This window comes from Tepidamorphus sp. 3E244, assembly GCF_046159835.1.
Taxonomy (GTDB): Bacteria; Pseudomonadota; Alphaproteobacteria; order Rhizobiales; family Tepidamorphaceae; genus JACKJK01.
In genome coordinates, this window is record NZ_JBJXCY010000001.1 from 1,709,155 (window position 1) to 1,763,872 (window position 54,718).

Consider the following 54,718-nt stretch of genomic DNA (forward strand, 5'->3'; position numbering starts at 1 on the left):
GCTCAGCACGAGACCGAGCAGCAGCGAACACCACATCATCGCCTTCATGATCAACCGCGTCAGCGCATTCATGGGGCAAGTGTCCGCGCGATGGCGCGCCGGATCAAGGTCGGATCACGCACGTTCGAGCCGGAACTTCTCCGGCACGGCCTTTTTCAGCAGGTCGAGCACCTGTTGCCCCTCGGCGAGATTGAGGGCCGGTCCGAACGTGTGGGTCCGGTATCCGTGGTCGAATCTGAGGCGCCCCACGTCGCGTCCAAGAAGAATCGGAACAAGGACAGGGATAATCGGTGTCTTTTGTTCGGCACCCGGATTTATCTCGAGATTGGAAATACCGGCCATGTCGAACGACCTGTTTCTGGCGACGATGAAAACGCCATCCGAAATCTGAAGCCGGCGACGATTGACGGTAATCCGCTGAAAACCGGCCCACAACCACGCGCAGATCACCGCGACATAAAGCCAGCCTGCGGCCCAACCGACCAGCCAGACGGACACAAACAGCATTTCATTCGCCGCACGATCTTCAGCAAAGGACTGGTAAAATTGGATCCAGTACTGGATCCCTGCGTAAGTCCAGAAGACCAGCACAAATCCGCAGAAGATCCGCGCAAACCAGTTGCGCCGCGCCGAAATGTGGATGGTCAAACCGTTGGATGAACGGCTCCAGCGTATTCCCGACTCGGTTGCTGCATCAGTCATCGCCTCGCGCTCTCCGGGCCAGTCATGCCGGCTCGTGCCGGAATTTCTCGGGTGCGGCCTGCCTCAGCAGGTCGAGCACCAGCCGGCTTTCGGCTGCGTCAAGATCGGTGCCGAGCGAGCGGGTGCGCCCCTGGTATTCGAACAACACACGTCCGGCCTGCCAGAAGAACGAGAACGGACTGCTGCGCCGTGCGGCGGCTTTTTCGTTGAGTTCGAAATTCTGGACGCGCTGCATGTCGAACGATCTGGCACGCTTGAGGAACCCGATACCCTTTTCGCGTGTCAGGGTCTAGCGGTTCGCGGTCAAGCGCTCCGACGCACCAAAGAGAACGATGTTGGTGATGAGGGCGCTTCCCAGCGCAAGCAGCAAGACCAGTTGCCAGAACGGAATGATGTCGGCAACGAGCCACGACAGCATCGAGTCCTGGCCGGCGTTGTCTTCGTTCAGAAAGAAGAACCAGAGCAACACCGAAACCACCAGCGAGCTGATCGCCCCGTACAATCGATGTCCGGTCTTGCGCACCGGCATGGTGATCACCAGCCCGTCAGGCGTGCGCTCCCAGCTGATCCTTGGCTTCGCCCCGCCCGAATTCATCAGCACACGCCTCGCGTCAGAAACTTCCCCAACGCCACCTTAGGTTGATGGCTTGCGTTGCGAAAGGTTTGAGCCGTGCGTTTTCGCCTATCGCCCCCAGCTGTCCGCGACATGCGCCAGCAGGCCGGCCAGCTTGTCGTTCATGGCGTTGGCGATGGCCGCCTCAAGCTGCTTCACCGGGCCGGACCCGACAGTGGATTCCTCCCAGATGACGAGATCGCCGGTTCGCCCAGTCCCCTCGTCTCCGGATTCCACGGCTGCTTCGTAGGAAATCGCCGCACGGCCGCGCACGAGGATGGCTGCGGTGCCGCCCGGCGTGCCACGCAGGTAGATGGTGATTTCCAGTGGCTTCATTCCCTCGGGCAGTTTCGGCGACGGGCCGCCCTCGCGGTGATAGCCGGACGATGCGACCGGCACGCCGGCCTTCTCCAGCGTCTGCGTCGCGGACTTCGTCAGCCTGTCGCAAATTCGCTCGGCGTACTTCTCGCCGGTGGAACTGACGCAGGCGATGGCGACTCCGTCGAGCCCCGCCAGTTGCCGCGCCCAGTCGGTTTCGGCGCGGGCGGGATTGATCGCCGCGAGACAGCCGATCAGGGCTGCGGCGATCGCCCTCACTTCCACCAGGCCTTGGCTTCGAACCGCCCGGCGGCATCCTCGATGACCTGCGCGACGGAGAACAGCGTCTCCTCGTCGAACGGCTTGCCGATGAGCTGCAGGCCGAGCGGCAGGCCGCTCTCGTCGCGCCCAGCCGGCACCGAGAGGCCCGGCAGACCGGCCATGTTCACCGTCACCGTGAAGACGTCGTTGAGATACATCTTCACCGGGTCGGCATTCATGCTCTCATCGCCGATGGGGAAAGCCGCAGACGGCGTCGCCGGCGTCAGGATCGCATCGACCCCGTCGGCATAGACCTGCTCGAAATCGCGCTTGATGAGCGTGCGAACCTTCTGGGCGCGCAGGTAATAGGCGTCGTAATAGCCAGCCGACAGCACGTAGGTGCCGATCAGGATACGGCGCTTCACCTCGCGGCCGAAGCCTTCGGCGCGGGTATTCTCATACTGCGCGGTGATGTCGTCGCCGGGAACCCGCAAGCCGTAGCGCACACCGTCATAGCGCGCGAGGTTGGACGAAGCCTCCGCCGGCGCGACGATGTAGTAGGCCGGCAGCGCGTACTTGGTGTTGGGCAGGGAAATTTCGCGGATCTCGCAACCCGCAGCCTTCAGCCATTCGACGCCCTGCTCCCAGAGCTTCTCGATTTCCGCCGGCATCCCCTCCATGCGATATTCCTTCGGAATGCCGATGGTGAGACCCTTCACCGACTTGCCCACAGCCGCTTCGTAGTCCGGCACGGCGATGTCGGCGCAGGTGGTGTCCTTCTCGTCGTGGCCGGCCATGGAGCGCAGCAGGATGGCGTTGTCGCGCACCGTGCGCGCGATCGGGCCCGCCTGGTCGAGCGAGGATGCAAAGGCAACGATGCCCCAGCGCGAGCAGCGCCCGTAGGTCGGCTTGATGCCGACAGTGCCGGTCAGCGCCGCCGGCTGGCGGATGGACCCGCCGGTGTCGGTCGCGGTTGCGCCCGCGCACAGGAAACCGGCGACGGCAGATGCCGAGCCGCCCGATGAGCCGCCCGGAACCAGCAGGCCGGCCTTGTCGCCGGAAAGGGCCGCCTTGCCCTGCTCCGCCGACCAGTTGGCCGGCAGGTGCGGGTTCACGACGGGGCCGTAGTAGCTCGTCTCGTTGGACGAACCCATGGCGAACTCGTCCATGTTCAGCTTGCCGAGCATGACAGCGCCGTCGCGCCACAGGTTGGACGTGACGGTGGATTCGTAGCGCGGCTGGAAGTTATCGAGGATGTGGCTGCACGCCTGGCTGTGGACCCCTTCGGTGCAAAACAGGTCCTTGATGCCGAGCGGAATGCCTTCCAGCGGCCCGAACTCGGCAGACGCGATGCGCTCGTCCGAGGCCTTGGCCATGTCCATCGCCTTGTCGGGCGTTTCCAGCACGAAGGCATTGAGGCCACGCGCGGCTTCCACCGCACCGATATAGGCTTCCGTCACCTCGCGGGAGGAAATGGTCTTGGCGCCGAGTGCATCGCGCAGCTCGGCCAGCGTCATTGTCGTGGGATCGCTCATTCAAACACGGCCTTGTTTTTTCGTATCAGGATAGTTCACTCGACATCGGCTAGACGGAAGTACCGCGAGCGATTTTCCCCTTCGCACTGCACATAATACTGGCCAGCTTTACCCACTGACTTGTCTGCGTTGACGATCGCAGTGCAACTGCCGTCCTTCAGCAGCTTGAGCGCAAAGCGTCGCATCGCGACAACTTCTCGTTTGGTCAAACCATAATCGCCGACTCCGGGAACATATTTGATCCGCGGATCCATAATTTCTGGACTGAGAGCAGCCGGCTCAGGATTTGTTGGCTTGTTTCGGGATAAGAATTCCGCTGAGACCCAGCGTGCGACCTTATCCTCCTGAATTTCAGGAAATTCGGCCTTCTCTACGGATGCATCGTAGAACTCACTGATCCGAGCCCAACCATCGCGCGACTGAAACAACTCCACTTTCTGTCCCCTATAGAGCTTATTGGTAGCCGGACAGGAAGTCGCAGGACATAGCCTCACGTTCAGTGAGTTCGCAGTTACGTAGTAATCGTCAGCTATCGCATTCACCGGCACCCACGCCACGAACGTCAATGCAATTGCAAAGGACCAACGCCAGCGCACGGAGTTATTCCACCACCTTAGGAACGAGGAAATAGTGGTCTTCGGTGGCCGGCGCATTGGCGACGATATCGTCGGACTTTGCCCCGTCGGTGACGACGTCGTCGCGCATCTTCATGGACATCGGCGTGACGGACGTCATCGGCTCGACGCCTTCGACATCAACCTCTGATAGCTGCTCGACAAAACCGAGGATCGTGTTGATCTCGCCGGCGAGCGCGGGAAGTTCGGCCTCGGGGACCGCGATACGGGCAAGGGTAGCAACGCGACGCACGGTCGCTTCATCGACGGACATACTTGGCACCCGGAATCTGGATTGCGTCTGGCAATGCCGCCTGCCGCGAATTGCGAAAACGGCTGCGGGCAGGCATACATGAGCCACACATGGGCCGCAAGACACGGGGAATTGCGGTTTTCGACAAGGCGTTTGCCCTCGCGGACGCTGCTGGGGAAGCATCTTTTCGAACGGAAACCCAAGCCTATGCGGGCTCTCGGCCTGACGGACGCAATCTTCTACAATCTCGGCCATCGCTACATCACCAGCACGGTGGTGCTGGATGGCCGGTGCGATCTGGCGCGTCTCGTTGCCGAAATGGAAGCGGCTGCGCGCGAGGTTCCGGCGCTGCGGGAGCGGTTTTTCCGCATCTGGCCCTGGTCCTTCGCCCGCGACGATGCGGGCTTCGGCATTGCCGACCACATCGTCAGCGTCGATTGCCCGGACGTGCGCAGACTTGAAGACCTCGAGCCGGTGATCGAGAAGGTCCGCCGGTCGATCCCGCCGCGCAGCAAGTCGCCGTGGCGCATCTACGTCATCAACCCGCAGGGCATCGAAGGCGAGAAACCGGAACAGCGGGTCTCCGCCGTCATCTTCCACCTCAACCACGCGCTTGCCGATGGCGTGCGCTGCATGCAGGTGATCGGCGACCTGGCATCGCGTGACGTGACGGTCGAACCAGCGTTGGCTGCGCGTATTCCGAAAATGACGCGCAAGACGTTCGACGCTCAGCCCGAACACCACCGGATCGTCGACCAGGGGGTCTCGCTGGTCCGCCTGCCCCGCAAGGACCTGCGGCGCGACCGTGGTGCGACGGATGTCTTCGTCGATGCCGCCGCCCGCATGCTGGACGACCCGGACCTCTACAGCCATGCCGAACCGCTGAACTACTGCATCGCGAAGACGCAGCTCGTGCGCCGGCGCACCAGTCGCGGCGAACTCGGCAACCACATGGAGACAGTGGCGAACCCGGTTCGCACGGCCCCGGTGGAGCGCCCGGTGCGCTTCCGCATCCCCGGACTTCAGACAATCCAGAAATTGCCGATCGTGAAATACATGATCGCGACGCTCCCGCCGCCGTTGGCGAACTGGATGATGCGCGTCTGGTACAAGCGCTTCGACGGGATGGTGACCATCCTGCCCGGCCCGGCTTCCATGCAGATGGGCGGGTGCGACTGCCTCGGGGTGTTCGGAACGCCGCCGCTCTCCGGACCGATCCCGCTGGTCGTGCTGTCGATCCCGCTCGGGCGTCAGCACGCAATTGTCGTGATTCCCGGCAAGGGCTTTACCGGCGAGCGTGGCGAATTGCTCGAAAAGCTGAACCAGGCGCTGACAACCGTGCCGCTCACCGAAAAGAGGGCAAGCGGCGTTCGCGCGAAGGAAGACGCAGCGCCCGAACCGGACGCGGCCGGCGTACCGGCGGCCTGAGTCGTGCCTAGAGGTCGAAAGCCTCGCCGATCTTCGGCACCAGCACCTTCGCGCCGACACCCGTCGTCGCCTTTTCGAATTTTGAGGCATCCTGGTCGATGATCGGAAACGTGCCGTAGTGCACCGGGATCACCGTCTTGAAGTCGAAGTAATCCCGGCAGGCGCGCGCCGCGAGATCGGCACCCATGGTGAAGCGGTCGCCGATGGGCACGAAACCGACCTGCGGCTTGTAGATGTCGGCAATCAGCTTCATGTCTGAGAAGATGTCGGTATCGCCCATGTGCAGCACCACCGGCTCGTAGGACGCTTTCGGCAGGATCACGACACCGGCCGGATTGCCGAGATAGACCGGCGTCCCGTCGACGATGGACGACGAGGAGTGCCACGCCTGCACGAAGGCCACGTCGAAATCGCCGCAATCGATGCGTCCGCCGTGGTTGCCGGGGCTGAAATTCTCCACGCCCTTGCCGCCGAGATAGTTGCAGATCTCGAAATTCGCGACGAGTTGCGCACCCGTTTCCTTGCAGATGGAAACCGTGTCGCCGATGTGGTCGTCGTGGCCGTGGGTCAGCACCACGTGGGTCGCGCCTTTCGCGGCCTCCAGCGGGTCACCCTCGAAGGTGGAGCTGTCCGACAGGAACGGGTCGATGATGATCACCGCGTTTCCTGTCTCGATGCGCACTGCCGAGTGCCCGAACCATGTCGCCTTCATCGCGTCCTCCCGCTTGCCCCCCGCTGCGCTGACCGGTTCGGTCTGTTGCGGGGCTTGTTCCGCGGAAAATTATAGAAGCCGGACGGATGGCTTCAACCGGACACGAAAAAGGTCGGGGACAAGCGCGTCAGGCTGCGCAGAGCCTTTCCTCGAAGATGGCGACCCGGTTCCGTCCTCCCCGCTTGGCATCATACAGGGCGATATCGGCCTGCTTGAGCAGCACGGAGAGTTCGTGCGAGGCAGAACTCGATGCCACGCCTAAGCTGCAGGTCACGCAGAGCGGCTCATCCAGACTGCCGATAAGCTTGGATTCCACCGCTTTGCGCAGGTGCGATGAAATTTCGTGCGCCTTGCCAACATCGACACCCGGCAGCATGAGCGCGTATTCCTCGCCGCCCAACCGTCCGCAGATCGCGTTTTCAACGCTGGAAATGCAGTCGGCCACGCTGCAAATGGCGACATCCCCGACATCATGTCCGAAGCGGTCGTTGACCGACTTGAAATGGTCGATGTCGAGGCAGACGACGGACGCTGCGCCCCCGGCACTCGCCGTGCAGCTCGCCTCGCCTTGCTCCATGAATGCGCGCCGGTTCAGCAGGCCGGTCAGCGGGTCGGTCTGGGCCAGCCGCAGCAGTTCGCGCTGCGAGTTCAGGTACCGCGCAGCGGAGCGAAGCCTGGCCAGCAGCTCGGTCTTGCTGGGTGGTTTGCGGATGAACTCGTCGGCGCCGGCGTCCAGCGCCTCGGTCAGCTTGCCCTCTTCCTTGGAAGACGACATGGCGATCGAGTAGACGAAGCGCCCGGATTCGGCGAGCAGCCGGATCTGCCAGCACAGCTCCAGGCCGCACATGTTGCCGGCCTCGAAACTGGTGACGACGATATCCACGTCGGGATGGTCTGCTATGAAGCGATAAGCGTCGTTGCCATCGGCAAACGCTGTTACCTTGTCCCCCCATCCGCCCAGCAGCTCCGACATGATCCGGATGCCGACCCGGGAAGGTTCGACGAGTACGATATGCATTATTATTGCCCTGCGGCGTGTCCCCCGAAGGTCTCAGTATGGAAGCGCAGTCGTTAATTGATCGTATTGCGAGTAATCATTCTCACATGCCACTTCCAATATATCTCCACCAAACGAATTCTGATCGATGAATGCGTCGATGACTTGGGGCAATGCCTGACATGCCGATCCACGAGACACTTGAAGATCTGGCGCTCGCCGATTTGAAGGCCGGACCGCTGATCGGCCTCGACCCCGGAACGAAGACCATCGGGGTGGCCGCATCCGACCCTGCCCGCATGATGGCGATGCCGGTCGAGACCATCCGCCGCACGAAGTTCACCATCGACGCCGAGCGCCTGCTGGAGCTGATCGGCGAACGCAAGGCCGCCGGCATCATCATCGGCCTGCCGCGCAACATGGACGGGACGGAAGGCCCACGCGCCCAGAGCGTGCGCGCCTTTGCCCGAAATCTCTCGCAGAAGAGCGACCTTCCAATCGGCTACTGGGACGAACGCCTGTCGACGGTTGCCGCCGAGCGCGAGCTGATCGCCGCCGACGCCTCCCGCGCCAAGCGCGCGCAGGTCATCGACAAGATGGCGGCGGTCTTCATCCTGCAGGGCGCGCTCGACCGGCTGTCGGCCATCCGGGCGGCGTCCGCATGATCGCGGCCATAGAAACCCTCATACCGGTCTTTGCGATCATCCTGCTCGGCGCGGGTCTCAAGCGCATAGGCATGCTGAGCGAGGAGCAGTGGCGCGGTGTCGAGGACCTGATCTATTACATCTGCTTTCCCGCGCTCATCATCGCCACGCTGGCGCGCACGGTTTTCTCCACCGTGCCGGTGCTGGCGCTAGCCGCCGCGATGGCCGCCAGCGTGCTGACCATGTCGGCGATCCTCTACCTCGCCCGCGCGCCGCTCTCGCGCTGGCTGAAGGCCAATCCGCCCGCCTATACCTCGATCTTCCAGGGGGCGACCCGCTGGAACACCTATGTCGCGCTGGCGGTCGTCGGTTCGCTCTACGGCGCGGACGGCATCAGCCTTGCCGCCATCGGCATCGCGGTGATGATCCCGCTGCTCAACGTGCTGTGCGTCTCGTTCCTGCTCGCCCATGTGCGCGACGAGGCTCCCAGCCCGGCGGCAATCGCCAGGGGCCTCTATACCAATCCGCTCATTATCGCCTGCGTCATCGGCATCGCGATCAACGCCTCGGGCTTGCCCGTCTACGCGCCGATCCTCGAAACCGGCGCGATCCTTGGCCGCGCGACGCTGGGGCTGGGGCTGCTGTGCGTCGGAGCGGGGCTGCGCATCGAGGACGGGCTGCACATCGGCCCGCGCGTCGCGTTTACCTCCATCGCACGGCTCATCGGAATGCCGCTGCTGATGGCGCTGTTCTGCCTTGCCTTCGGTGTCAGCGGCATGGCGTTTGCGGTGGCGATCATCTGCGCCGCCGTACCCACCGCGTCCTTCTCATATGTGCTGGCGCGCAAGCTTGGCGGCGATGCACCGCTCATGGCGCGCATCATCACCGTGGAGACGCTTGCGGCCGCCATCACCCTGCCCGTCATCATCGCGCTGCTGCCTGCAACTTGAGGACAACCGGTTTTCGCTCTTGCGGCCCCTGCCCCAAGGCCTTAAAGCCATGGCTTCAATGACATCTCCAGCCGCCGAGTTCGATCCTTTCTCGAAGCCCCATTTGCTTGGGATCAGCGACCTTTCTGCATTCGACATCGAAAATCTGCTGGACCGGGCAAATGCCTGGGCCGAGCGCAACGCGCTGCCTGACAACAAGCACGCGATCCTGCGCGGCCGCACGCAGATCAACCTGTTCTTCGAGTCCTCGACCCGCACGCAAAGTTCCTTCGAGATCGCCGGCAAGCGGCTGGGTGCCGACGTGATGAACATGTCGGTCGCCTCGTCCTCGGTGAAGAAGGGCGAGACCCTGCTCGACACCGCCGTGACGCTGAACGCCATGCGGCCCGACCTGCTGGTCGTGCGCCATTCCGGCTCCGGAGCGGTGGAACTGCTGGCCCGCAAGGTCGCAAACTGCGCGGTTGTGAATGCCGGTGACGGCAGCCACGAACACCCCACGCAGGCGCTGCTGGACGCACTGACCATCCGCCGCCGCAAGGGTCGCATCCAGGGCCTGAAAGTGGCCATTTGCGGAGACATCGCCCATTCCCGCGTCGCGCGCTCCAACATCCTGTCGCTGGCGGCACTCGGTGCGCAGGTGAACGTCGTCGCGCCCTCCACGCTGATGCCGACGGCCATCGACCGCATGGGCGTCAACGTCTTCCGGAACATGGATGAAGGCGTCGAAGGCTGCGATGTCATCATGATGCTGCGGCTTCAGCGCGAGCGCATGTCCGGGGCATTCGTGCCCTCCTCGCGCGAGTTCTTCCACTATTACGGCCTCGATTCGCGCCGCCTCGCGCTCGCCAAGCCCGATGCGCTGGTGATGCATCCCGGCCCCATGAACCGGGGCGTCGAGATCGACTCGGTGGTCGCCGACGGCACGCAGAGCGTCATCCGCGACCAGGTTGAGATGGGCGTTGCCGTGCGCATGGCCGTGCTGGAGGCACTCGCCGACAATCTGCACGGCGGCGACAACGTGAAGGCGGCCGGCGCATGATGAAGTTTGCCGAACCCACGCTCGGCCACCGCGACGAGGCACGCCCGGTGCTGTTTCGCGGCGCGCGCATCGTCGATCCCGCCGCCGGCAGCGACCAGACCGGCGACCTGCTGGTCGTTTCGGGAAAGATCGTCGAGACCGCCGCCGAAATCGCCCCGCCGGAAGGCACCGAGATCGTCACCTGCAACGGCGCGGTCCTCGCGCCGGGACTGGTGGACATGCAGGTCCATGCCGGCGAACCGGGCCACGAACATCTCGAAACGCTGGCAAGCGCCAGCCGCGCGGCTGCCGCCGGTGGCGTCACCACCATGGCCTGCATGCCCTGCACCGACCCGCCGATCGATGACCCCGCGCTGGTCGACTTCGTCCTGCGCCGCGCCCGCGACACGGCCATCGTCAATGTCGTGCCGATTGCAGCCGCCACGCGCGGCCTCAAGGGCGCGGAAATGACCGAGATCGGCATGTTGCAGGAAGCAGGCGCGGTCGCCGTCTCCGGCGGTCGCGGCGCGATTGCCAATTCCGGGCTGATGCGCCGCCTGCTGACCTATGCGGGTGATTTCGGCGTGCTGGTTATCAACGCCGTGGAGGATGCCGAGCTTGCCGGCAGCGGCGTAATGAACGAGAGCGAAGCGGCAACCCGCCTCGGCCTCGCAGGTATTCCGGTGGCTGCCGAAACGGTGATGCTTGACCGAGACCTGCGGCTCGCCGCGCTCACCGGCGGTCGCTATCACGCGGGCCAGATCTCGGCTGCCGAAAGCGTCGAGGCGCTTCGCGCTGCGCGCAAGCGCGGCGTGAAAGTCACGTGCGGCGTCTCCATCGCCCACCTGACGCTGAACCAGTACGATATCGGTTCCTATCGCACCTTCCTGAAGATGCATCCGCCGCTGCGCACCGAGGACGACCGCCTCGCCCTCGTCGAAGCGCTGGCCGACGGCACCATCGACGTGGTGATTTCCAACCACGACCCGCAGGACGTGGACACCAAGCGCCAGCCCTTTGCCGAAGCCTCGGACGGGGCCATCGGCCTGGAAACGATGCTGGCCGCCTCGCTGCGGCTCTACCACGATGGCTCGGTTACCTTGCCCGCGCTGATGGCGGCCATGTCGACCCGGCCCGCGAAGCTCCTCGGTCTCTCGTGCGGCACGCTCGCACCCGGCTCGCCCGCCGATCTGGTGCTGTTCGATCCCGGTGCGCCGTGGATTGTCGAGGCAGCTGCGCTGTCTTCGAAGTCCAAGAACACCCCCTTCGAGGACGCACGGATGCAGGGCCGCGTGCTGCGCACGGTCGTTGCCGGACGAGCGGTCTACGAATACAGTTCATCGGGGAATTGATCTCAGGCGCGGGATTTGGGGGAAAATGGCATGCAGAATCTGCTCGGTCTTCTCGCCAACGCGCCTCTACTCGCCCTCGCGGCAATGGCCATCGGCTACCTGCTCGGCTCGATCCCCTTCGGACTGGTGCTGACGCGCGCCGCAGGCCTTGGCGACATCCGCAAGGTCGGTTCCGGAAATATCGGCGCGACAAACGTCCTGCGCACTGGCAACAAGAGCCTTGCCGCCGCCACCTTGCTCGCCGACGCGCTTAAGGGCACCGCCGCCGTTCTCATCGGCATGTGGATCGATCCCGCTGCCGGGACACTGGCAGGCGTTGCCGCTTTCCTTGGCCATCTCTTTCCCGTCTGGCTGAAATTCCGCGGCGGCAAGGGTGTCGCGACCTTCCTCGGCGTGGCGCTCGGCCTGCTGTTTCCCGCAGCCATCGCCTTCGCCGTCGTCTGGCTCGGTGTTGCGTATATCTCCCGCTATTCGTCGCTGTCGGCCCTGTGCGCAACGGCCATCACGCCGCTGGTCGCGCTGGCGCTCGGGCGCGGTGACGTGGCACTGGCGCTCGCGATCCTCGCGGCCCTGTCGTGGTACGCGCACCGCGCCAACATCGCGCGGCTGATGAGCGGCGAGGAATCGCGCATCGGCGGGTCCTCGGCGACCGCCTCCAACTAGGCTGGACCGGTGACCGACCTGACAGACGCGCAGCGATTCGACTGGCTGCGTCTGCTGCGGTCGGAAAATGTCGGCCCCGCCACCTTCCGCTTGCTGCTGAAGCGCTACGGCAGCGCTGAATCCGCGCTCGACGCGCTCCCCGGCATTGCAGCGCGCGGCGCGACCGGGCGGGCGATCAAGGTTGCGACGGTCGAGGCCGTACAGCGCGAACTGGACGACGCCCGGCGGCTCGGCGCGCACTTCGTCCCCCACGGCGAACCCGGCTATCCGGCCCGACTCGCCCATATCGACCAGCCGCCGCCGCTCCTGTGCATCAGCGGCGAGACGGACATTTGCGACAAGCCGATGGTCGCCATCGTGGGCGCGCGAAATGCGTCCGCAGGCGGGCGGCAACTGGCCCGCATCTTCGCGTAGGAGCTAGGCGAAGCGGGCTTCGGCGTCGTGTCCGGCCTTGCGCTCGGCATCGACGCGGCAGCTCATGAGGCATCGCTCCAGCATGGCAGTATCGCCGTGCTTGGCGGCGGGCTTGGGCGAATCTATCCCGAGCAGCACATCCCGCTGGCTGACCGGGTGCGCGAGACCGGCCTTCTGGTCAGCGAGATGCCACTGCACCACGCCCCGCGCAATCGCGATTTCCCGCGCCGGAACCGGATCATATCCGGCAGCGCGGCCGGCACCATCGTCATCGAGCGCAGAGGTCAGGATCGCTCATCACCGCGCGCTTCGCGGCAGAACAGGGGCGCGAGGTTTTTGCGGTGCCCGGCTCCCCGCTCGACCCACGCGCGGAAGGCACCAACAAGCTCATCCGTGGCGGCGCGACCCTCGTCACCCAGACGGCGCATGTCCTGGAAGCGCTCGAACCGATCCTGCACCAGCCGCACCAGGAGCTCTTCGAGCCAGAGCCGTCAGCAGACGAAAGCTGGAGCGTCGAGGCGCCCGACGAAAGCGTGAAGAACGCCATTTCGGCACTGCTCAGCCCTGCCCCGGTGTCCATCGACGCTCTGATCCGGGAGAGCGGCGCACCTGCGGCGCAGGTTCAGGGCGCGCTGCTGGAACTGGAATTGGCGGGAGACGCGGTTCGGCTTTCAGGGAATCGCTTCAGTAAAAACTAGGCTTTGCGACGCGTTTCGATGCATATCAAACGCGCTGCATGTGCGATTGCCCCCAAACACCAAACTTTATCTGGCGTTTAGGATCAGCATAGGTTAGTGTTTAACTATCGGCGCGTTGATGCGACTTTGAGCGCGGCTTCTCGGGCTTCGTCCGCTGCCATGCGGATCAAATAACTGAGAAATACGTGTGGTTTTTTGTCTGCGATGGTCGCCAACTCCAAGAGTATGGCGCTGATATACTCGTAATCTTCAGCGTCATTGCCGCTTAGGCTGATCTCGTGCTCAGCGCGGCTCTTCTTAGGGTCGCCTTCTTCTGAACTCATGCAGCCTTCCGAACGATTGACAGATTCAGCGTCGTGCAATTAGTGCAGATAAAACCTTTGCGCGCAAGGTAACCTTTAGCACAACCTATACGTGCATATCGGAATAATTCATTTTCCCCGATGTGACTGGATGTCTAACTCACGAGCCTTAGAAAGGTTCGTTTGACAGGACCCCTGCCTTTCCCCATTTTCCTGCGGCCCGCGCTTGCCGCGCCGCACCGAGCGCCGCAAATTGCGTGCGGTCCTGAAATCTCGTCAGTCTGGAAACTGGAGCCCGATGAACGTCGTCATCGTCGAATCGCCTGCCAAGGCAAAGACCATCAACAAGTACCTCGGCGGGGACTACCAGGTCTTTGCGTCCTACGGCCACGTTCGCGACCTGCCCGCAAAGGACGGCTCCGTCGATCCTGAATCCGGCTTCGAGATGAAGTGGACGGTCGACCAGAAGGCACAGAAGCGCCTGAACGAGATTGCCACCGCGGTGAAATCGTCCGACCGCCTCATTCTCGCAACTGACCCCGACCGCGAAGGCGAAGCCATCTCGTGGCACGTGCTGGAGGTGCTGAAGAAGAAGGGTGCGCTGAAATCCGCCGAAATCCAGCGCGTGGTCTTCAACGCCATCACCAAGTCCGCCGTGCTGGACGCCATGGCCAACCCGCGCGAGATCGACGCCGACCTTGTCGACGCCTACCTCGCCCGCCGTGCGCTCGACTATCTCGTCGGCTTCACGCTGTCGCCTGTGCTGTGGCGCAAGCTGCCCGGCGCGCGCTCCGCAGGGCGCGTGCAATCGGTGTCGCTTCGCCTCGTCTGCGACCGTGAAGCCGAGATCGAGGCCTTCCGTTCGCAGGAGTACTGGAACGTGATCGCCAAGCTCGAAGCCTCCGGCGGCGAAGCGTTCGATGCCCGCCTCGTTTCGGTTGCAGGCGACAAGCTCGACAGGCTCTCCATCGGCGACGAGACATCGGCCTTCGCGATCCGCGATGATCTGAACGGCGCGTCATTCACGGTCGACAGCGTCGAGAGCAAGCCGGTGAAGCGCAATCCCTACCCGCCCTTCACGACGTCGACGCTGCAGCAGGAAGCCTCGCGCAAGCTGGGCTTTTCCTCTGCCCGCACGATGCAGACCGCGCAGAAGCTCTATGAAGGTGTCTCCATCGACGGCGAGACGCAGGGCCTCATCACCTATATGCGTACCGACGGCGTGCAGATGGCGCCTGAAGCGATTTCCGCGATCCGCGACGTGATCGCCAGCCGCCACGGCGACCGCTACCTGCCGAACTCGCCGCGCATCTACAAGTCGAAGGCAAAGAACGCGCAGGAAGCCCACGAAGCGATCCGCCCGACGGAGGTGTCCCGCCACCCGGACGCCGCGCGCAAGGTGCTCGACGGCGACATGCTGCGCCTCTACGAGCTGATCTGGACCCGCACCATGGCAAGCCAGATGCAGGCAGCCGAGATGGAGCGCACCACCGCGGAAATCACCGCCAAGGGCGAGAAGATTTACGGCCTGCGTGCGACCGGCAGCGTGCTGCGGTTCGACGGCTTCCTGAAGCTCTACCAGGAAGGCCGCGACGACGCAGGCGACGACGAGGATTCCAACCGTCTGCCGCCGCTTGCAACCGGCGACACGCCGCAGCGCAAGGACATCGAGGCGACCCAGCACTTCACCGAGCCGCCGCCGCGCTACACCGAAGCCTCCCTCATCAAGCGGATGGAAGAGCTCGGCATCGGCCGACCCTCCACCTACACCGCCACGCTGCAGGTGCTGCAGGACCGCGAATACGTCACGCTCGACAAGAAGCGCCTCATTCCCGAGGACAAGGGCCGCCTCGTCATCGCGTTCCTGGAAAGCTTCTTCGAGAAATATGTCCAATACGATTTCACTGCCGGCCTGGAAGAGCAGCTCGACAAGATTTCCGACGGCAAGGTCAACTGGAAGAGCGTGCTGGAGCAGTTCTGGAAGGATTTCTCCGGCCACGTCGAAGGCATTCGCGAGCTGCGCGTCGCGCAGGTCATCGATTCACTCAACGAGATGCTCGGCGCGCACCTGTTCCCGGCACGCGAGGACGGTACCGATCCGCGTTCCTGCCCCAATTGCGACAACGGCCAGCTGAGCCTGAAGATCGGCAAGTTCGGCTCCTTCATCGGCTGCTCGAACTATCCTGATTGCCGCTACACGCGCCAGATCGGCCAGAGCGACGCGGAAGGCGCGCAGCTTGGCGAGGACGGCATACGCGAACTTGGCGAAGACCCCGATACCGGCCTCATGGTCACGGCCCGGACCGGGCGCTTTGGCCCGTTCCTCCAGCTCGGTGAGCAGGAAGGCAAGGAAAAGCCGAAACGCGCCACCATCACCAAGGACTACGATCCAGCCACCATCGAGATGGAACAGGCGCTGGAACTGCTTCGCCTGCCGCGCGAGATCGGCAAGCACCCGGAAGACGGCGAGCCGATCTTCGCCGGCATCGGGCGCTACGGGCCGTTCGTCAACAAGGGCCGCATCTACGCCAACCTGGAATCCGTGCCGGAGGTCTTCAGCGTCGGTCTCAACCGGGCCGTGACGCTGATCGCGGAAAAGGAAGCCAAGCGCGGCGGTGGCCGCAACTCCCAGCCCGGCAAGGCGCTCGGCGAGCATACCGACTTCGGTGCCATCGAGTTGAAGGCCGGTCGCTACGGCCCATATGTCACCAACGGCAAGGTGAACGCGACGATCCCGCGGGGCACCGAGCCGGAAAGCATCGACCTGGAACAGGCGGTGGCACTGATTTCGGCCAAGGCGGCCTCGCCCTCCAAGGGCAAGAAAAAGAAGAGCACCAAGCGCTCGACGAAAAAGTAGGTCTGATTGGCCAAGCGCATCAAAAAGAAGAAATCCAACCTGCCCTCGCGTGACGAGATTCTCGCCTTCGTCACGCAGAACCCGGACAAGGCGACCAAGCGCGACATCGCCCGCCAGTTCGCGATCAAGGGCTCGGACCGCATCCCGCTGAAGCGGATGCTGGCCGACCTCATCGACGACGGCCTGATCGAGCGTGGCGGCGGCAAGCGCCTGCACAAGCCCGGCACCTTGCCCCCCGTCGTGGTGGCCGACATCACCGAGCGTGACGAGGACGGCGAGTTCATTGCCGTTGTCGCCGAGCGCGGGCCGGCAACGGGCACGGACGCCGACGGCGATGGCGAGGACGATGCGCCCTCGTCGGCCCCGCGCATTCGTGTTGCCCCGACCAGGAAACGCCCCGCGCCGGGCATCGGCGACCGCGTGCTGCTGCGCATCGACGAGGACGCGCGCGAGGACGCGGACCCAGATTCCATCATCGACGGGTTCGTCATCCGGGTGCTGGACAAGCCGAAGGCGCGTATTCTGGGCGTCTACCGCGAACTGGGCGACGGCACCGGCCGCATCGAGCCGGTGGACAAGAAGAACCGGAAAGAGTGGGCGGTCCACCAGACCGATTCAAAGGACGCTCGCGAGGGCGAACTGGTCGCCGTCGAGCCGCTGAAATCGCGCCGTCGCATGGGCCTGCCGCAAGCCCGCGTGATCGAGCGCATGGGCTCGATGGCGGACGAGAACGCCGTCAGCCGCATCGCCGTCGAGACCCACGGTATTCCGCTGGATTTTCCGCGCGCTGTCATCGAGGAAGTCGAGGAGATCAAGCCGAAGACCGATGTGTCCGGCCTTGAAGACCTGCGCAAGGTTCCCTTCGTCACCATCGACCCGGCAGACGCACGCGACCACGACGATGCGCTGTTCGCCGAACCCGACGAGGCCAGGGACAACCCCGGCGGGCACGTCGTCTGGGTCGCGATTGCCGACGTCGCGCGCTACGTGACGCCCGGCACCGCGCTGGACAGGGCCGCGCGGGACCGCGGTAACTCGGTCTATTTCCCCGGTCGCGTCGTGCCGATGCTGCCAGAGCGGCTCTCCAACGACCTGTGCTCGCTGCGCGAAAAGGAAGACCGCCCGGCGCTGGCCGTGCGCATGGTCTTCGATGGCGACGGCAACAAGATCGACCATCGCTTCGCGCGCATCATGATGCGCTCCGCCGCCAAGCTGCGCTACGAGACCGCACAGGCCGCCGTCGATGGCCGTCCTCAGCCAAAGGACGACGACACCGACACCGGCCCGCTGGTCGAACCGGTGCTGAAGCCGCTGTGGGCCGCGTGGCGTGCGCTGATGAAGGCGCAGGGCAAGCGTAGCCCGCTCGACCTCGACCTGCCCGAACGCAAGCTGGTTCTCGACAGCGAAGGCAAGGTCGCGAAGGTCATCGTGCCGGAACGGCTGGAGGCGCACCGGCTGGTGGAAACCTTCATGATCGCGGCAAACGTCGCAGCCGCCGAGACGCTCGAAAAGCAGCGCGTTCCCCTCGTCTACCGCGCCCACGATGCGCCCTCGCCGGAGAAGCTGGCCGCGCTCGGCGAGTTCCTGCGCACGCTCGACATCCAGCTTGCCAAGGGCCAGACGGTCCAGCCGCGCCAGTTCAACACGATCCTGTCGAAGGTCGTGGACACCCCCAATGCCGGCCTCGTCAACGAGGTGATCCTGCGCAGCCAGGCGCAAGCCGAATACACGCCGGAAAACTACGGGCATTTCGGGCTGAACCTGCGCCGGTATGCGCATTTCACCTCGCCCATCCGCCGCTATGCCGACCTGATCGTCCACCGCGCGCTCATCGCGTCGCTGAAGCTCGGCGATGGCGGCTACCTGTATGAACCCGAGCCGCTGGCCGAAACCGCCGCCCACGTCTCCATGACCGAGCGCCGCGCCATGGCCGCCGAGCGCGAGACCGTGGACCGGCTGATCGCGCATTTCGTGGCAGACCGCGTCGGCACGCGCTTTCCCGGCCGTATCTCCGGCGTCACCCGGTCCGGCATGTTCGTCAAGCTGCGCGACACCGGCGCCGACGGCTACATCCCCGCGGCTTCCATCGACCAGAACTACTGGCGCTATGATGAAGTCGGCCAACAGCTCGTCAGCGACCAGACGGGTGAGGCATTCCGCCTTGGTGACGATGTCGAGGTGCGACTGGTAGAAGCGATGCCGGTTGCGGGTATGCTGCGCTTCGAGATTCTTTCGGACGCGCGCAAGCTGCCGGCATCGGAACGCAAGAAGGCGCGCGAACGCACCAAGCAGGATGCGCGCGGCAACACCCGCCGCCGCTCGGCCATTCGCAGGCGCAAGTAGGATCGGATCGCGAGATGTCCGTCGAATATGCCCATGAAGAAATCGTCGAACCGCCACGCAGCTGGTGGCGCGCCATGCGAGCTGGCCTTGCCTGCAAGTGCCCTGCCTGCGGGCGCGGCAGCATCTTCACCAGCTATCTCAAGGTCGCCGACACCTGCCCCGCCTGCGGCGAGGAACTGCACCACCACCGCGCCGACGATGCGCCCGCCTATATGGTGATCTTCATCGTCGGCCATATCGTGGTGCCGTTGATGCTGTGGATCGAGGTGGCCTACCAGCCAGCCATGTGGATTCATGCCGTGGTCTGGGCGCCGATCATCATCGCGATGTCGCTGGCCTTGCTTCCCCCGGTGAAGGGCGCGCTCGTCGGCCTGCAGTGGGGCTTGCGCATGCACGGCTTCGGCGGTGAGAACGAAGAGGACAAGTTCGCGGCATGAACGACTACGCCGACCGTATGACGCAGCAAAACCGCGACCGCAGCTTCAAGAACCGCCGCCCGCGCGACGCCGCAACCGTCATCATGCTCGACAAGCGCGACGACCGGCATCACGTGCTCCTCGGCCGCCGCCACGACCGCCACGTGTTCCTGCCCGGCAAGTTCGTCTTTCCAGGTGGCCGCGTCGACGCGACCGACGGGCGCGCACCCGCTGCCGCCGAACTGGACGACACGGTCGTGGAGAAGCTGCTGGCTGACATGAAGCGCAACGGCGGGTCGTACCGCGCACGCGCGCTGGGCCTTGCCGCGATCCGCGAAGTCTTCGAGGAAACCGGCATTGCCATTGGCCGCCCGCATGAAGGCCGCCTGCCGAAGATCAACCAGTGGAATGACTTCTTCGGGCTCGGTCTCGCGCCGGACTTGTCTGTCCTGCGCTTCGTTGCCCGCGCCGTCACACCGCCGGGCCGCCCGCGCCGCTTTGATACGCGCTTCTTCGTCGTCGACATGACCGAGACCGGCCATTCCACCGACGAGATGATGCGTCCCTGTGATGAGCTGGACCAACTCGTGTGGACGCCCATCGACGAGGCGAGCAAGCTCGACATGCCCGCCGTCACGACCGTGGTGCTGGATGAGCTCGCCAACCGCCTGCCCGGTGATCCGCACCTGAAGGCGCCCGTGCCGATTCCCTACTACTGCTGGAAGCGCGACCGCTTCGTGCGCTACGAGATCTGACACCCGCCCCGCAGTGGCATGCCGCCCCTGCTGAAAATGTCATAGGCCGGACTGGGCAAAGGCGCTACAGAGCGCCGATGAGCAGCGACCCGCAATCCGAAGACCTGAACCTCACAGCGCCCTTTTCACTGGGCGACAGGCGCGCGATTGCGGCTGCGATCACCTGCGTCAGCATATCCGGCTTCTCGATCTCGCTGTCGTTCCCGCTGGTCTCGCTGGTGCTGGAATCGCGCGGCGTGTCCGATACGCTGATCGGCGTCAACACCGCGCTGGCAGGCCTTGCATCGCTCGCCATCGCACCGTTTGCCGCGCGGCTGGCGCGACAGTTCAATCCCATTCGCGTGCTGATCGTATCGCTGATCATATCGGCAGCCTGTCTCGTGGCCCTGCCCTGGACACCAACCTGGGCCTGGTTCCCGATCCGCTTCGTCTACGGGGCGGCGGCGAGCCTGATTTTCACCGTCGGCGAATTCTGGATCAACGCAGCCGCCAACGAAGCCCGGCGCGGCCTCGTCATGGGCATCTATGCCTCCGTCCTGTCCATCGGCTTTGCCGTCGGCCCTGCGCTGCTTGGCATCACTGGCACCGAAGGCGCGCTGCCGTTCCTGCTGGGGGCGGTCGCATTCATCGCGTCCATCGTGCCCGTCTGGATGGCGCGGGACGTGTCGCCGCCGGTCCACGGCGCGCCGAGCGCCAATTTTCTGGCGTTCCTGTGGATCGCGCCGACCGCGACGCTTGCCGCTTTCATTTTCGGCGCGGCCGAACAGACCGGCTTTGCATTCTTCGCGCTGTTCGGGATTCGCAGCGGACTGGACGAAACTTCTGCCGCGCTGCTGCTGACCATGGTGGCGCTCGGCAACCTGCTTCTGCAGATCCCGCTGGGGCTGCTGGCCGACAGGTTCGAACGCACCTACCTGCTCGCCGTCTGCGGGTTCTTCGGTGTGCTGGGCATGCTCGCACTACCTTATGCGATTGCGTGGCTGCCTGCCGCCTACCTTCTGCTGCTGTTCTGGGGCGGCATCACCGGCGGCTTCTACACCATCGGCCTTGCGCAGCTTGGCGCGCGCTTTCGCGGCACCGACCTTGCCAGCGCCAACGCTATGTTCGTGATGCTCTACAGCCTCGGCATGATCGTCGGCCCGTTCGGTGCCGGTGTCGCCATGCAGAAAGCCGGCGCGAACGCACTGGCCTGGTTCCTCGCGGTCCTGTTTGCCTGCCACTTCGCGGTCGCGCTGTGGCGCAGCTTCACGGCACCCTCTTCGAAGCCCGGCACACCTTGACTTTCCAGCCCCGGTCGGGCTATCAGCCCCTTCCAATGCGCTGCGCTCGTTCGCGGCGCGCTTTTATTTTGAACGCAAGCCGCATCGATCCGGAATGTCCGGTCAGCCTGCGGCGCGAACGCAGGGCAAGACGATGGCCAAGGCTACCACGATCAAGATCCGCCTCGTGTCGAGCGCCGACACCGGGCATTTCTACGTCACCAAGAAAAACTCGCGCACGATGACCGAGAAGATGGTCAAGAAGAAGTACGATCCCGTCGCGCGCAAGCACGTGGATTACCGCGAGTCGAAGATCAAGTAATTCGACCACCGCGATTGCGATTTCAAAAAGCCGTCGGCGCGAGCCGGCGGCTTTTTTCGTTGGCGCCTGCCCACCCCTGCTTCAGGCCGGCTTCTGCGCAACGCAGAGCGTGGCCGGCATCGGTACCATCGCCTTCCCGTCCCGCACGAAGGGCGCGCAGCGCTCCACCATGGCCGCCCGGATGGCCGGCAGGTCCTCGGGTCTCTGCGCGTTCAACAGTGCACTGGCGCGCGCCGTGGCCTCCCGCAGGGCATCCATCAGCGCGTCGGGCGCAGGCAGCGTCCAGTACAGAAGGTGCCGCTCGTGCCGGCAATCCTCGAAGCCGAGTTCACCGGCAACCCGCGCGCATTCCTCCTCCGGCCCGAAGCGGAAGAACGGCGGCCCGGCGGGCAGATCCACGTCGGTCGTCCCGAACCGCGCCACGGCATCCATGGCAAAGCCGATCGCCGAGTTTTCCGGCTGTGCCCACGACGTGAAGACCAGACGGCCGCCGGGCTTGAGCACGCGCATGGCATCCGCGAGACCGGCCTCGGGTTCGGGAAAGTGCATGACGCCGAAATTGATTGTCACCACATCGAAGCGCGCATCTTCAAAGGGAAGGTCCTGCGCGTCGCCGGTCTGAAATCGGGCTTGCGGGTAATTCTGCGCTGCAAGCCGGACCATCTCGCCGGACAGGTCGATACCTGACGCAACCGCGCCGAGCCTCGCCGAAAGCCCTGCGACGTAGCCCGGCCCGCAGGCAACATCGAGCAGCACCGTCAATGGCCCGACCTCTCCGGCCTTGAGAATCGCCGGAACGATCTGTGTCGTCAGATGCTCCCAATGGCTGTGATAGCCGCTGGACGCACGCTCCCACGCATCGTGTTCGAACGCGCGGAAAGCATCGCTACCCTCGCTGCTTGTCGCCATTGAAGCCTCCATCCCCTGCTGACGGCACGACAAGTGTGCATGTCGGCAGGTTGAACGCAAAAGCCGCACCGCAAACTGGCTTTCACAGCATCGCGCGCGCGGCGTAACGTCGTCCCCGCCTATCCATGTGCGGCTAGGGTTCCGGCTTTGCTTGAAGTGCGCTGGACCGAGCGCCGTGATGAGCCGATAACGGCGGACACCCGAGGACGAGAAGACCAGAGGGGATGGACAGGGCGTGTTGCAACGCGCCTGTACGCCAACTCTCGAGGTCCACCATGACACCACTCGGCTTTGCTCTCGTTTTCGCCGCCGCCATCTGCCACGCCACCTGGAATTTCCTGGTCAAGCGCATCGCCGCCGGACCGGAACTCATCTGGCTCTTTTCCACGCTCACACTGGTCATCTACGCGCCGCTCGCGCTCTGGATTTTTTTCAGCGAGCGACCTGACCTGGGCCTCGTGCACCTGGTCTTCATCGCCGGAAGCGCGGTGCTGCACCTTGGCTATTTCCTGCTGCTCCAGACCGGTTATCGGCACGGTGACCTGTCGCTGATCTACCCGACGGCGCGTGCCACCGGGCCGCTACTCTCGGCAGGCTTCGCCGCAGCCTTCCTCGGCGAGAATCTTATGCCGCAGATGGGCTCTGGTGCGGCGATCATCATCGCCGGCGTCTTCATGCTTACAGGCGGCGCCTCCAAGGGACGCCTGCTGGCTCTTGCGCCATCCCACCTGTTCGGGATCGCCACCGGCTGCTTCATCGGCACCTACACGGTCTGGGATGCCCACGCGGTCGCAGCCCTCGCCATTCCCCCGCTTATTCTCGACTACGCCTCCAGCATCGGGCGCAGCGTTCTGCTGGCGCCGACCGCATGGCGGCGGCGCGAGGCCGTGGCGCGGCTCTGGCAGGACCACCGCGCCAGCGTCATCGCCATGGCGATCTTCAATCCCCTCGCCTATATCCTCGTGCTCTACGCGCTGACATTCACGCCCGTCATCTACGTCGCACCGCTGCGCGAAACGAGCGTGCTGCTGTCCGTCCTCGCCGGCAGCCTGCTGCTGGGTGAAGGCCACCTGCGGCGGCGATTGTCTTGGGGAGTGGTGATCCTGGCAGGTGTCGCCATTCTTTCCACCGGCTAGACCCGACAAGCAAAAAGGCCGCCGGCGAGCAACGCCAGCGGCCTTTTCGAAGATGTCTGCGCCCCCACGCAAGACTCTCAAAACTGAAAGTGGCCGGTCCGGAAAAAGGTGTTAACGAGGAGGCCACTCCACCCATCCGAACCGGCCTGCCCCATGGGTCCAGGAGATGCGGCGGACCTGAGCACCATGGGGTGCTGCTGGCTCTCTCGTTCCTCTGGGGAATAAAAGAACACAACAAGCAGTTCGGACACTATCCCACCGCCCGTGCGAATCAACGTTCTTTTAATAAAACGCCCAGCGTTTCACTGCTCAGCGTAAACCGGTAGGGTTACTGCTTGCAGTTAACTGGTGAACAGAAGATCAGGGGATGTTTTTCAGCCGGCCTCTACATGGCCGAGCCAAGCAACGAATGCACTTAACTTGCCCTTGCGTCAGGCAGCCTGCGCGCTGACCCGGTTGCGCCCGGTGTGCTTGGCGTTGTAGAGCGCTTCGTCCGCGCGTTTGATGAGCGCATCGGCATCGTCGGTGCCCGAGGCAAGCGTCGAAGCGCCGATGCTGACCGTCACCTGGATGGCGCGGGTGCCACCGTGGATCGGGAACGGATCGCCGGCGATGGCCGAGCGGATGCGTTCACCGACACGCACCGCAACGCCGATATCTGTTTCCGGCATCACGATGACGAATTCCTCGCCGCCCATCCGGCAGGCGAGATCCAGCCCGCGCACGCTCTTGCGCACGCGCTTGGCGAATTCCTTGAGAACCTCGTCGCCGGCATCGTGGCCGTATGTGTCGTTCACGGCCTTGAAGTGGTCGATGTCGAGGACAAGCAGCGACAGCGGGCGGCGCTTCTCGCGCGATTTCGTCACCAGCGTGCCGAGATGGTTTTCCATGTAGCGGCGGTTGTGCAGCCCGGTCAGGCTGTCCGTGACGGCCATGGTGACCGACATCTGCACGTTGTCGCGAAGGCGCTCGGCATAGCGGCGGCGCTTGATCTGCGTCGTGACGCGCGCCGACAGCTCGTTCGGGTCGACCGGGCGCGTGATGTAGTCGTTGACGCCAAGGTCGAGGCCGCGCATCAGGCGGGCCCTGTCGTCGGGATCAACCACGATCAGGACCGGCACGTTGCGCGTGCGCTCCAGCGAGCGGAGTTGCGAGCACAGACGCAGGCCGTCAAAGTCCTGCAGGTCCAGGCTGACGATGATGAGGTCGTAGTCGGAATCGGCAACCCGGAACAACGCTTCCTGCGGCTGCGTCTCCACCTGCACGTTGTGCTGGCGCGACAACACGCGGTTGAGCTTGTCGTAGGAGCTGAGCCGGTCGTCGACCAGCAGGATGCGCCCGTTCTCGCCAGAGGCGCGAGCGGCTTCCGCGAACGGGTCCTCGATGCCGAGATCGCGGCTGGTCGCCGCGCGCATCCGCAGTTCGTCCGTCAGCATCTTAAGGCGCACCAGGCTCTTCACGCGGGTGACGAGCGCAATGTCGCTCACCGGCTTGGTGAGGAAGTCGTCGGCCCCGCATTCCAGTCCCCTCACCCGGTCACTGGCCTGGTCGAGTGCGGTGACCATGACGACGGGAATGTGGTGGGTGCGCGGATTGGCCTTCAGGCGGCGGCAGACCTCGAACCCGTCCATGCCGGGCATCATTGCATCGAGCAGGACGATGTCGCACTGCTCCTCGTCGCAAACCGTCAGCGCATCGAGGCCGTTGGTTGCGCCGCGAACATCGAAATATTCCTGCGAAAGCCGCGCCTGCAGCAATTTCACATTGGCCGGAATATCGTCGACAACCAGTACGCGTGCCGTCATGGGCTTGAACTCAACTCGTTACGCAACAAGCACGAAGCGCCCTTAGGCGTCGTTCAGGAACTGCTTCACCGTCTCGATGAACTTGCCGACCGAGATCGGCTTGGAGATATAGGCCTCGCATCCGCCTTCGCGAATGCGCTCCTCGTCACCCTTCATGGCGAACGCCGTCACGGCGATCACCGGAATGTGGCGGAGATTGTCGTCTTCCTTCAGCCATGCGGTCACATCGAGACCGGAAACCTCTGGAAGCTGGATATCCATCAGGATCAGGTCGGGGAGCTCACGCCGCGCAAGATCGACCGCCTCGCGGCCGTCCCGCGTGCCGACGACGTCGTAACCGTTCGCCTTGAGCAGATCGTGGAAGAGCTTCATGTTGAGCTCGTTGTCCTCCACAATCATGACTTTCTTGGCCATCGTCCCTCACCCCGTGGCAGCATCCGCAGCCCTTTGGGCAACACGATACCTTGCGCACGCCCCGTCCTTGCGCGCGCATTCCCCCTTACTCATCATGCAACGTTACGCTGCAAATCTTACGGATTGGCAAATGCAACACCACACCAGCTTTCCAGCCAACAAGGATGAGGCCGAAGCCCTTGCGGTGACAGCACTTTCCGCGATTGCAGCCGACCCGAAACTGCTGTCGCGCTTCATGGCGCTGACGGGAATCGAGCCGCAGAACTTGCGCCACGCGGCAAGCGAACCGGGCTTTTTGACCTCCGTCACGAACTTCCTGATGACCGACGAATCGACGCTTGTCGCATTCGCCGCCAACGAAGGCCTGCGCCCCGAGTCGGTCGCGCGCGCCCATGCGTTCCTGAGCGGCCCGGAGGCGCAATTCGGGGAATGAACGGCACCGCGCCCAGCGAAGCGATGACCGGGGTCGACCTCGGCGGCACCAAGATCTCGGCCGTTGTGCTCAGCCCCGATGGAAGCGAGCGCGCCCGGCTGCGCACGCCGACGCCGCAAGGCGACTACGCCGCAACGGTTGAATCCATTCGCGACATCGTCAGCGCCGTGGAGGTCGAGGCCGGGCTGGAACCACGGCGCAACGCCCCCGTCGGCATCGGCACGCCCGGTTCGACCGTGCCCGGCACCGGCCTGATGCAGAACGCAAATTCCACCTGCCTCAATGGCAAGCCGCTGCTGACAGACCTGAAATCAGCCCTCGGCCGCGAGATCACCATGGCCAACGATGCGAACTGCCTTGCGCTGTCGGAAAGCACAGATGGTGCGGCCAAGGGCGAGGCATGCGTCTTCGCGGCGATCCTCGGCACCGGCGTGGGCGGTGGTATCGTCATCGACGGAAGGCTGCTGGCCGGCCCGCGCGGACTGTCCGGCGAATGGGGGCACAATCCCCTGCCCTGGCCTCACGAAGACGAGCATCCCGGCCCGCAATGCTGGTGCGGTCGGCACGGCTGCATCGAAGCATGGCTCAGCGGCCCGGCGCTGGCCGCCGACCACCTCGCCCGCACCGGCGAGGCGATGGATGCCCAAGCGATTGCCGCCAGGACGTCGCCGGCCTGCGCCGATACCATGAACCGCTACACCGACCGGCTCGCACGCGCACTGGGTGCCGTCGTCAACATGATAGACCCGGACGTGATCGTCCTTGGCGGCGGTCTGTCGCGGGTTGCCGCGCTCTATGAACGCTTGCCGCCGCGCGCCCTGCCGCACATCTTCTGCGATGCGCCGAGCGTGCGGATCGTGCCCGCGAAGCACGGCGATGATTCCGGCGTTCGCGGCGCGGCGCGCCTGTGCGCACCCCGCTGAACTCCAAAACCGAGCCAGAGCGCGAAAGCCGGCCATGCCAAGCCCGACCGAGATGCAGTCGCTGTGCCGAAATTGCGGGGCAACCGGCGTCGCCACTCGTTGCGCGTCCTGCGGCAGCGCCCGCATCGTGCGACATGTCGAGCTGTTTTCGCTCGAAATCGCGCATATCGACTGCGATGCTTTCTATGCGGCTGTCGAAAAGCGCGACGACCCGAGCCTGCGTGACAAACCGGTCATAATCGGCGGCGGCAGGCGCGGTGTCGTCTCCACCGCCTGCTACGTCGCGCGCATGAGCGGCGTGCGCTCAGCCATGCCTATGTTCAAGGCGCTCGCTGCCTGCCCGGACGCGATCATCATCAAGCCGGACATGGACAAGTATGCCGCCGTCGGGCGCGAGGTGCGCAAGCGCATGTTCGACCTGACGCCGCTGGTCGAGCCGATTTCCATCGACGAGGCGTTTCTGGATCTGACCGGCACGCAAAAGGTCCACCACGCAACGCCGGCCGAGACGCTCGCCCGCTTCGCCCGCGAGATCGAGCGCGACGTGGGCATCAGCGTGTCGGTTGGCCTGGCGCCGAACAAGTTCCTGGCCAAGATCGCCTCAGACCTCGACAAACCGCGCGGCTTCGCCGTGATCGGCGCGGCCGAAAGCGCCGAATTCCTCAAGCTCCGCCCTGTGACGACGATTCCCGGCATCGGCCCCGCGATGGCGAAGAAGCTGTCCTCTGAGGGATATCGCATGATCGGCGATATCCAGCGCGCCGATGCGACCGCGCTCGCCAAGCGCCACGGCGAATACGGGTTGCGCCTCTACGAGATGGCCCATGGCCGCGACCGCCGCCGCGTCGACCCGACAAGCGAACGCAAGAGCGTCAGCGCCGAGACGACCTTCAACGAGGACATCTCCGACCCGCGCGAACTGGAAACCCGGCTCTGGAGGCTGTGCGAGAAGGTATCGGGCCGCATGAAGGCGGCTGAGCTTTCGGGCGTGACGGTGACGCTGAAACTCAAGACGCGCGACTTCGCCACCCGCACCCGCGCCGCACGCCTTGCCGACCCGACGCAGCTTGCAGGCCGCATCTACGAAGCGGGCAAGCGGCTGCTGGCGCAGGAGACGGACGGCACCCGCTACCGGCTCATCGGCATTGGCCTGTCCGACCTGCGCGATGCCGTGGAAGCGGACCCGACAGACCTCGCCGACCCGGATCTTTCACGAAAGGCCGGTGCGGAGCGCGCGGTCGACGCGGTGCGCGCCAGGTTTGGCCGCGACATCGTCCAGCGCGGGCTGTCGTTCGCAGGTCGCGAGAAAGCGGAAAAGGCGAAATCGAAGACGGGCGACGCGGGCGGTGTCAGCGATCCGAACAGCGACCTTGATCGGGAAAGGTGAGCGCGCTCAGGTTTCCGCGCAGCGAAAAATTGCCGTAGTCCAGCAGGATGTCGCTGCTCACGCCGTTCTCGTAGAGCGTCGAGCTGATCGAGTAGATCGGCTCTTCCTCGCCACCCACCGTCTCGTCCTCGTTCTCGCTGCCCTCGCCGTGGAAATAGGCGACGGTCACCGGCCAGTGCGGGACGTCTTCAAGCTTGGCGCGGGCAAGCCCCGAGCCGTGGCGGTCGAGCCGCTTCGGCCCGATGACGGCGAACGTGTCATAAATCTGCGTGCCCGGATCGGACCCCTCGTAGATGCGCGCCGACAAGGTGCGCTGGCCTGTCCGGCCCGCCTGTATCAGCCGGTTGAGATGCTGGGTCGGGAACATAACGTCCTCGCCGAATTCCAGCGAATTGCGCTGCGGCATGGTGATGGCGATCTCCACGCCCTCGCCCGTGCGCTCTGCGTTGCCGTTCGTCTCTTCGGTGAGGTTGGCATCGTCGTAGCGGCGGTTGGTGAAGCGGAACGTGTTCGCGTCGCGCGATTCCCACTGCGCGGTCCGCAGGTCGGTTACCAGCGTCGCCCCTTCAGAGTTGGCAGAGCGGAAGACGTAGCGCGAGTTGGTGGCAAGGCCCTCGCAATCGGTCGCGAGCACTTCGACCACCATGCGGCCGCTGAATGAGGCGATGTTGCCGGCTTCATCAGCGCGCTCCAGCTTGATGTCGTAGACGGCGCGGTGCGGCATGAGGTCGGCCTGCGCCGGCACCGGGCACAGCAGCGCGAGCGCCAGAGGCGCAAGGCGGATTGGGCATGTTCTCGTCGAAAGCACGACATCTCCCCGAGGCTTTCAATCCTTCGCCCCATAGTGGAGGAAATCTCACCAACCACCAAGCCGGATTCGCATTTGTGGTTGCCAATCGCCCTCAAGGCTGGACTATGCGGGCAAATTCCCCTGACGAAATGGATGGATGGCATGAGCGGCACGATTGAGAAGAGACTGAGCGAACTGGGCATCGAACTACCCGAGCCGATGGCCCCGGTGGCCAACTACATGGCCTGGGTCGTTTCCGGCAAAATGGTCTACGTGTCCGGCCAGGTCCCCATCGTTGACGGCAAGCCGCAGCATATCGGCCAGTGCGGCAATTCCATCTCGACGGAAGACGCGGTCCAGGCCGCGCGCATCTGCGCCATCAACCTCATCTCGCAGGCCAAGGCCGCTGCCGGCGGCGATCTCGACAAGATCGCCCGCGTCGTGAAGCTGGTCGGCTTCGTCAATTCCGCACCCGACTTCAAGGATCACCCGACGGTCATCAACGGCGCATCGGACCTCATGGTCGACGTCTTCGGCGACAAGGGCCGCCACGCGCGCTCCGCCGTTGGCGTTGCAGCTCTTCCCCTCGGCCTCAGCGTCGAGGTGGAAGCGATCTTCGAACTCGCTTGAGCACCACCGAAACCAATGCGCGCGGCTGGATCGGCCGCGCGCCTGTCGCCCATCGCGGCCTGCACGACAAGGCGGACGGACGGATCGAGAACTCGCTTTCCGCGATACGCGCCGCCGTCGAGGCAGGCTTCGCCATCGAGATCGACGTGCGCCAGAGCGCGGACGGCGAGGTCATGGTCTTCCACGACGCGACGCTCGACCGGCTGACCGGCGAAACCGGCGCGTTCACAGACCGCAACGCCGACGAACTCACAGGTATGGAACTGACCGGCAGCGGCGGCGACACCATCCCGCGCCTGTCGGACGTGCTGGGGGCAGTCGATGGCCGTGTCCCGCTCTATGTCGAGATCAAGCACGAGACGCGCTCCAGCGGCGCCCGTGAACGCGCCGTGGCCAAGGCACTGGATGGTTACGACGGGCCGGTGGCGGCCATGTCGTTCGAGCCGTCGAGCGTGCGTGCCATGCGCGAGGTCGCGCCCCACATCACGCGCGGCATCGTCGGCGAGGCCTATCGCGACAAGGCGGAATGGCCCGGTCTTTCCGCAATGCAGCGATTTTCCCGCCGCAACCTCTTTCACATTCTCTCCACTGCGCCACATTTTATTGCATGGCACATCCACGACCTGCCCGCGTTTGCCCCGGTCATCGTCAACACGCTGACAGGCAAACCCCTGCTCGCATGGACGGTTCGCAGCCCGGCAGAGGCCGAGCGGGCGCGCGCCAGCGGCGCGCAGATCATCTTCGAGAACTTCCTCCCCTGACCCATCGCATCCTGATTGGGTCGGTCACGGCATGACCAGCATGAACGAGACGGAAAAAGGCGCGGCGGACGAGCCCGAGCGGGCGCGCAAGGTCGTCGTCGCGCACTCGATCAAGGCGATCGGGCGCGAGACGTGGGACGCCTGCGCGAACCCGCACGGCAGCCCGGCACGCGCGACTTCGAATCCATCGTCAAGCGGTTCTGCCCCAGCGGTTGAATCAGAACATGAAGCTGAATCAGTTTCTGAAAACCCGGAATCAGTCTGCGAAGGAGATACCTACAACCCGTTGGTATCATTCGATTTTCTCAATTCACTGGAAAAAAGCGGGTGCGTAGGCGCACAGGCCGGCTGGCTGCAGCACCACCTGGCCGTGGAAGACGATGACGGCACCACGGTCGCCGTCATGCCGGCCTACCTGAAGGACAATTCCTTCGGGGAATACATCTTCGATCACGGTTGGGCCGACGCCTATGAACGCGCCGGCGGCCGTTACTACCCCAAGATACAATCGGCGGTTCCCTTCTCCCCCGTACCGGGCCGGCGAATCCTAACCGCGAAGGACCAGGACGCGGAGTTCGAGACGATGGTCTCCGCTGCGCTGGCTCTGAACGACGCCGCGCGCGCCTCCTCCATCCACTGGACGTTCTGCACCCGAGACGAGTGGGACCGCTTCGGCGAGATGGGCTTCCTGCGCCGGATGGACCGGCAGTTCCACTGGTACGATCGCGGCTACGGCGACTTCGACGGCTTTCTGGACGCGCTTGCGTCGCGCAAGCGCAAGGCCATCCGCAAGGAGCGCCGCGAGGCCATTGCCGAGAGTGTCAGCATCGAGTGCGTCACCGGCAGCGACATCACCGAGGAGCATTGGGACGCGTTCTTCAATTTCTACATGGACACCGGCGCGCGCAAATGGGGCCGCCCCTACCTCAACCGCGACTTCTTTGCGCTGATCGGCGAGTCCATGGCCAACCGGGTGCTGCTCATCATGGCGCGGCGGGCGGGACAGCTCGTGGCGGGCGCGCTGAACTTCATCGGTGACCAGGCACTCTATGGACGCCACTGGGGCTGCACCGAGCACCACCCCTTCCTGCATTTCGAGATCTGCTACTACCAGGCCATCGACTGGGCCCTGCAGAACGGCCTCAAGCGCGTTGAGGCCGGCCACCAGGGCGAGCACAAGCTGGCGCGCGGCTACGAGCCCGTCAGTATCTATTCCGCGCACTACATCGCCGACCCGGGCCTGCGCCACGCGGTGGACGACTACCTCCAGCGCGAGCGCGCAGCGGTTGAAGAGGAGATCGACGTGCTCGGCGAATACGCCCCCTTCCGCAAGGGCTGACGCGTCCCTTGCGGCGCGACGACCCCCGCGCTCTAATCCCGCCAGATTGACCACTTCACCGGAGAACACGATGCCGGACTATGACGACCAGAACGTCTTCGCCAAGATCCTTCGCGGCGAACTGCCCGCCCACAAGGTCTACGAGGACGAAAAGACGTTCGCCTTCATGGACATCATGCCGCGCACGGACGGGCACGTGCTGGTGATCCCGAAGGCGGCCTCCCGCAACATTCGCGACATCTCCACCGACGACCTCGCAGCCGTGATGGCGACGGTCCAGAAGATGTCTCACGCGGTGATGAAGGCGTTCGAGGCAGACGGCGCCACCGTCCAGCACTTCTGCGAGCCAGCCGGCGGACAGGTTGTGTTCCACACCCACGTCCACGTGCTGCCGCGCCACGAGGACGTGAAGCTGCGCCCGCACACCGGCGAGATGGCCGACAACGACGTGCTTGCCGCCAATGCCGAGAAGGTGCGCGCCGCCCTCGCCTGATCGCGCCGGCAAAAACTGAACCGACACTCTCAAAGCAAAAGGCCCGCAGCGTTTCCGCTGCGGGCCTTTGTTTTTCGCGAATTGTCTTGGCTCAGTCGGCCTTGGCCGGAACGCGGGGCACGCTGCCACCACCGCCCTTCTTGGGCTTGCTGGCAGGCGGCGTCTCCTCGGCGGCAGGCTTTGCCTTTGCCTTGGTGCGCTTGGCCGCCGGCTTCTTCTTCGGCTTGGCCTTGGGCCGGGACGGCTTGGGCGGTGTCTCGAGATATTCGAACTCGAGCGCGGATTCACCCGCCGCGTTGCGTCCGACGCTGACGCGCACGATGCCGCCGTTCTTGAGCTTGCCGAACAGCACTTCGTCGGCCAGTGGCTTCTTGATCTCTTCCTGGATCAGTCGGGCCAGCGGGCGTGCGCCCATCTGGTCGTCGTAGCCGCGATCGGCAATCCACTGGTTCGCTTCGTCTGTCAGCTCGATGGTCACGCCACGGTCGGCAAGCTGCAGCTCAAGCTGCAGAACGAACTTCTCGACCACCATGGACACCACCTCGCCCGGCAGGTTGCCGAATGCGATGGTCGCGTCGAGACGGTTGCGGAATTCCGGAGAGAACATGCGGTTGATCGCCTCCGTATCCTCGCCTTCGCGGCGCTGGCGGTTGAAGCCAATCGGTGCCTTGGCCATGTCGGCAGCGCCTGCGTTGGTGGTCATGATGAGCACCACGTTGCGGAAGTCGACCTGCTTGCCGTTGTGATCCGTCAGCTTGCCGTGGTCCATGATCTGGAGCAGCACGTTGAACAGGTCCGGATGCGCCTTCTCGATCTCGTCGAGCAGGAGCACGCAATGAGGGTGCTGGTCGACGCCATCGGTCAGCAGGCCGCCCTGGTCGAAACCGACATAGCCCGGAGGCGCACCGATCAGGCGCGAGATCGTGTGCCGCTCCATGTATTCCGACATGTCGAAGCGCAGCAGCTGCACCCCCATGATGGAGGCAAGTTGCTTGGCCACTTCCGTCTTGCCGACGCCGGTCGGGCCGGAGAACAGGTAGTTGCCGATCGGCTTTTCCGGATCGCGCAGGCCCGCACGGGCAAGCTTGATCGCCGCCGACAGCGCCTCGATGGCGCGGTTCTGGCCGAACACGACGCGCTTGAGGTTCTTCTCGAGGTCCTGCAGCACACCGGCATCTGTCCGCGACACGGACTTCGGCGGGATGCGCGCCATCTTGGCAATTGCGTCCTCGACCTCCTTCACGCCGATGGTCCGCTTGCGCCGCGAGGGTGCGAGCAGCATCTGCGAGGCGCCGGTCTCGTCGATCACGTCGATCGCCTTGTCCGGCAGCTTGCGGTCATGGATGTACTTGGCCGATAGCTCCACCGCCGCCTTCAGGGCATCGCCCGTGTAGCGCACGTTGTGGAAGTCCTCGAAATAGGGCTTCAGGCCCTTGAGAATCTTCACGGTGTCGGGAACGGTCGGCTCGGCGACGTCGATCTTCTGGAAACGGCGAACGAGCGCGCGATCCTTCTCGAAGTGCTGGCGGTACTCCTTGTAGGTCGTGGAACCGATGCAGCGCAGCGAGCCGTTCTGCAGCGCGGGCTTCAGCAGGTTGGAGGCATCCATGGCCCCGCCCGACGTCGCACCCGCACCGATCACGGTGTGGATCTCGTCAATGAACATGATCGCACCGGGATAGTCCTCGATTGCCTTCACGACGGCCTTCAGACGCTCCTCGAAATCGCCGCGGTAGCGCGTGCCGGCCAGCAGCGAGCCCATGTCGAGCGAGAAGATCGTGCACTCAAGCAGCACTTCAGGCACTTCGCCCAGCGTGATGCGCCGCGCGAGGCCCTCGGCAATGGCCGTCTTGCCAACGCCCGGATCACCCACGAAGAGCGGGTTGTTCTTCTGGCGGCGGCAGAGCACCTGGATCGTGCGCTGGATTTCGCTGTCGCGACCGATCAGCGGGTCGATCTTGCCGGCCAGCGCCTTCTCGTTGAGGTTCACGCAATAGGCGTCGAGCGCGTCGTTCTTCTTCTCGTCGCTTTCGGCCTCGGTCGCCTGCGGCTCGTCGTCAGACCCGCGCGGCGGGCGCTGCTCACCCATGCCGGCACGCTTGGCGATGCCGTGGCTGACGTAGTTGACCGCGTCGTAGCGGGTCATGTCCTGCTCCTGCAGGAAATATGCGGCGTGGCTTTCACGCTCAGCAAACATCGCGATCAGCACGTTTGCGCCCGTCACCTCGTCGCGGCCGGACGACTGCACGTGGATCACGGCGCGCTGGATGACGCGTTGGAACCCTGCTGTCGGCTTGGAGTCGCTGTCGGCCTCGATGACGAGATTGTCGAGTTCCTCGCCGATATAGTCGACGAGGTTGCGACGCAGAACGTCAAGATCGACGTTGCAGGCCCGCATCACCGCCGCCGCGTCCTGATCCTCGATCAGGGACAGCAAGAGGTGTTCCAGGGTCGCATACTCGTGGTGGCGGTCGGTGGCGAGCGCCAGCGCACGATGCAGAGCCTGTTCGAGACTGCGGGAAAATGAGGGCAAGGAAATCTCCTATTTCTTTTCCATCACGCATTGCAAAGGATGCTGGTGCTTTCGCGCAAAGTCCATCACCTGCGTGACTTTCGTTTCGGCGACCTCGTATGTGAAGACGCCGCATTCGCCGACACCGTTGTGATGCACGTGCAGCATGATCTCGGTTGCCGCCTCGCGCCCCTTGCTGAAGAAGCGCTCGAGCACGTGCACGACGAATTCCATCGGCGTGTAGTCGTCGTTGAGCAGCAGAACCCGGTAGAGGCTCGGCTTTTTCGTTTTCGGCTTGGTGCGGGTGACGACAGCGGTGCCGCTGTCGTTGTCACCGCCTTCGGCGTCGTCGGACCCCGGTCCGCTCAGCGTCGGAACGAGGCCCGCACGCTCCAGATGGATCGGGGCGAATTCAGGTTTCGACATCAAAGACTGCCGTTCCTCATCGTCACTGTTCATTGGAACCGGCACACTGAAACGCGTGCCGGAATGCACTGTTACAAAAGATAGGTCACGATCGGGGCCGTTGAAAGGCATTGACTCGCAACCTTTTCGCTGCCGTTGGGTCAAACGATTGGCCCCGAATCTGCCTGCCATGCTGATACGGATCAGTAGAGCGTCGCGGATTGCCGGGCCGGCAGGGCCGCGTCGTAACTCTCGGCATCAAAGCTTGCGTGCGCCTGTTTCAGCATCTCGCCGGCGCTCGGCAGGTCCTTGCGTCGGGCATGGCCCGCCGGGTCCCAGGCCTGCGCCCGCATGAACGCGCGCGCGCACTGGAAATAGACGCGCTCGATATCGATGAGCAGCACCGTTGCCGGCAGCTTGCCCTGCACGCTGTGGGCCGCGCAGACGGCCTCGTCGGCGGTGATGCGCCCGAGTCCGCGAATGCGCAGCGTCTCGTTGACGCCGGGAATGACGAAAAGCAGCGACACGCGCGGGTCGGCCACGATGTTGCGCAGGCTGTCGATGCGGTTGTTGCCGCGCCGGTCCGGCAGGGCCAGCAGCCGGTCATGCACCACGTGAACGAAGCCCGGCGCATCCCCGCGCGGCGAAATGTCGAGCCGCCCCTCGCCTACCGTTGCCAGCATGGCGAGCGGCGCACGCTCAACAACAGCGCGGTACGCCGGCGCCAGGCGCTCGGTTTCCTTCACCAGCGACGCTTCGCTGCATGTCGTGTAGATCGCGTCGAGTTCGCCGACGTGCGTCAGCGGTGCCGCCGCCTCGTAGTCGGGCGTTGCGGCTCGGGCGGTCGCGTCAGCCGAATCGGAAATCGTCACGTTGCCCTCCTGTCAGGGACTCAAAGCAGTGCCAAGGGTGACTCCCGGCATACAGGCGGGCAACAAAAAAGCCCGGCCTGCGGGGCCGGGCTCGATCTCTTCGAAAAGCAGTTCGCCGGATTGGCTTACTTGGAGGCCTTCGCCACCATCGTTTCCATCGGCTTGTAGCTTTCCTTGGCGAGGTCGGTGAACATTTCACCCATCTTGCCGGCCTGAGCCATGAAGCCCTCGTAGCTGGACTTTGCATAGCCGGTCTGGATTTCCAGGGCCTTGTCGAAGGACTTGGCGCCCATCATCTGCTCCAGGACCGATGCGCCTTCCTCGAAGGACTTCTTCGAGTAGTCAGCCATCTCGGCGGCAATTGCCTGCATGGACTTGGAAACGTTGCCAAAGCTCTGCATGGCGAGCTCGACATTATCCTTGCCCGCCTTCTGGATGTCTTCAAAACCGTTGATCATGTCGTGTCTCCCAAGACTTTGCATGTAGAAGGTACACGGCGGCCTCGCCGCGCCCTGCTGCGCTGCGACATGTTATATGTGCAGTGCATCATCAGAGTCAAGGTATTTTTGTGCAGCGCACAATGAGCGATTGCGGCATTTTTTTGCATTTTGCCACGACCTCGCCAAGTTTTACCCTTTTCTAACCGTGCGACTCTAACGTCGATAGCCACGTGGGGTGCGTAGAGTTGGCGCGTGATTGCCTGAGCTACCCGGACCGGGGTCTGGTAGCGAGATTGACGCCCGCAGCATCCACTTGAATGGCTGTTTAGTTTCGCGTTGGAGTGTCACCGCGTGTAAAAGCGGTTAGATTTCCGGCCGGGTACGGGTGGGTACAACTTGAAAAATCTCAGATCTCTCGCAATCGCGAGTCTTCTCGCTTGCGCTTTCGCCATGCAATTCACCGCCGTACAGGCGGCGCCGAAATATGTCTCGATCGCAATCGACGGCAATACCGGCGAAATCCTTCAGTCGACGCGGCCCGATACGCTGGTTCATCCCGCGTCGCTGACGAAGATCATGACGCTCTACATCGTCTTCGAGGAACTCGAGGCGGGTCGTCTGTCGCTGAGCGACAGCTTCACGGTGTCCAAGTTCGCGGCCAGCCAGGTGCCCTCCAAGCTTGGCCTCGCGCCGGGCTCGAAGATTTCGGTTCGCGACGCGATCCTGTCTCTCGTCACCAAGTCGGCCAACGACATGGCCGTCACCGTTGCCGAGAACATCTCCGGCTCTCAGACCAAATTCGCCGAGCGCATGACGCAGACCGCGCACCGTCTTGGCATGAAGCGCACCGTCTACAAGAACGCCTCGGGCCTGCCGAACGACGATCAGGTGACCACCGCCCGCGACCAGGCGACCCTTGGCCAGACCATCCAGGTTCGCTTCCCGGGCTACTACAAGTTCTTCGACACCACCCAGTTCACGTTCAAGGGCCGCAAGTACCGCAACCACAACCGGCTTCTGGGCAAGGTGAAGGGCGTCGACGGCATCAAGACCGGCTACATCCGCGCCTCCGGCTTCAACCTCGTTTCCTCGATCCGCCGTGGCGACCGTCACGTCGTTGCTGTCATCATCGGCGCCAAGTCGGGCAAGTCCCGCAACGCCGCGATGGAAAAGCTGCTGGAAAAGGCCATCACGCAGGCCAAGCCGCGCCGCAACGACCTGCTGCTGTCGCAGGCAGGCCCAATCCCCTCTCCGCGCCGCAACCCGGTTCCGCTGATCGCCCGCCAGCCGGCCGGCCAGCAGTCCCCGGTTGTCATGGCGTCGGCTCCGGCTGCCTCGCCGGCACCGTCTGCCGCCGCAGCGCCTGCCGCGGGTGACAAGCCTCTCGTGCTGGTCCCCAATGGTCGTGGCGGCTTCAAGGTCGCGCAGGCCACGATGGCAGCGCCCGTCGTCGCCACGCAGACCCAGCCCCAGATCCAGGCCCCTGCACAGCGCGCGCCTGCATCGGTCTCGCAGCCGGCCACCCAGCTTGCGGCCTACCAGCCGTCGGCGGTGGCCACCGCAGCGCCGATCCCCTCGCAGCCGGTCGCGCGCACCGAAGTGCAGCAGACCGGGTCCTTCGCACCGCGCATCACCATCGTGACGCCGGCCCGCGTGGTTCCCGCCGCCGCACCGCAGGTCGCCATGGCCAGCGCCCAGCCGGTCTACATGCAGGACGCCACCGCTCCGCAGGTCGCACAGCCCGTGGCGCAGCCGATCGCACAGCAGATTGCGCTGGCCCAGCCGGCCCAGGCCGCGCCCGCACCGGCTCGCCAGCAGGTGCTTGCCAGCGCGCGCGCCGCAGAGCCGCTGCCCACCGCGCGCGTCAACGGCGACTACGCCATCCAGATCGGCGCCGTGCCGGACGAGCAGGCCGCCCGCAAGCTGATCGCCTTGGCGCAGCTTCGCGCCGGAGAACTACTCGCTGGTCGCAGCCCCTTCACCCAGACGGTCGACAAGAACGGCGCAACCTTGTGGCGCGCCCGCTTCGCCGGCTTCGATCGCTCCGGGGCCAAGGATGCCTGCAAGGCGCTCCAGGAGAAGGATTTCGGGTGCTTCCCGATCCGCCACTAACGAATTCGGGCCGGATGCCCCATCGGCACCCGGCCCGCTGACTTCGAGTTTTGTTTGAGTTGCGTCCAGTCGCGTTGCGTTGAGTACAGGAGCGTTATCGATGAGCGTTCAGCAGCAGATCCTTGGCTTCGTTAATCTTCGCCGCCAGGTAAGTCGACCCGCCCCGGTCGGGGTGAAGCCTCTTCATAAGCGCGCGATGAGCGCTTCGGATCTCCTTGTCGCCCGCTCCGGGCGCGAGCCCAAGAACCTCGTAGGCTTCCTCCTGCGTCATTGGGCCCTCAACCGGGCCGCCCTGACCTTGCCGCCCGCCCGTATCCGTCTCAGCGTCGTCACGCCATCCGGGCGCACGGCGGTCAAGATACGCCTCAAGCAGGGCTGCTGAATCCGCATCGGCCTCGCCGAACAGCGCGGTGATCTGGGCCACGTCGAGATCATCCAGCGCCACGCCGCGGTGCGCACCGCCCATCACGACCCCGCTCATCTCGCCGGTATCGTGATCGAGCGTCATCTCGACAATGTTGCCGCGCACCGTCGACGTCTGGCCGGACGTTCGGTTGGTCCTTGAACCAAAACTGGCGGCGCCCGGCAGGTGGAAGCCGAGCATCGACAGCCCGAAGGCTGCGACCGGTACCGCGATCACCCACTGCCCTCGCAACAGGAAAAAGAACGCAACGAGCAGCATCGCGACCGCGCCTGCCCGCTTGACCCAGCGCGCCAACGTTGCCGGGTTCGCCTTCGTGAAGCTGTTCAGCGCGAAGAGAAGCAGGACGAGGATCAGCGCCCCGACGAGAAAGGCACCGACCATCAGCGCCCGCCCATCTGCTCGATCATGAGCCGCGCCGACCCGCCTGCCTTGCCCGACAGCTTCTCGAGAGCCTTCATCCCGCCTGCGGCATAGACCGCGACGGCCGACAGCAGGTCCTTCAACTGCGCAGCGGACCCCGGGTCGAACCGGCAGAAGGCTCCACCCGTCAGCCGCGCGATCTCGCGGAACGCCTGCTCGGCAATCGGGTCGCGCCCCTCCTGGAACAGGAAGACCGGCACCTTGAGCAGGCCCAGCTCTCCGGCGACGGCGCAAAGGTGGTCGACATTCTCCTCCATCGCGTCGCCGACATAGACCAGCGCCTGAACCGGCTTCTTGCCGGTCTCGGTGCGCACGTGCGACAGCACCCGGCCGATCTGCGTCTGCCCGCCACGGCAGTCGATGCGCGTCATCATGTTGGCGAGCGCGCTTGCATCGCTGGCCCATTTGCCGGCCCGGCATTCGTTGAAGCCGCGGAAATAGACAAGCTGGATATCCAGCCCGCCAACATCGCCGGCCGCGCGGAACATCTCACCCTGCAGCTTGCACGCAACGTCCCATGTCGGCTGGCGACTCATGGTGGCGTCGAGCGCAAACACCAGCCGCCCGCGCGCACCGTCAGGCGCCTTGGCAGGTGTCATCGCGCGCGCCTTGTTGAGGAACGCGGCCACATCGGCACTGGAATTGGTCTCGCGAACCTCCGCGCCGGTCTTGCTTGTGATGTCTTTGTGCTTGTCCGCCATGTCACCGCTGTATCGTTCGCCCGGCGAGGCACAAAGCCCCGCCGTCGAGAAAGCTACCACGGCAAATGTGGCGCGGAATGGCGGGAACGCAAGCGGTGGGGGTCAGCGGGCGAGAACGTCGCCCAGTTCCAGCGGCTCCCGGCAGCTTTCGATCCACAGCCTGCGGGCTTCAGCGCGGCGCAGGCCGCGTTCATCCACCGGCAGGCGGAGCTGGTCGATCAGGCGGCGGATTTCGCGCCGCGCCGCCAGGTGCGACAGGCTCGGGCGCGAGCCGAGAAGTTCTTCCTCGATCGGGTCGAGCGCGGTCAGCCCGCGCGGGAAGAACTCGCGGAAGACGACGCGCTCGCAGATGCCCTCGCCCACCCGGAACCCAAGCTGGCCGGATAGTTGCGATAGCGTGCCGGCAACGCGCTGGTTGTTGCGGGAATCGAGCGTCGCAATGCGGTTGCGCACGACGACCCAGTCGATGAGGACCTCGTCCACGATGCGCCGCTTGCGGCGCGCCTCGCGCACCATGCGCGCGAAATGGCTGATGCCCATCACTTCCAGCGTTTCGGGGTCGACTTCGGCCAGAACGTCGAAATCGACGAAGCTGTCGTTTATCGGCGTGATGAGCGTGTCGGCCATGGAATGGGCCAGGCGCATCAGGTAGCTATCGCTACCCGGCGTATCGATGACGATAAAGTCGACATTGCGCTCACAGCGCGACACGGCGTCGGCGAAGTCCGCGAACTCGCGTTCCTCGTTGAGGCGAACATTGTCGCCCTTGGCGCGTGCCGGCGAAAAATGCTCCGGGCACTGCAGCTTGAGACCGCGCCGCTGAGACCAGCGTTTTCGGTTCTCGACATAGTGGGTGAGCGAATGCTGGCGGGCGTCCAGATCGATGGACGCAACGCGCTGCCCCAGCTTCAGCAGGTGCACGATGACGTGCATCGACAACGTGCTCTTGCCCGACCCACCCTTTTCGTTCCCGACAACGATCACGTGAGCCGACCGGCGAGGTGTGACTTCCCGCATCTTGGTCTCCGTTCCCCAATGTCTTCATCTTGGGGAATCAGAGGCGCGCGAATCAAGCGCTAAGACTCGCTTGACTGCTTTTAGACCTCGTTAGGGTTAAATGGCCGGGAAAACTGTGCACTCCTCGCAACAACTTTTTGCGCAACAGACGATCATTTGCCTGCATCTGCGGCAAGTGACATCAAAGCCGCGTTTCCGCCGGATGCTGTCGTGTCCACCGAGACCACCCGTTCAGTGGCAAACCGGTAGAGGTAATGCGGTCCGCCAGCCTTCGGCCCGGTGCCCGAAAGGCCCTCGCCGCCGAACGGCTGGGAACCGACGATGGCGCCGATCTGGTTGCGATTGACGTAGATGTTGCCGACTTCCGCCAGCGTCGCGACCTGCTCGGCGCGCTCCTCGATGCGGGTGTGGATGCCGAGCGTCAGCCCGTAGCCGCTGGCATTGATATCCTCGATCAGGTTGCCGAGCTTCGACGCCTTGAAGCGCAACACGTGCAGGACCGGCCCGAACACCTCCCGCGTCACGTCGGAGAATGACTTCACCTCGTAGGCGACCGGCGCGACGAACGTGCCTTGCGCGGCTTCCTCGGTTGGCGTCACTTCGCCGAGCACCTTGAAGAGGCTGGCGGCTTCCTTCTTGTATCCATCGAGTCCGGCGCGTGCTTCCTCGTCGATCACCGGACCGACATCGGTTGCGAAGTTCCACGGGTCGCCGACGCGCAGTTCGTCCATCGCACCCGTCAGCATCTTGATGACCCTGTCGGCCACGTCGTCCTGCACGCAGAGCACCCGCAGCGCCGAGCAGCGCTGGCCGGCGCTGTCGAAGGCCGCGCGCATCACGTCGCGGATGACCTGCTCGGGAAGTGCGGTGGAATCAACGATCATCGCGTTGATGCCGCCGGTTTCCGCGATCAGCGGCACGATGGGTCCGTCCTTGGCCGCAAGCGTGCGCTGGATCGCGGATGCAGTCGCGTTCGAGCCGGTGAAGGCCACGCCCGCGATACGCGGATCGGCGACCAGCGGCGCACCGACGCTTTCGCCGTCGCCCGGCATGAACTGAAGCACTGCACCGGGAATGCCCGCCTCGTGCATCAGTTGCACGGCGCGGAACGCGATCAGCGGCGTCTGCTCGGCCGGCTTGGCGATGGCTGTGTTGCCGGCGGCAAGCGCGGCGGACACCTGGCCCGTGAAGATTGCCAGCGGGAAGTTCCACGGCGAAATGCAGGCAAAGACGCCGCGCCCGTGCAGGCGCAGGGCGTTGCGCTCGCCTGTCGGCCCCGGCAGCGGCTTCGGCGCACTGAATTCCTCGCGGGCGCGCGCTGCATAGTAGCGCAGGAAGTCGACCGCCTCGCGCAGGTCGGCCACCGCGTTGTCGAGCGACTTGCCGGCTTCCGCCACCAGCAGGGCCAACAATTCCGGCGCGTGGTCCTCGTAGAGGTCGGCAGCCTTGTTGATGAGCTCGGCGCGTTTCGCACCGCCGAGCCGGTCCCATGCCCGGTGCGCGGCCTGCGCGCGGCCGACGGCCTCCTTGAGGGTCTTGGTGTCGGCATTGACGACGCTGCCGATGACGCGCGAGCGGTCCTGCGGACTGGTCACAGGCTTGGCCTCGCCCTTCACCGGCTTGCCGTCGAGCAGCGGCGTTGCGTCGAGCTTCTTCGCGACGGCCTTCTCCATCGCCTGCATCAGCGGATCGCGCATGGTGCGTTCCGTCGTCAGGATGCCCTGGCTGTTGGGCCGTTCCGGCTGGAAGAGGTCCGCCGGCTTGTCGATATGCGGATGCGGCGTGCCGCCATGCTCCAGCGTCTCGGCAATCGGATCGGTGACGATCTCGCTGATGGGCGCCTCGTCGTCTGCCAGGCGGTTCACGAAGGAGGTGTTCGCGCCGTTTTCCAGCAGCCGCCGCACGAGATAGGCCAGCAAATCCTCGTGTCCGCCAACCGGCGCATAGATCCGGCAGGGCACGCCAAGATGCTGCTTGGGCACCACCGCGTCATAGATCGCCTGTCCCATGCCGTGCAGGCGCTGGAACTCGTAGCCACCCTCGTTGCCTGCCATGACGTGCACGGCGGCAACCGTGTGGGCGTTGTGGGTGGCGAACTGCGGATAGAACACATCGCGCCGCGCCAGCATCTTGCGTGCACAAGCGAGATAGGAAACGTCGGTGTGCGGCTTGCGGGTGAAGACCGGGAAGCCCGGCAAGCCGGCTTCCTGCGCCCGCTTGATTTCCGTGTCCCAGTACGCGCCCTTCACCAGCCGCACGGGGATGCGGTGACAGGTCTTGGCGGCAACACCAGCCAGCCAGTCGATCGTCGCCATCGCCCGCTTGCCATAGGCCTGCACCGCGAGGCCGAACCCGTCCCAGCCGGCAATGTCCTTGTCCGACAGCATCGCCTCGACGAGATCGAGGCTGATGTCTAGCCGGTCGGCCTCTTCGGCATCGACGGTGATCGCGATGCCTTCCTTCTTCGCCGCAATGACGAGGCTTTTCAGGCGCGGGAACAATTCGTCCATCACCCGGCCCGGCTTCTTCTCCTCGTAGCGCGGATGGATCGCCGACAGTTTCACCGAGATGGACGGCTTGGCGAAGATCTCGGCATCGGGCGCGTGCTTGCGCGCGTCGCCGGCGATCTTCTTCAGTGCGTCGTGGTAGGACGCGAGGTAGCGCTGGGCGTCGTCCTCGGTCATCGCCGCTTCGCCGAGCATGTCGTAGGAATGCCGGTAGCCGCGCTCCTCGTTGTGGCGCGCGGTGTCCAGCGCCTCGTCGATGGTCTGCCCCAGCACGAACTGCCGGCCCATGATGCGCATGGCCTGCCGCATCGCCTGCCGGATCACCGGCTCGCCGGAGCGCTTCACCATGCGCTTGAGAAGACCGCTGCCATCGTCCTGCGACTTGATGGAGACCACCTGCCCCGTCAGCATCAGCCCCCAAGTCGAGGCGTTCACGAACATGGAATCGGAATGACCGAGATGCTCGGCCCAGCCGCGCCCGGCGATCTTGTCGGCGATCAGCTTGTCCTGGGTCTGGGCGTCGGGAATGCGCAACAGCGCCTCGGCGAGGCACATCAGCACCACGCCTTCCTCGCTCGACAGCGAGTACTCGCTCATGAAGGCATCGACGCCGCCATGGTCGCGCCGCCCGGCGCGCGCCGCCATCACCAGCCGCCGCGCGGTTGCCTCGACACGGGGCGTCTCGTCCTCGCGCAGGCGGGCGCTTTCGGCAAGTTCCAGCACCAGCGGTGCCTCGTCGCACAGGTAATACTTGGCGATTCGCGGTCGCGGCATGCCCGCCACCACACCGTTCACGGCTTTTGCGCGCGTCTCACCCATGATTGCTGCCTCCACAGGTTCCGGAACTGTCGTTGGCCTCAGGCTAGCAAATCACGCAAAGGCGTTCTCACCAAAGTTGCGGCACATTGCGTGATTAAATATCGTCGTGAAGCATCAAGCATCGCAGATTCTACGGCTGAGACGCATATGGCGAACGATATCGACCAAACGGACATGGCAATTCTGGCAGCGCTTCAGGCCGATGGCCGCATGACGCTGGCCGACCTCGCCAAGTCCGTCAATCTCAGCCCCACGCCGTGTGCCGTGCGCATGCGCCGGCTGGAACGCGAGGGCTACATCGCAGGCTACCACGCCCGGCTCGATCCGAACCTGATGGATCGCGGAATGGTGGCATTCGTGCAGGTTTCCCTGAAAAATACCGATGAATCGACGCTTCGGGAGTTCAATCTTGCGGTTCAGGACGTGCGCGAGGTGATCGAATGCCATATGGTCGGCGGCGGTTTCGACTACCTGCTCAAACTGCGGGTGCGTGACATGGGCGAATATCGTGCGCTGCTGGGCGGCGCGCTGGGCTCGCTCCCCGCTGTTGCCGGCACGCATTCCTACTTCGTGATGGAGGAGGTCAAGTCGTCTCCCACCCTGCCCCTGCCGCGCAGGCAAGGCGCGTGAAGCCGTTTTGAGTGCGTAGTTCGAGTTAGCCCATGACGAAGACCCCGACGATCATCCACACGGTCCGCGAATTGCGCGACCAGGTCGCAGCCTGGCGCAAGGACGGCCAAACCGTCGCAATGGTGCCCACCATGGGTGCCCTGCATTCCGGCCACCTCGCGCTGGTCGAGGAAGCCTTGGGCAAGGCTGACCGCGTCGTCGTCTCGATCTTCGTCAATCCGACGCAGTTCGCACCGACCGAGGATTTTGCCCGCTATCCGCGCACCCTGAATGACGACGTCGCCAAGCTCTCCGGGCTGGGAGCCGACGTGGTCTTCGCACCGGACATTCAGGAAATGTATCCGGCAGGCTTCTGCACCAAGGTGACGCTCGGCGGCCCGGCGGAGGATCTGGAAAGCGTGGCGCGCCCGCACTTCTTCGGAGGCGTCGCAACCGTCGTCGCCAAGCTGCTGCTGCAATGCGGGCCGGATGTCGCGGTCTTCGGCGAGAAGGACTACCAGCAGCTCCTCGTGGTGAAGACCATGGCGCGCGACCTCGATATCCCGAGCGAAATTTACGGCATGCCCACCATCCGCGAGGCGGATGGCCTCGCCATGTCCTCGCGCAATACGTATCTCTCAGCCGAACATCGCGACGTGGCGCCGGTGCTCTACCGCACGCTGATCGACACGGCGATCCACATTCGTGAAGGCTCGTCCATCGCGTGGGCCCTGCGCGAGGCGCGTTCAAGGCTTTCGGTTTCCGGCTTCAAGGTGGATTATTTCGAAAGCCGCAATGCCGACGACCTGTCGCCCATCAACAGCCTTGGCAGCGGGCCGATCCGCCTGCTGGCCGCCGCCTGGCTCGGCAAGACGAGACTGATCGACAACATCCCCGTGTGAGGCAGACCATGACCGATGCCCTGTCCGGCAAGACCGTCCTTCTCACCGGTGCGAGCGCCGGGATCGGCCTTGCCACCGCCCGCGCCATGCTGATTGCGGGCGCCAGCGGCGTGGTGGTCAACGGGCGGAATGGGGAGCGCGCAGAGGCCGCCGCCGAAAGCCTGCGTGCAGAATTCCCCGACCGCACGATCGGCGCCGCGCCCTGCGACATCTCCACACCCGACGGTGCGACGCAGGCAGTCGAAACGGCCTTGTCCGCTTTGGGCCACGTGGACGTGCTTTTCAATTCGGCCGGCGGCAATGACCTGCCGAAGCTGTTCCATAAGACACCGATTGAAGACATTCCGGCCATGACCGGCCCGGCCTGCAATGCAATCGTCCTGCCCTGCCGCGCGGTACTGCCTCACATGAGCGAGCGCGGATCCGGCGCGATCATCAACGTCGCGTCGGACGCGGCCAAGATCGCGACACCCGGCGAGGCCGTGATTGGCGGCGTCATGGCCTTCATCGTCATGTTCACGCGGGGGCTGGCCATCGAAGCGCGGCGCAACGGCATTCGCGCCAACTGCATCACGCCGTCCATCGTTCGCGAGACGCCACTGTATGACCGGCTGATGGCGGACGATTTCGCCGGAAAGCTGTTCGCCAAGGCAGAGCAGATGGCCCATCTGGGCGTGGTGGAAGCGCAGGAACTGGCCGAACTGGCGGTGTTTCTCGCAAGTCCTGCCGCCGCCAAGATCACCGGACAGGCCATCTCCATCAATGGCGGCATATCGGCGGCCTGAGCGCTACAGCAGGCCCAGTTCTGCCAGCGCGCGCGCCATCTCCGGGTCGGGCATCTCGCCGCTCTGGCCCTTGGCGAGGTCCGGCGGTGCATCGTCGGGCTTGAGGTAGCGCCAGCCCTGGAACGGCCCGCGCGGCTGCGGGCGCACCCGAATGATCGGCTGCGCCAGCACGATCTGGCAGCGCGAAATGCCTTCCGCGTCCGTCACCGGTCGGAGGTCCGTGATTTCCTGCCGACAGGCGATCATGCCGCGAATGACCCAGTAGAGCGAACCGCCTGCCAGCAGCTCGTCGCGCGCCTTCGGCATCTGGCGGGTCGTGTGGAACTGCTCGTAGGTCTTCCCGCCCCGCTCGGCGGCAGCCTTGCGTTGCTTTATCCAGCCTTCGAGATCCTCGATGGAACTCGCGCCCACGCACAATTTGACGAGATTGGTCGACATCGCGCCAAGAATGGCGTTCGCCGGCGGCGGGTCAACTCGTGTGCATTCGTTATCCCCGGACAAATGACGGAACACAGCCGCCCGCGACCGGTTGTCCCTTCATGCGCCACGTGGCGCAAGGCACCAACCAAGGAGACATCCCATGTCCGTCGCACGCGTAACCGAAATCACCTCCGCCTCCACCGTCGGCGTCGAGGATGCCGTGAAGAAGGGCGTGGAACGCGCCAACGAGACCCTCGACAACATCAAGAGCGTCTGGGTTCAGGACATCAACTGCAAGGTCGAGAACGGCTCGATTTCCGAGTGGCTCGTCAACATGAAAGTGACCTTCGTCCTCAAGGACTGACAGCTTCGGCGCTTTCCAGCGCCTCGATTTCAACGAGCGGTGCGCCCTGCGAAACCTGGTCGCCGGGCGCGCCGGAAACCTTTGCCACCGTGCCGTGAATGCGCGCCTTGATGGCGTGCTCCATCTTCATGGCCTCCACCACCGCCAGCGTCTGGCCAACCTCCACCGCATCGCCCTCGCCCACGAGGATCGAGACGATCCGCCCGTGCATGGGCGCGCGCGCGACGAGGTCCGATGCGCCGCCATCGGCCTGCGCAATGTCGCGCCGGGTGAAGACCACCTCGCGCTGGAACCCGTCCACCTGCACGAAAGCCCTGGATTCACCGTCCTGAATGACGGTGACGGACACATCCGCCTCGGCGTCGGTGGCATTGTCGCTGAGAACCTGCGGCTGGCCGCCGTTCCACGCAGCGCGCAGCGTGCGGCTCTCACCGTTCACGTCGACGCGGTAGCTCGTCGGAACCGGCTCACCCAGCACGAAGCCGTCGAGATCATCCCACGGCGTGCGGGCATCATGACCTGACCCTGCCCGCGACCGGTCGGCCTTGTCGGCTTCCGCCCCCAGCAGCGCGATCAGTCCGGCAGCTGCGGCAATCTCCGCCCCCTCGCTGCTCAGCTGGAAGTCATCCTCGCTCCACAGGTCGAGATAGCTGGTATCGAACGATGCGGCTCGGAAGGTTTCGTCGTCCACGATGCGTTGCAGCAGCCCGAGATTGGTTTTCGGTCCGGCCACGATTGTCTCGGCCATGGCGTTCGCCAGCCGGTCAAGCGCGGCATCGCGGTTGTCGCCATGGGCGATGATCTTCGCGATCATGGGGTCGTAGAACGGCGACACGTCATCGCCTTCGCTGACGCCGGCATCGATCCGGACGCCCTCGCCGGACCCGAATTCCAGCGCGTGCAGGTGCCCGGTCGATGGCAGGAACCCGGTTTCCGGGTCCTCCGCGTAGAGCCGCACTTCCACCGCGTGTCCGTCGATGATGAGGTCTTCCTGCGCGGCTGGAAGCGGCTCACCGTCGGCCACGCGCAATTGCCATTCCACAAGGTCCAGCCCGGTGATGCACTCCGTCACCGGGTGCTCCACCTGCAGCCGGGTGTTCATTTCCATGAAGTAGAATGGCGACTCGTCGCTCAAGGGCTGCGACCCGTCGACGATGAACTCCACCGTCCCCGCACCGCGATAGTTCACCGCCTTGGCAGCAGCGACGGCCGCCTCGCCCATGCGGGCGCGCAGGCCATCGGTCATGCCCGGCGCGGGCGCTTCCTCGACGACCTTCTGGTGGCGGCGCTGCACGGTGCAATCGCGCTCGAACAGGTGAACCGCGTTGCCGTGGCTGTCGCCGAAGACCTGCAGTTCGATATGGCGGGGCGAGGCGACGAATTTCTCGATCAGCACCCGGTCGTCGCCGAAAGCACCGGAGGCTTCACGACGCGCGGCCTCCAGCGCCTCGTCGAAGGCAATCTGCTTGTCGACGCGACGCATGCCCTTGCCGCCGCCGCCCGCGACCGCCTTGATGAGGACGGGATAGCCGATCTCGTAGGCCTTGGAGCGCAGGAATTCCGGCTCCTGACGGCTGCCATGATAGCCCGGCACCACGGGAACGTCCGCTTCTTGCATAAGTGCCTTGGCTTCGTCCTTCAGGCCCATCGCGCGGATGGCGGATGCCGTCGGCCCCACGAAGATGATGCCGGCGGCCTCGCAGGCTTCCGCGAAGGCTGCGTTTTCCGACAGGAAGCCGTAGCCGGGGTGAATGGCATCGGCACCGCTGTGGCGCGCCGCATCCAGTATCTTCGACGCATCGAGATAGCTCTCGCGGGCCGCAGCCGGGCCAATATGGACAGCCCGGTCGGCATGGCGCACGTGGCGCGCGTTTGCGTCGGCATCGGAATAGACCGCAACGGCCGCGATTCCGAGCCGCCGCGCGGTGGCGATGATGCGGCAGGCGATCTCGCCGCGGTTGGCGATAAGCAGCGTCTTGATCATGCCGCTGCTTACCACGCCGCCGACAGGCCGACCAGCGCCGCGAGCCACTCAGAGCAGTTGCAGGTTGCCCGCCGGCTTCACCGGGATCTTCAGGTAGTGGACGCCGTTGGATTCAGCCTCCGGGAAGCGGCCGGCGCGAATATTGGTCTGGATCGAGGGCACCAGCAGGCGCGGCACGGCCAGCGTCGCGTCCCGCTCCTCGCGCATGGACACGAAGCTGTCCTCGTCGGTGCCTTCGCGAACGTGGATGCTCGCATCGCGCTGCGCGCCCACGGTCGTCTCCCAGGCGTAGTCGTCGCGCCCGGGAGCCTTGTAGTCGTGGCACATGAACAGCCGCGTCTCGCGCGGCAGCGCCAGCAGCTTCTGGATCGACTGGAAGAGGCGGCGCGCGTCGCCACCGGGGAAATCGGCTCGCGCGGTGCCGAAATCGGGCATGAACAGCGTGTCGCCGACGAAAACGGCATCGCCGATCTTGTAGCTGACGCAGGCCGGCGTGTGGCCCGGCGTGTGCAGCACCTCCACGTCGAGCTCGCCGATGCGGAACGTCTCGCCATCCTTGAACAGCCGGTCGAAATCGCTGCCGTCCGTCTTCAGGTCGGGATCGTTGAACACCGGGCGGAAGATCTTCTGCACGTCCTTGATGTGCGCGCCGATGCCGATCTTCGCGCCGGTCTTCGCCTTGATGTAGGGCGCACCGGACAGGTGGTCGGCATGGGCGTGGGTTTCCAGCGCCAGCACGACCTCGACCCCCTCTTCTTTCGCTGCGGCAAGGATCGCGTCCACCGAGTCGATCGACACCTCGCCGGATGCCAGGTCGAAATCGAGAACCGGGTCGATGATCGCACCCTGCTTCGTCTGCGTATCCCATACGAGATAGCTGACCGTGTTGGTGGGCTCATCGAAAAACGCGCGGATTTCGGGACTTTTCATGACGATGCCTCCTTCGCATCTCCATCTTGAAAACAAATTCGAATATCTATATGTTAGTATCCACTAAACTAGTCAACAGGCAGGTCCGACAGGACCTGAGATACATCAAATGCCGATGACAGCCGATACCGCCCTTCGCAGGGATACAGAGAGCAAGGACCCGGCGAACGGGTCGCTTGAGGAAAGCGCCGGCAGCGCCGCTGACTTCCTCAAGCTGCTCGCCAATGACAGGCGCCTTCTGGTGCTGTGCGCACTCGCGGATGCCGGAGAAATGAGCGTTGGAACGCTCGCCGAACGCGTGGGCCTCTCCCAGTCGGCGCTGTCCCAGCACCTGGCGCGCATGCGCGCCGAAGGCCTGCTGTCTTCAAGGCGCGATGGCCTCGCGATCTACTACTCGATCTCGGATGACCGGGCTCGCGCCGTGCTCGACCTGCTCCACACCCTGTTTTGCAAAAGCTCCCATGCGAGGGAAACCGAATGACCCCGACCACCATCACACCCCAGCAGGCCCGCAAGCTGATCGGCGACGGCGCGAAGCTCGTCGACATCCGCGAGGCTGACGAATACGCCCGCGAGCACATTCCTGGCGCAAAGCTCGTTTCACTTTCGCGCATTTCCGCCGGAACCGCCGACACCGGCAATTCCGAAACGGTCATCTATCACTGCCGGTCCGGCGGCCGCACCATGGCGGCTATCGACCACCTCCGTCCGTTGGGCCACACCAACGCCTACATCCTCGAAGGCGGCCTTGAGGCCTGGAAAAAGGCCGGGTTCGAGACGAAGGTCGACAAAAGCCGGCCCATCGATCTGATGCGACAGGTGCAGATCGCCGCCGGTTCGCTTGTGCTGCTCGGCGTCGTCCTCGGCTTCTTGCTGCACCCTGCCTTCTTCGGCATTTCCGCCTTTGTCGGCGCAGGGCTGACCTTTGCCGGTGTCACCGGCTTCTGCGGCATGGCACGAATGCTCGCCGTCATGCCCTGGAACCGCCGGTCCGAACCTGCAGGCGGCACGCCGCAAGAGGCATGATCATCGATGCCACCACTGCCGCCTTCTCGGTCCTGTCGGGAAGCCTGGTCGGCTTCTCGCTGGGGCTGATCGGCGGCGGCGGATCGATCCTCGCCGTCCCCCTGCTCGCCTATCTCGTCGGCGTCACGCCCGCCCATGCCGCCATCGGCACCAGCGCATTGGCGGTCGGCGCGAACGCGCTGTTCAACCTGTTCGAACATGCCCGCGCGGGCAACGTGCGCTGGCGCTGTGCCGGGGTCTTTGCCGCCTCCGGTATCCTCGGTGCGCTGGCAGGCTCGACCCTCGGCAAGATGGTGGACGGCGACAATCTCATCGGCCTCTTTGCCATCGTCATGGTCGCAACCGGCATCGCCATGCTGCGCCCGCGCAAGGGCGATGGCGACGCCACCGTTCGCCTGACGAGAGACAGCGCAGGCCGCCTGCTGCCGCGACTGATCCCTATCGGCCTTGCCACCGGCGTTCTGTCCGGTTTCTTCGGAATCGGCGGCGGTTTCCTCATCGTGCCGGGGCTGATCCTTGCGACCGGCATGCCGATGATTTCCGCCGTCGCGTCCTCGCTCGTCGGCGTGTCCGCCTTCGGCTTCACGACAGCCGCCAACTACGCGGCTTCCGGACTGATCGACTGGCCTGTGGCGGGCCTGTTCCTCGTTGGCGGAGTTCTGGGCGGTGTCGCGGGGGGCCTCGCCTCGCGCAATCTCGCAGCGCGACGCGGTGCGTTGCAGAAGGTCTTCGCCATTGTGATCTTTGTCGTCGCCGCCTATGTGGGCGCGAAAAGCCTCGGCTACGCCTGACCTTCGACTACATCCGGAACACGCCAAAGGGCGTGTCAGGGATCGGCGCATTCAGCGTTGCGGCGAAGGCCAGCGCCAGCACGCGGCGGGTCTCGGACGGCGCAATGATGCCATCGTCCCACAGCCGCGCGGTCGCGTAGTACGGGTGGCCCTCCTCCTCGTACTTCGCGCGGATCGGTGCCTTGAAGGCATCCTCGTCTTCTGCGCTCCACTGGTCCCCATCGGCTTCCATGTTGTCGCGCTTGACGGTCGCCAGAACGCTTGCCGCCTGTTCGCCGCCCATGACGGAGATGCGCGCATTCGGCCACATGAACAGGAAGCGTGGCTGGTAGCCTCGTCCGCACATGCCGTAATTGCCCGCGCCGTATGAGCCGCCGACGATGACGGTAACCTTCGGCACCTTGGCCGACGCAACGGCGGTGACGAGCTTCGCGCCGTCCTTGGCGATGCCACCGGCCTCGTAATCACGCCCGACCATGAAGCCGGTGATGTTCTGCAGGAACAGCAGCGGGATCTTGCGCTGGCAGCACAGTTCGATGAAGTGCGCGCCCTTCTGCGCCGATTCCGAATAGAGAATGCCGTTGTTGCCGATGATGCCGACCGGGATGCCCTCGATGCGCGCAAACCCGGTGACGAGCGTCTCGCCGTAGAGCGCCTTGAACTCGTCGAAGCTCGACCCGTCGACGATCCGCGCGATCACCTCGCGAATGTCGTAGGGAACAGTCAGTGATGCGGGGACCACTCCGTCCAGTTCCGCCGGGTCATAGGCCGGCGCGACCGGATCAATCAGCGTCACGTCCGGCGCGTGCGTCGTGTTGAGGTTGGCGACGATGTTGCGCGCGATGTCGAGCGCGTGCTCGTCATCCAGCGCGTAGTGGTCGGCGACACCGGACAGCCGGGCATGCACGTCCGCCCCGCCGAGATCCTCCGCCGTGACCTCCTCGCCGGTTGCAGCCTTCACCAGCGGCGGCCCGCCGAGGAAGATCGTGCCCTGCCGGCGCACGATGATGGTCTCGTCGCTCATGGCCGGCACGTAGGCTCCGCCCGCCGTGCACGACCCCATCACGACGGCAATCTGCGGAATGCGCTCCGCCGACATGTTGGCCTGATTGTAGAAGATGCGCCCGAAATGATCGCGGTCGGGGAAGACTTCCGTCTGGTGCGGCAGGTTCGCGCCGCCGGAATCGACGAGATAGATGCACGGAAGCCGGTTCTCGCGCGCAATTTCCTGCGCCCGCAGGTGCTTCTTCACCGTCATCGGAAAGTAGGTGCCGCCCTTGATGGTCGCATCGTTGGCAACGACCATGCATTCGCGACCCGAAACCCGCCCCACGCCGCAGATCATGCCGGCGGCATGGATATCGCCGGAATAGAGACCGAGTGCGGCCAGCGGCGCAACTTCAAGGAACGGCGAACCGGGATCGAGCAGCCGCATGACGCGCTCGCGCGGCAGCAGCTTGCCGCGGTTCACGTGGCGCTCGCGCGCCTTCTCCGACCCACCGGCTGCCGCCTCGGCCCGCTTCCGGGAAAGATCGGCGACCAGCGCCTGCATCGCGTCGCGATTGGCGGCGAATTCCGGCGAACCGGTGACGATCTCGCTGGAAAGCTTCGGCATGGTCTACTCCCTGCGGCTGGCCGGATTGCTCCCGGCCCTGATCTTGTTCGCAAGGGTTATCCGGTTTCGCGTCCCCGTGCCACATCGCGGGCGCAAGAGCTGCATTCCGCCAGGCCTCAGCCGCGCGGTTCCGGCTCGTTGACCGGCGCGCCGGCCTTCTTCCAGGCACCAAAGCCGCCTTCCACGTGGCAGACCGGCTTCAGGCCCATCTGCTGCGCGGTTTGCGCAGCCAGCGCCGAGCGAAGCCCCCCGGCACAGAAGAAGACGTAGGTCTTGTCCTGCGCGAAAACGTCCTTGTGGTACGGGCTCTGCGGATCGATCCAGGCTTCGAGCATCCCGCGCGGCGCGTGGAACGCGCCCGGCATCTTGCCCTCGCGGGCAAGCTCGCGAACATCACGAATGTCGATGAACACGACATCGTCGCGCCCGTGCATGGCGCGCGCGGCCTCGATGCTCACCGTCTCGACCTCGGCATTCGCCCGGTCGACGAGATCGTGAAATCCGGTTGTGATGTTCTGGGCCAACTCGTTCCTCCCCGCATGACCAGCGCCAGGCGGCGCACCACGACAGAATTGCATGCCGGGCCGAAGACCGGCAACGCGCAAAATCTGTCATGG

The 54,718-nt window shown here is 64.7% G+C and carries 56 protein-coding genes and 1 pseudogene (1 of these 57 cut by a window edge); 29 read left to right on the top strand and 28 right to left on the bottom strand.

Going from position 1 to position 54,718, the window contains the following annotated elements; translation table 11 throughout:
* From ACKTEK_RS08080 to gatC, 8 genes are all read right to left on the bottom strand, one after another.
* On the bottom strand, positions 1-72 hold the beginning of the coding sequence (locus tag ACKTEK_RS08080; RefSeq protein ID WP_409164717.1) for a hypothetical protein. 168 nt of this gene lie to the left of the window's left edge; 72 of the gene's 240 nt are visible here — the first part of the coding sequence; its start codon is at positions 70-72; its stop codon lies beyond the left edge, outside the window.
* Positions 73-114: 42 nt separating this feature from the next.
* The gene (locus ACKTEK_RS08085; RefSeq protein ID WP_409164718.1) at positions 115-702 is read right to left on the bottom strand and encodes a hypothetical protein; all 588 of its coding nucleotides are present in this window, start codon (positions 700-702) and stop codon (positions 115-117) included.
* Positions 703-724: 22 nt separating this feature from the next.
* Positions 725-937, bottom strand: a complete 213-nt coding sequence (locus ACKTEK_RS08090; RefSeq protein WP_409164719.1) for a hypothetical protein — start codon at positions 935-937, stop codon at positions 725-727.
* A 54-nt stretch (positions 938-991) separates the two neighbouring features.
* A complete protein-coding gene (locus tag ACKTEK_RS08095; protein ID WP_409164720.1) occupies positions 992-1,297 on the bottom strand; it encodes a hypothetical protein in 306 nt (101 codons plus the stop codon).
* 87 nt (positions 1,298-1,384) lie between these two features.
* Positions 1,385-1,918: a hypothetical protein gene (locus ACKTEK_RS08100; RefSeq protein WP_409164721.1), complete on the bottom strand. Its 534-nt coding sequence runs from the start codon at positions 1,916-1,918 to the stop codon at positions 1,385-1,387.
* Complete coding sequence (gene gatA, locus ACKTEK_RS08105) at positions 1,909-3,429, bottom strand: Asp-tRNA(Asn)/Glu-tRNA(Gln) amidotransferase subunit GatA (protein WP_409164722.1); 1,521 nt, start codon at positions 3,427-3,429, stop codon at positions 1,909-1,911. The genes ACKTEK_RS08100 and gatA overlap by 10 nt, the downstream gene beginning before the upstream one ends.
* Positions 3,430-3,464: 35 nt before the next feature.
* Entirely contained in the window at positions 3,465-4,082 is a 618-nt protein-coding gene (locus ACKTEK_RS08110) for an SH3 domain-containing protein (RefSeq protein WP_409164723.1), read from the bottom strand.
* Positions 4,030-4,317, bottom strand: coding sequence for an Asp-tRNA(Asn)/Glu-tRNA(Gln) amidotransferase subunit GatC (gene gatC, locus ACKTEK_RS08115; protein WP_409164724.1), 288 nt, complete (start codon positions 4,315-4,317; stop codon positions 4,030-4,032). Before gatC ends, ACKTEK_RS08110 begins: the two co-directional genes overlap by 53 nt.
* A gap of 186 nt (positions 4,318-4,503) precedes the next feature.
* On the opposite strand from gatC, the gene ACKTEK_RS08120 reads away from it, so the two are divergent.
* Positions 4,504-5,724, top strand: a complete 1,221-nt coding sequence (locus tag ACKTEK_RS08120) for a wax ester/triacylglycerol synthase domain-containing protein (RefSeq protein ID WP_409164725.1) — start codon at positions 4,504-4,506, stop codon at positions 5,722-5,724.
* 7 nt (positions 5,725-5,731) lie between these two features.
* On the opposite strand, the gene ACKTEK_RS08125 is transcribed toward ACKTEK_RS08120, so the two are convergent.
* Positions 5,732-6,436, bottom strand: a complete 705-nt coding sequence (locus ACKTEK_RS08125; RefSeq protein WP_409164726.1) for a metal-dependent hydrolase — start codon at positions 6,434-6,436, stop codon at positions 5,732-5,734.
* Between the two features lie 127 nt (positions 6,437-6,563).
* On the bottom strand, positions 6,564-7,454 hold the full coding sequence (locus ACKTEK_RS08130) for a diguanylate cyclase (protein WP_409164727.1): 891 nt from the start codon (positions 7,452-7,454) through the stop codon (positions 6,564-6,566).
* A gap of 161 nt (positions 7,455-7,615) precedes the next feature.
* Here ACKTEK_RS08130 and ruvX point away from each other — a divergent pair, with 161 nt between their 5' ends.
* The 6 genes and pseudogenes from ruvX to dprA all read left to right on the top strand — a co-directional run bounded on the left by ruvX (position 7,616) and on the right by dprA (position 13,172).
* A complete protein-coding gene (ruvX, locus tag ACKTEK_RS08135; protein ID WP_409164912.1) occupies positions 7,616-8,098 on the top strand; it encodes a Holliday junction resolvase RuvX in 483 nt (160 codons plus the stop codon).
* Positions 8,095-9,027 carry an AEC family transporter gene (locus tag ACKTEK_RS08140; protein WP_409164728.1) on the top strand — a complete coding sequence of 311 codons (933 nt, stop codon included), beginning with the start codon at positions 8,095-8,097 and terminating at the stop codon, positions 9,025-9,027. The genes ruvX and ACKTEK_RS08140 overlap by 4 nt, the downstream gene beginning before the upstream one ends.
* A 58-nt stretch (positions 9,028-9,085) precedes the next feature.
* On the top strand, positions 9,086-10,066 hold the full coding sequence (locus ACKTEK_RS08145; RefSeq protein ID WP_409164913.1) for an aspartate carbamoyltransferase catalytic subunit: 981 nt from the start codon (positions 9,086-9,088) through the stop codon (positions 10,064-10,066).
* Positions 10,063-11,397, top strand: coding sequence for a dihydroorotase (locus tag ACKTEK_RS08150; RefSeq protein WP_409164729.1), 1,335 nt, complete (start codon positions 10,063-10,065; stop codon positions 11,395-11,397). The genes ACKTEK_RS08145 and ACKTEK_RS08150 overlap by 4 nt, the downstream gene beginning before the upstream one ends.
* 30 nt (positions 11,398-11,427) lie before the next feature.
* The gene (gene plsY, locus ACKTEK_RS08155) at positions 11,428-12,060 is read left to right on the top strand and encodes a glycerol-3-phosphate 1-O-acyltransferase PlsY (RefSeq protein ID WP_409164730.1); all 633 of its coding nucleotides are present in this window, start codon (positions 11,428-11,430) and stop codon (positions 12,058-12,060) included.
* Positions 12,061-12,069: 9 nt separating this feature from the next.
* A pseudogene (gene dprA, locus ACKTEK_RS08160) lies at positions 12,070-13,172 on the top strand (DNA-processing protein DprA).
* A gap of 104 nt (positions 13,173-13,276) precedes the next feature.
* On the opposite strand, the gene ACKTEK_RS08165 reads toward dprA, so the two are convergent.
* Positions 13,277-13,495 carry a hypothetical protein gene (locus tag ACKTEK_RS08165; protein ID WP_409164731.1) on the bottom strand — a complete coding sequence of 73 codons (219 nt, stop codon included), beginning with the start codon at positions 13,493-13,495 and terminating at the stop codon, positions 13,277-13,279.
* A 277-nt stretch (positions 13,496-13,772) separates the two neighbouring features.
* Here ACKTEK_RS08165 and topA point away from each other — a divergent pair, with 277 nt between their 5' ends.
* The 6 genes from topA (at position 13,773) to rpmG (ending at position 21,426) form a co-directional block, all read left to right on the top strand.
* Positions 13,773-16,331: a type I DNA topoisomerase gene (topA, locus tag ACKTEK_RS08170; RefSeq protein ID WP_409164732.1), complete on the top strand. Its 2,559-nt coding sequence runs from the start codon at positions 13,773-13,775 to the stop codon at positions 16,329-16,331.
* 6 nt (positions 16,332-16,337) lie between these two features.
* The gene (gene rnr, locus ACKTEK_RS08175; RefSeq protein WP_409164733.1) at positions 16,338-18,674 is read left to right on the top strand and encodes a ribonuclease R; all 2,337 of its coding nucleotides are present in this window, start codon (positions 16,338-16,340) and stop codon (positions 18,672-18,674) included.
* Positions 18,675-18,688: 14 nt separating this feature from the next.
* On the top strand, positions 18,689-19,111 hold the full coding sequence (locus tag ACKTEK_RS08180; protein WP_409164734.1) for a DUF983 domain-containing protein: 423 nt from the start codon (positions 18,689-18,691) through the stop codon (positions 19,109-19,111).
* Entirely contained in the window at positions 19,108-19,845 is a 738-nt protein-coding gene (locus ACKTEK_RS08185; protein WP_409164735.1) for an NUDIX hydrolase, read from the top strand. Before ACKTEK_RS08180 ends, ACKTEK_RS08185 begins: the two co-directional genes overlap by 4 nt.
* A 77-nt stretch (positions 19,846-19,922) precedes the next feature.
* Complete coding sequence (locus ACKTEK_RS08190) at positions 19,923-21,125, top strand: MFS transporter (protein ID WP_409164736.1); 1,203 nt, start codon at positions 19,923-19,925, stop codon at positions 21,123-21,125.
* A 133-nt stretch (positions 21,126-21,258) separates the two neighbouring features.
* Positions 21,259-21,426, top strand: coding sequence for a 50S ribosomal protein L33 (gene rpmG, locus ACKTEK_RS08195; protein WP_409164737.1), 168 nt, complete (start codon positions 21,259-21,261; stop codon positions 21,424-21,426).
* A gap of 81 nt (positions 21,427-21,507) precedes the next feature.
* Here the strand turns inward: rpmG and ACKTEK_RS08200 are convergent, their stop codons facing one another.
* On the bottom strand, positions 21,508-22,335 hold the full coding sequence (locus ACKTEK_RS08200) for a class I SAM-dependent methyltransferase (protein ID WP_409164738.1): 828 nt from the start codon (positions 22,333-22,335) through the stop codon (positions 21,508-21,510).
* Positions 22,336-22,610: 275 nt separating this feature from the next.
* Here ACKTEK_RS08200 and ACKTEK_RS08205 point away from each other — a divergent pair, with 275 nt between their 5' ends.
* Complete coding sequence (locus tag ACKTEK_RS08205) at positions 22,611-23,471, top strand: EamA family transporter (protein WP_409164739.1); 861 nt, start codon at positions 22,611-22,613, stop codon at positions 23,469-23,471.
* 431 nt (positions 23,472-23,902) lie between these two features.
* On the opposite strand, the gene ACKTEK_RS08210 is transcribed toward ACKTEK_RS08205, so the two are convergent.
* Together ACKTEK_RS08210 and ACKTEK_RS08215 are read right to left on the bottom strand one after the other, a co-directional pair.
* Positions 23,903-25,276 (bottom strand): PleD family two-component system response regulator, encoded by a 1,374-nt coding sequence (locus ACKTEK_RS08210; RefSeq protein ID WP_409164740.1) that lies wholly within the window; start codon positions 25,274-25,276, stop codon positions 23,903-23,905.
* Between the two features lie 42 nt (positions 25,277-25,318).
* Positions 25,319-25,690, bottom strand: coding sequence for a response regulator (locus tag ACKTEK_RS08215; RefSeq protein WP_409164741.1), 372 nt, complete (start codon positions 25,688-25,690; stop codon positions 25,319-25,321).
* 130 nt (positions 25,691-25,820) lie between these two features.
* Here ACKTEK_RS08215 and ACKTEK_RS08220 point away from each other — a divergent pair, with 130 nt between their 5' ends.
* From ACKTEK_RS08220 to ACKTEK_RS08230, 3 genes are read left to right on the top strand one after another with little or no spacing between them, the layout of a single operon-like run.
* Positions 25,821-26,123 carry a DUF3572 domain-containing protein gene (locus ACKTEK_RS08220; RefSeq protein ID WP_409164742.1) on the top strand — a complete coding sequence of 101 codons (303 nt, stop codon included), beginning with the start codon at positions 25,821-25,823 and terminating at the stop codon, positions 26,121-26,123.
* On the top strand, positions 26,120-27,046 hold the full coding sequence (locus ACKTEK_RS08225; protein WP_409164743.1) for an ROK family protein: 927 nt from the start codon (positions 26,120-26,122) through the stop codon (positions 27,044-27,046). The genes ACKTEK_RS08220 and ACKTEK_RS08225 overlap by 4 nt, the downstream gene beginning before the upstream one ends.
* A 34-nt stretch (positions 27,047-27,080) precedes the next feature.
* On the top strand, positions 27,081-28,433 hold the full coding sequence (locus ACKTEK_RS08230) for a DNA polymerase IV (RefSeq protein WP_409164744.1): 1,353 nt from the start codon (positions 27,081-27,083) through the stop codon (positions 28,431-28,433).
* On the opposite strand, the gene ACKTEK_RS08235 is transcribed toward ACKTEK_RS08230, so the two are convergent.
* Positions 28,396-29,241: an EipB family protein gene (locus tag ACKTEK_RS08235; protein ID WP_409164745.1), complete on the bottom strand. Its 846-nt coding sequence runs from the start codon at positions 29,239-29,241 to the stop codon at positions 28,396-28,398. The two genes, ACKTEK_RS08230 and ACKTEK_RS08235, sit on opposite strands and share 38 nt — an antisense overlap.
* A 144-nt stretch (positions 29,242-29,385) precedes the next feature.
* Here ACKTEK_RS08235 and ACKTEK_RS08240 point away from each other — a divergent pair, with 144 nt between their 5' ends.
* The 4 genes from ACKTEK_RS08240 (at position 29,386) to ACKTEK_RS08255 (ending at position 32,446) form a co-directional block, all read left to right on the top strand.
* On the top strand, positions 29,386-29,853 hold the full coding sequence (locus ACKTEK_RS08240; protein WP_409164746.1) for a RidA family protein: 468 nt from the start codon (positions 29,386-29,388) through the stop codon (positions 29,851-29,853).
* Positions 29,850-30,614 carry a glycerophosphodiester phosphodiesterase family protein gene (locus ACKTEK_RS08245; protein WP_409164747.1) on the top strand — a complete coding sequence of 255 codons (765 nt, stop codon included), beginning with the start codon at positions 29,850-29,852 and terminating at the stop codon, positions 30,612-30,614. Before ACKTEK_RS08240 ends, ACKTEK_RS08245 begins: the two co-directional genes overlap by 4 nt.
* 31 nt (positions 30,615-30,645) lie before the next feature.
* Positions 30,646-31,953, top strand: a complete 1,308-nt coding sequence (locus ACKTEK_RS08250) for a GNAT family N-acetyltransferase (protein WP_409164748.1) — start codon at positions 30,646-30,648, stop codon at positions 31,951-31,953.
* A gap of 70 nt (positions 31,954-32,023) precedes the next feature.
* Positions 32,024-32,446, top strand: a complete 423-nt coding sequence (locus tag ACKTEK_RS08255) for an HIT family protein (RefSeq protein WP_409164749.1) — start codon at positions 32,024-32,026, stop codon at positions 32,444-32,446.
* A 91-nt stretch (positions 32,447-32,537) separates the two neighbouring features.
* On the opposite strand, the gene clpA is transcribed toward ACKTEK_RS08255, so the two are convergent.
* From clpA to ACKTEK_RS08275, 4 genes are all read right to left on the bottom strand, one after another.
* Positions 32,538-34,979 carry an ATP-dependent Clp protease ATP-binding subunit ClpA gene (gene clpA, locus ACKTEK_RS08260; RefSeq protein WP_409164750.1) on the bottom strand — a complete coding sequence of 814 codons (2,442 nt, stop codon included), beginning with the start codon at positions 34,977-34,979 and terminating at the stop codon, positions 32,538-32,540.
* 9 nt (positions 34,980-34,988) lie between these two features.
* Positions 34,989-35,384 carry an ATP-dependent Clp protease adapter ClpS gene (gene clpS / locus ACKTEK_RS08265; RefSeq protein ID WP_409164751.1) on the bottom strand — a complete coding sequence of 132 codons (396 nt, stop codon included), beginning with the start codon at positions 35,382-35,384 and terminating at the stop codon, positions 34,989-34,991.
* Between the two features lie 182 nt (positions 35,385-35,566).
* The gene (locus tag ACKTEK_RS08270) at positions 35,567-36,235 is read right to left on the bottom strand and encodes a pyridoxamine 5'-phosphate oxidase family protein (protein ID WP_409164752.1); all 669 of its coding nucleotides are present in this window, start codon (positions 36,233-36,235) and stop codon (positions 35,567-35,569) included.
* 125 nt (positions 36,236-36,360) lie between these two features.
* Positions 36,361-36,693, bottom strand: a complete 333-nt coding sequence (locus ACKTEK_RS08275) for a phasin family protein (RefSeq protein ID WP_409164753.1) — start codon at positions 36,691-36,693, stop codon at positions 36,361-36,363.
* 432 nt (positions 36,694-37,125) lie between these two features.
* Here ACKTEK_RS08275 and ACKTEK_RS08280 point away from each other — a divergent pair, with 432 nt between their 5' ends.
* A complete protein-coding gene (locus tag ACKTEK_RS08280; protein WP_409164754.1) occupies positions 37,126-38,787 on the top strand; it encodes a serine hydrolase in 1,662 nt (553 codons plus the stop codon).
* A 94-nt stretch (positions 38,788-38,881) separates the two neighbouring features.
* On the opposite strand, the gene ACKTEK_RS08285 is transcribed toward ACKTEK_RS08280, so the two are convergent.
* The 4 genes from ACKTEK_RS08285 to putA all read right to left on the bottom strand — a co-directional run bounded on the left by ACKTEK_RS08285 (position 38,882) and on the right by putA (position 44,675).
* Positions 38,882-39,592: a DnaJ domain-containing protein gene (locus tag ACKTEK_RS08285; RefSeq protein WP_409164755.1), complete on the bottom strand. Its 711-nt coding sequence runs from the start codon at positions 39,590-39,592 to the stop codon at positions 38,882-38,884.
* Complete coding sequence (locus ACKTEK_RS08290) at positions 39,592-40,332, bottom strand: VWA domain-containing protein (RefSeq protein ID WP_409164756.1); 741 nt, start codon at positions 40,330-40,332, stop codon at positions 39,592-39,594. Before ACKTEK_RS08290 ends, ACKTEK_RS08285 begins: the two co-directional genes overlap by 1 nt.
* A gap of 102 nt (positions 40,333-40,434) precedes the next feature.
* Positions 40,435-41,349: a division plane positioning ATPase MipZ gene (locus ACKTEK_RS08295; protein WP_409164757.1), complete on the bottom strand. Its 915-nt coding sequence runs from the start codon at positions 41,347-41,349 to the stop codon at positions 40,435-40,437.
* 152 nt (positions 41,350-41,501) lie between these two features.
* Complete coding sequence (gene putA, locus ACKTEK_RS08300; protein WP_409164758.1) at positions 41,502-44,675, bottom strand: bifunctional proline dehydrogenase/L-glutamate gamma-semialdehyde dehydrogenase PutA; 3,174 nt, start codon at positions 44,673-44,675, stop codon at positions 41,502-41,504.
* A 147-nt stretch (positions 44,676-44,822) separates the two neighbouring features.
* Between putA and ACKTEK_RS08305 the strand changes: the two genes are divergently transcribed.
* Genes ACKTEK_RS08305 through ACKTEK_RS08315 form a run of 3 tightly spaced genes read left to right on the top strand, consistent with a single transcriptional unit; the run spans position 44,823 to position 46,971 of the window.
* Positions 44,823-45,305: an Lrp/AsnC ligand binding domain-containing protein gene (locus tag ACKTEK_RS08305; protein ID WP_409164759.1), complete on the top strand. Its 483-nt coding sequence runs from the start codon at positions 44,823-44,825 to the stop codon at positions 45,303-45,305.
* A 32-nt stretch (positions 45,306-45,337) separates the two neighbouring features.
* The gene (panC, locus tag ACKTEK_RS08310; protein ID WP_409164760.1) at positions 45,338-46,186 is read left to right on the top strand and encodes a pantoate--beta-alanine ligase; all 849 of its coding nucleotides are present in this window, start codon (positions 45,338-45,340) and stop codon (positions 46,184-46,186) included.
* 8 nt (positions 46,187-46,194) lie between these two features.
* Positions 46,195-46,971 carry an SDR family NAD(P)-dependent oxidoreductase gene (locus tag ACKTEK_RS08315; protein WP_409164761.1) on the top strand — a complete coding sequence of 259 codons (777 nt, stop codon included), beginning with the start codon at positions 46,195-46,197 and terminating at the stop codon, positions 46,969-46,971.
* Between the two features lie 3 nt (positions 46,972-46,974).
* On the opposite strand, the gene ACKTEK_RS08320 is transcribed toward ACKTEK_RS08315, so the two are convergent.
* Complete coding sequence (locus ACKTEK_RS08320) at positions 46,975-47,409, bottom strand: DUF1489 family protein (protein WP_409164762.1); 435 nt, start codon at positions 47,407-47,409, stop codon at positions 46,975-46,977.
* 142 nt (positions 47,410-47,551) lie between these two features.
* Between ACKTEK_RS08320 and ACKTEK_RS08325 the strand changes: the two genes are divergently transcribed.
* Positions 47,552-47,755, top strand: a complete 204-nt coding sequence (locus tag ACKTEK_RS08325; RefSeq protein ID WP_409164763.1) for a dodecin family protein — start codon at positions 47,552-47,554, stop codon at positions 47,753-47,755.
* Here ACKTEK_RS08325 and ACKTEK_RS08330 read toward each other — a convergent pair.
* A complete protein-coding gene (locus tag ACKTEK_RS08330) occupies positions 47,745-49,739 on the bottom strand; it encodes an acetyl-CoA carboxylase biotin carboxylase subunit (protein WP_409164764.1) in 1,995 nt (664 codons plus the stop codon). The two genes, ACKTEK_RS08325 and ACKTEK_RS08330, sit on opposite strands and share 11 nt — an antisense overlap.
* A 48-nt stretch (positions 49,740-49,787) precedes the next feature.
* The gene (locus ACKTEK_RS08335; protein ID WP_409164765.1) at positions 49,788-50,669 is read right to left on the bottom strand and encodes an MBL fold metallo-hydrolase; all 882 of its coding nucleotides are present in this window, start codon (positions 50,667-50,669) and stop codon (positions 49,788-49,790) included.
* Between the two features lie 109 nt (positions 50,670-50,778).
* Between ACKTEK_RS08335 and ACKTEK_RS08340 the strand changes: the two genes are divergently transcribed.
* Genes ACKTEK_RS08340 through ACKTEK_RS08350 form a run of 3 tightly spaced genes read left to right on the top strand, consistent with a single transcriptional unit; the run spans position 50,779 to position 52,486 of the window.
* Complete coding sequence (locus ACKTEK_RS08340; RefSeq protein ID WP_409164766.1) at positions 50,779-51,150, top strand: ArsR/SmtB family transcription factor; 372 nt, start codon at positions 50,779-50,781, stop codon at positions 51,148-51,150.
* Positions 51,147-51,695, top strand: a complete 549-nt coding sequence (locus ACKTEK_RS08345; protein WP_409164767.1) for a rhodanese family protein — start codon at positions 51,147-51,149, stop codon at positions 51,693-51,695. Before ACKTEK_RS08340 ends, ACKTEK_RS08345 begins: the two co-directional genes overlap by 4 nt.
* Positions 51,692-52,486 (top strand): sulfite exporter TauE/SafE family protein, encoded by a 795-nt coding sequence (locus ACKTEK_RS08350; protein ID WP_409164768.1) that lies wholly within the window; start codon positions 51,692-51,694, stop codon positions 52,484-52,486. The genes ACKTEK_RS08345 and ACKTEK_RS08350 overlap by 4 nt, the downstream gene beginning before the upstream one ends.
* A 7-nt stretch (positions 52,487-52,493) precedes the next feature.
* Here ACKTEK_RS08350 and ACKTEK_RS08355 read toward each other — a convergent pair whose 3' ends face one another.
* Both ACKTEK_RS08355 and ACKTEK_RS08360 read right to left on the bottom strand, forming a co-directional pair.
* Complete coding sequence (locus ACKTEK_RS08355; RefSeq protein WP_409164769.1) at positions 52,494-54,101, bottom strand: carboxyl transferase domain-containing protein; 1,608 nt, start codon at positions 54,099-54,101, stop codon at positions 52,494-52,496.
* A 116-nt stretch (positions 54,102-54,217) separates the two neighbouring features.
* Complete coding sequence (locus tag ACKTEK_RS08360) at positions 54,218-54,625, bottom strand: rhodanese-like domain-containing protein (protein ID WP_409164770.1); 408 nt, start codon at positions 54,623-54,625, stop codon at positions 54,218-54,220.
* Positions 54,626-54,718: the final 93 nt, after the last annotated feature.

What these genes read in the sequence shown, in the direction of transcription:
- ACKTEK_RS08085 (WP_409164718.1), bottom strand. Translation starts at nt 702, where the DNA reads ATGACTGATGCAGCAACCGAGTCGGGAATACGCTGGAGCCGTTCATCC.
- ACKTEK_RS08090 (WP_409164719.1), bottom strand. Translation starts at nt 937, where the DNA reads ATGCAGCGCGTCCAGAATTTCGAACTCAACGAAAAAGCCGCCGCACGG.
- ACKTEK_RS08095 (WP_409164720.1), bottom strand. Translation starts at nt 1,297, where the DNA reads ATGAATTCGGGCGGGGCGAAGCCAAGGATCAGCTGGGAGCGCACGCCT.
- gatA (WP_409164722.1), bottom strand. Translation starts at nt 3,429, where the DNA reads ATGAGCGATCCCACGACAATGACGCTGGCCGAGCTGCGCGATGCACTC.
- ACKTEK_RS08110 (WP_409164723.1), bottom strand. Translation starts at nt 4,082, where the DNA reads ATGCGCCGGCCACCGAAGACCACTATTTCCTCGTTCCTAAGGTGGTGG.
- gatC (WP_409164724.1), bottom strand. Translation starts at nt 4,317, where the DNA reads ATGTCCGTCGATGAAGCGACCGTGCGTCGCGTTGCTACCCTTGCCCGT.
- ACKTEK_RS08120 (WP_409164725.1), top strand. Translation starts at nt 4,504, where the DNA reads ATGCGGGCTCTCGGCCTGACGGACGCAATCTTCTACAATCTCGGCCAT.
- ACKTEK_RS08125 (WP_409164726.1), bottom strand. Translation starts at nt 6,436, where the DNA reads ATGAAGGCGACATGGTTCGGGCACTCGGCAGTGCGCATCGAGACAGGA.
- ACKTEK_RS08130 (WP_409164727.1), bottom strand. Translation starts at nt 7,454, where the DNA reads ATGCATATCGTACTCGTCGAACCTTCCCGGGTCGGCATCCGGATCATG.
- ruvX (WP_409164912.1), top strand. Translation starts at nt 7,616, where the DNA reads ATGCCGATCCACGAGACACTTGAAGATCTGGCGCTCGCCGATTTGAAG.
- ACKTEK_RS08140 (WP_409164728.1), top strand. Translation starts at nt 8,095, where the DNA reads ATGATCGCGGCCATAGAAACCCTCATACCGGTCTTTGCGATCATCCTG.
- ACKTEK_RS08145 (WP_409164913.1), top strand. Translation starts at nt 9,086, where the DNA reads ATGACATCTCCAGCCGCCGAGTTCGATCCTTTCTCGAAGCCCCATTTG.
- ACKTEK_RS08150 (WP_409164729.1), top strand. Translation starts at nt 10,063, where the DNA reads ATGATGAAGTTTGCCGAACCCACGCTCGGCCACCGCGACGAGGCACGC.
- plsY (WP_409164730.1), top strand. Translation starts at nt 11,428, where the DNA reads ATGCAGAATCTGCTCGGTCTTCTCGCCAACGCGCCTCTACTCGCCCTC.
- ACKTEK_RS08165 (WP_409164731.1), bottom strand. Translation starts at nt 13,495, where the DNA reads ATGAGTTCAGAAGAAGGCGACCCTAAGAAGAGCCGCGCTGAGCACGAG.
- topA (WP_409164732.1), top strand. Translation starts at nt 13,773, where the DNA reads ATGAACGTCGTCATCGTCGAATCGCCTGCCAAGGCAAAGACCATCAAC.
- ACKTEK_RS08180 (WP_409164734.1), top strand. Translation starts at nt 18,689, where the DNA reads ATGTCCGTCGAATATGCCCATGAAGAAATCGTCGAACCGCCACGCAGC.
- ACKTEK_RS08185 (WP_409164735.1), top strand. Translation starts at nt 19,108, where the DNA reads ATGAACGACTACGCCGACCGTATGACGCAGCAAAACCGCGACCGCAGC.
- ACKTEK_RS08190 (WP_409164736.1), top strand. Translation starts at nt 19,923, where the DNA reads ATGAGCAGCGACCCGCAATCCGAAGACCTGAACCTCACAGCGCCCTTT.
- rpmG (WP_409164737.1), top strand. Translation starts at nt 21,259, where the DNA reads ATGGCCAAGGCTACCACGATCAAGATCCGCCTCGTGTCGAGCGCCGAC.
- ACKTEK_RS08200 (WP_409164738.1), bottom strand. Translation starts at nt 22,335, where the DNA reads ATGGCGACAAGCAGCGAGGGTAGCGATGCTTTCCGCGCGTTCGAACAC.
- ACKTEK_RS08205 (WP_409164739.1), top strand. Translation starts at nt 22,611, where the DNA reads ATGACACCACTCGGCTTTGCTCTCGTTTTCGCCGCCGCCATCTGCCAC.
- ACKTEK_RS08210 (WP_409164740.1), bottom strand. Translation starts at nt 25,276, where the DNA reads ATGACGGCACGCGTACTGGTTGTCGACGATATTCCGGCCAATGTGAAA.
- ACKTEK_RS08215 (WP_409164741.1), bottom strand. Translation starts at nt 25,690, where the DNA reads ATGGCCAAGAAAGTCATGATTGTGGAGGACAACGAGCTCAACATGAAG.
- ACKTEK_RS08220 (WP_409164742.1), top strand. Translation starts at nt 25,821, where the DNA reads ATGCAACACCACACCAGCTTTCCAGCCAACAAGGATGAGGCCGAAGCC.
- ACKTEK_RS08225 (WP_409164743.1), top strand. Translation starts at nt 26,120, where the DNA reads ATGAACGGCACCGCGCCCAGCGAAGCGATGACCGGGGTCGACCTCGGC.
- ACKTEK_RS08230 (WP_409164744.1), top strand. Translation starts at nt 27,081, where the DNA reads ATGCCAAGCCCGACCGAGATGCAGTCGCTGTGCCGAAATTGCGGGGCA.
- ACKTEK_RS08240 (WP_409164746.1), top strand. Translation starts at nt 29,386, where the DNA reads ATGAGCGGCACGATTGAGAAGAGACTGAGCGAACTGGGCATCGAACTA.
- ACKTEK_RS08250 (WP_409164748.1), top strand. Translation starts at nt 30,646, where the DNA reads ATGACCAGCATGAACGAGACGGAAAAAGGCGCGGCGGACGAGCCCGAG.
- ACKTEK_RS08255 (WP_409164749.1), top strand. Translation starts at nt 32,024, where the DNA reads ATGCCGGACTATGACGACCAGAACGTCTTCGCCAAGATCCTTCGCGGC.
- clpS (WP_409164751.1), bottom strand. Translation starts at nt 35,384, where the DNA reads ATGTCGAAACCTGAATTCGCCCCGATCCATCTGGAGCGTGCGGGCCTC.
- ACKTEK_RS08275 (WP_409164753.1), bottom strand. Translation starts at nt 36,693, where the DNA reads ATGATCAACGGTTTTGAAGACATCCAGAAGGCGGGCAAGGATAATGTC.
- ACKTEK_RS08280 (WP_409164754.1), top strand. Translation starts at nt 37,126, where the DNA reads ATGCAATTCACCGCCGTACAGGCGGCGCCGAAATATGTCTCGATCGCA.
- ACKTEK_RS08285 (WP_409164755.1), bottom strand. Translation starts at nt 39,592, where the DNA reads ATGGTCGGTGCCTTTCTCGTCGGGGCGCTGATCCTCGTCCTGCTTCTC.
- ACKTEK_RS08290 (WP_409164756.1), bottom strand. Translation starts at nt 40,332, where the DNA reads ATGGCGGACAAGCACAAAGACATCACAAGCAAGACCGGCGCGGAGGTT.
- ACKTEK_RS08295 (WP_409164757.1), bottom strand. Translation starts at nt 41,349, where the DNA reads ATGCGGGAAGTCACACCTCGCCGGTCGGCTCACGTGATCGTTGTCGGG.
- putA (WP_409164758.1), bottom strand. Translation starts at nt 44,675, where the DNA reads ATGGGTGAGACGCGCGCAAAAGCCGTGAACGGTGTGGTGGCGGGCATG.
- ACKTEK_RS08305 (WP_409164759.1), top strand. Translation starts at nt 44,823, where the DNA reads ATGGCGAACGATATCGACCAAACGGACATGGCAATTCTGGCAGCGCTT.
- panC (WP_409164760.1), top strand. Translation starts at nt 45,338, where the DNA reads ATGACGAAGACCCCGACGATCATCCACACGGTCCGCGAATTGCGCGAC.
- ACKTEK_RS08315 (WP_409164761.1), top strand. Translation starts at nt 46,195, where the DNA reads ATGACCGATGCCCTGTCCGGCAAGACCGTCCTTCTCACCGGTGCGAGC.
- ACKTEK_RS08320 (WP_409164762.1), bottom strand. Translation starts at nt 47,409, where the DNA reads ATGTCGACCAATCTCGTCAAATTGTGCGTGGGCGCGAGTTCCATCGAG.
- ACKTEK_RS08325 (WP_409164763.1), top strand. Translation starts at nt 47,552, where the DNA reads ATGTCCGTCGCACGCGTAACCGAAATCACCTCCGCCTCCACCGTCGGC.
- ACKTEK_RS08330 (WP_409164764.1), bottom strand. Translation starts at nt 49,739, where the DNA reads ATGATCAAGACGCTGCTTATCGCCAACCGCGGCGAGATCGCCTGCCGC.
- ACKTEK_RS08335 (WP_409164765.1), bottom strand. Translation starts at nt 50,669, where the DNA reads ATGAAAAGTCCCGAAATCCGCGCGTTTTTCGATGAGCCCACCAACACG.
- ACKTEK_RS08340 (WP_409164766.1), top strand. Translation starts at nt 50,779, where the DNA reads ATGCCGATGACAGCCGATACCGCCCTTCGCAGGGATACAGAGAGCAAG.
- ACKTEK_RS08345 (WP_409164767.1), top strand. Translation starts at nt 51,147, where the DNA reads ATGACCCCGACCACCATCACACCCCAGCAGGCCCGCAAGCTGATCGGC.
- ACKTEK_RS08350 (WP_409164768.1), top strand. Translation starts at nt 51,692, where the DNA reads ATGATCATCGATGCCACCACTGCCGCCTTCTCGGTCCTGTCGGGAAGC.
- ACKTEK_RS08355 (WP_409164769.1), bottom strand. Translation starts at nt 54,101, where the DNA reads ATGCCGAAGCTTTCCAGCGAGATCGTCACCGGTTCGCCGGAATTCGCC.